Origin of the sequence: Alienimonas chondri, from assembly GCF_013036045.1 — a bacterium.
Classification (GTDB): Bacteria; Planctomycetota; Planctomycetia; order Planctomycetales; family Planctomycetaceae; genus Alienimonas; species Alienimonas chondri.
In genome coordinates this window covers 1-57,671 of record NZ_WTPX01000011.1, presented here as the reverse complement: position 1 = coordinate 57,671, position 57,671 = coordinate 1, and the positions used below count along the sequence as shown (strand labels likewise).

43 protein-coding genes (1 of these 43 running past the window's edge) are annotated in these 57,671 nt (G+C 68.9%); 12 read left to right on the top strand and 31 right to left on the bottom strand.

Annotation, left to right across the window (positions count from 1 at the left end; all coding sequences use genetic code 11):
• The 6 genes from floA to LzC2_RS03205 form a co-directional block, all read left to right on the top strand.
• Nucleotides 1-915: the 3' portion of a flotillin-like protein FloA gene (floA, locus tag LzC2_RS03230; protein ID WP_171183698.1), read on the top strand. Its footprint begins 177 nt before the window's first position; the window shows 915 of its 1,092 coding nt (coding positions 178-1,092); the start codon falls outside the window, past its left edge; the stop codon is at nt 913-915.
• A gap of 51 nt (nt 916-966) precedes the next feature.
• A complete protein-coding gene (locus LzC2_RS03225; protein WP_171183688.1) occupies nt 967-1,914 on the top strand; it encodes a hypothetical protein in 948 nt (315 codons plus the stop codon).
• A 3-nt stretch (nt 1,915-1,917) separates the two neighbouring features.
• Nucleotides 1,918-3,015 (top strand): glycosyltransferase family 4 protein, encoded by a 1,098-nt coding sequence (locus tag LzC2_RS03220; RefSeq protein WP_171183686.1) that lies wholly within the window; start codon nt 1,918-1,920, stop codon nt 3,013-3,015.
• Between the two features lie 38 nt (nt 3,016-3,053).
• Nucleotides 3,054-4,250 (top strand): CinA family nicotinamide mononucleotide deamidase-related protein, encoded by a 1,197-nt coding sequence (locus tag LzC2_RS03215; protein WP_171183684.1) that lies wholly within the window; start codon nt 3,054-3,056, stop codon nt 4,248-4,250.
• A gap of 174 nt (nt 4,251-4,424) precedes the next feature.
• Nucleotides 4,425-4,592 (top strand): DUF1328 family protein, encoded by a 168-nt coding sequence (locus LzC2_RS03210; protein WP_171183682.1) that lies wholly within the window; start codon nt 4,425-4,427, stop codon nt 4,590-4,592.
• Between the two features lie 49 nt (nt 4,593-4,641).
• A complete protein-coding gene (locus LzC2_RS03205) occupies nt 4,642-4,860 on the top strand; it encodes a hypothetical protein (RefSeq protein ID WP_171183679.1) in 219 nt (72 codons plus the stop codon).
• Between the two features lie 36 nt (nt 4,861-4,896).
• Here LzC2_RS03205 and LzC2_RS03200 read toward each other — a convergent pair whose 3' ends face one another.
• From LzC2_RS03200 to LzC2_RS03165, 8 genes are all read right to left on the bottom strand, one after another.
• A complete protein-coding gene (locus tag LzC2_RS03200) occupies nt 4,897-7,686 on the bottom strand; it encodes a vWA domain-containing protein (RefSeq protein WP_171183677.1) in 2,790 nt (929 codons plus the stop codon).
• Nucleotides 7,687-7,713: 27 nt separating this feature from the next.
• Complete coding sequence (locus LzC2_RS03195; protein ID WP_171183675.1) at nt 7,714-9,582, bottom strand: BatA domain-containing protein; 1,869 nt, start codon at nt 9,580-9,582, stop codon at nt 7,714-7,716.
• Nucleotides 9,579-10,469 carry a DUF58 domain-containing protein gene (locus LzC2_RS03190; RefSeq protein ID WP_171183673.1) on the bottom strand — a complete coding sequence of 297 codons (891 nt, stop codon included), beginning with the start codon at nt 10,467-10,469 and terminating at the stop codon, nt 9,579-9,581. The genes LzC2_RS03195 and LzC2_RS03190 overlap by 4 nt, the downstream gene beginning before the upstream one ends.
• Nucleotides 10,466-12,133 (bottom strand): ABC transporter permease, encoded by a 1,668-nt coding sequence (locus tag LzC2_RS03185; protein ID WP_171183671.1) that lies wholly within the window; start codon nt 12,131-12,133, stop codon nt 10,466-10,468. The genes LzC2_RS03190 and LzC2_RS03185 overlap by 4 nt, the downstream gene beginning before the upstream one ends.
• A complete protein-coding gene (locus LzC2_RS03180) occupies nt 12,130-13,113 on the bottom strand; it encodes an ABC transporter ATP-binding protein (protein ID WP_171183696.1) in 984 nt (327 codons plus the stop codon). The genes LzC2_RS03185 and LzC2_RS03180 overlap by 4 nt, the downstream gene beginning before the upstream one ends.
• A 47-nt stretch (nt 13,114-13,160) precedes the next feature.
• A complete protein-coding gene (locus tag LzC2_RS03175) occupies nt 13,161-15,440 on the bottom strand; it encodes a hypothetical protein (protein WP_171183669.1) in 2,280 nt (759 codons plus the stop codon).
• A complete protein-coding gene (locus tag LzC2_RS03170) occupies nt 15,440-16,402 on the bottom strand; it encodes an AAA family ATPase (protein ID WP_171183694.1) in 963 nt (320 codons plus the stop codon). The genes LzC2_RS03175 and LzC2_RS03170 overlap by 1 nt, the downstream gene beginning before the upstream one ends.
• Nucleotides 16,403-16,557: 155 nt before the next feature.
• Nucleotides 16,558-18,042 (bottom strand): hypothetical protein, encoded by a 1,485-nt coding sequence (locus LzC2_RS03165; RefSeq protein ID WP_171183667.1) that lies wholly within the window; start codon nt 18,040-18,042, stop codon nt 16,558-16,560.
• A gap of 99 nt (nt 18,043-18,141) precedes the next feature.
• Between LzC2_RS03165 and LzC2_RS03160 the strand changes: the two genes are divergently transcribed.
• Complete coding sequence (locus LzC2_RS03160; RefSeq protein ID WP_171183665.1) at nt 18,142-18,726, top strand: Uma2 family endonuclease; 585 nt, start codon at nt 18,142-18,144, stop codon at nt 18,724-18,726.
• Nucleotides 18,727-18,742: 16 nt separating this feature from the next.
• Here the strand turns inward: LzC2_RS03160 and LzC2_RS03155 are convergent, their stop codons facing one another.
• The 4 genes from LzC2_RS03155 to LzC2_RS03140 all read right to left on the bottom strand — a co-directional run bounded on the left by LzC2_RS03155 (nt 18,743) and on the right by LzC2_RS03140 (nt 22,454).
• Nucleotides 18,743-19,033 (bottom strand): hypothetical protein, encoded by a 291-nt coding sequence (locus LzC2_RS03155; protein WP_171183663.1) that lies wholly within the window; start codon nt 19,031-19,033, stop codon nt 18,743-18,745.
• Nucleotides 19,034-19,151: 118 nt separating this feature from the next.
• Entirely contained in the window at nt 19,152-19,973 is an 822-nt protein-coding gene (locus LzC2_RS03150; RefSeq protein WP_171183661.1) for a class I SAM-dependent methyltransferase, read from the bottom strand.
• Complete coding sequence (locus LzC2_RS03145; RefSeq protein WP_171183660.1) at nt 19,970-21,166, bottom strand: hypothetical protein; 1,197 nt, start codon at nt 21,164-21,166, stop codon at nt 19,970-19,972. Before LzC2_RS03145 ends, LzC2_RS03150 begins: the two co-directional genes overlap by 4 nt.
• A 70-nt stretch (nt 21,167-21,236) precedes the next feature.
• Entirely contained in the window at nt 21,237-22,454 is a 1,218-nt protein-coding gene (locus tag LzC2_RS03140) for a hypothetical protein (protein ID WP_171183659.1), read from the bottom strand.
• A gap of 79 nt (nt 22,455-22,533) precedes the next feature.
• On the opposite strand from LzC2_RS03140, the gene LzC2_RS03135 reads away from it, so the two are divergent.
• From LzC2_RS03135 to tatC, 3 genes are all read left to right on the top strand, one after another.
• Entirely contained in the window at nt 22,534-23,172 is a 639-nt protein-coding gene (locus tag LzC2_RS03135; protein WP_171183657.1) for an RsmD family RNA methyltransferase, read from the top strand.
• Nucleotides 23,173-23,328: 156 nt separating this feature from the next.
• Complete coding sequence (locus LzC2_RS03130) at nt 23,329-25,083, top strand: hypothetical protein (protein WP_171183655.1); 1,755 nt, start codon at nt 23,329-23,331, stop codon at nt 25,081-25,083.
• 45 nt (nt 25,084-25,128) lie between these two features.
• A complete protein-coding gene (tatC, locus tag LzC2_RS03125; protein WP_171183653.1) occupies nt 25,129-26,184 on the top strand; it encodes a twin-arginine translocase subunit TatC in 1,056 nt (351 codons plus the stop codon).
• 37 nt (nt 26,185-26,221) lie between these two features.
• On the opposite strand, the gene LzC2_RS03120 is transcribed toward tatC, so the two are convergent.
• Nucleotides 26,222-27,187, bottom strand: coding sequence for a UbiA family prenyltransferase (locus tag LzC2_RS03120; protein ID WP_171183651.1), 966 nt, complete (start codon nt 27,185-27,187; stop codon nt 26,222-26,224).
• Nucleotides 27,184-29,040 carry a phospho-sugar mutase gene (locus LzC2_RS03115; RefSeq protein ID WP_171183649.1) on the bottom strand — a complete coding sequence of 619 codons (1,857 nt, stop codon included), beginning with the start codon at nt 29,038-29,040 and terminating at the stop codon, nt 27,184-27,186. Before LzC2_RS03115 ends, LzC2_RS03120 begins: the two co-directional genes overlap by 4 nt.
• Nucleotides 29,041-29,188: 148 nt before the next feature.
• Here LzC2_RS03115 and LzC2_RS03110 point away from each other — a divergent pair, with 148 nt between their 5' ends.
• Together LzC2_RS03110 and LzC2_RS03105 are read left to right on the top strand one after the other, a co-directional pair.
• Nucleotides 29,189-31,039, top strand: a complete 1,851-nt coding sequence (locus LzC2_RS03110) for an arylsulfatase (protein WP_171183647.1) — start codon at nt 29,189-29,191, stop codon at nt 31,037-31,039.
• 204 nt (nt 31,040-31,243) lie between these two features.
• Nucleotides 31,244-32,494: a glycosyltransferase gene (locus tag LzC2_RS03105; protein ID WP_171183645.1), complete on the top strand. Its 1,251-nt coding sequence runs from the start codon at nt 31,244-31,246 to the stop codon at nt 32,492-32,494.
• Between the two features lie 73 nt (nt 32,495-32,567).
• On the opposite strand, the gene LzC2_RS03100 is transcribed toward LzC2_RS03105, so the two are convergent.
• The 17 genes from LzC2_RS03100 to LzC2_RS03015 form a co-directional block, all read right to left on the bottom strand.
• Nucleotides 32,568-35,810, bottom strand: coding sequence for a PAS domain S-box protein (locus LzC2_RS03100; protein WP_171183642.1), 3,243 nt, complete (start codon nt 35,808-35,810; stop codon nt 32,568-32,570).
• 68 nt (nt 35,811-35,878) lie between these two features.
• Entirely contained in the window at nt 35,879-37,753 is a 1,875-nt protein-coding gene (locus tag LzC2_RS03095) for a 3-keto-disaccharide hydrolase (RefSeq protein ID WP_171183640.1), read from the bottom strand.
• 80 nt (nt 37,754-37,833) lie between these two features.
• The gene (locus LzC2_RS22025; RefSeq protein ID WP_171183637.1) at nt 37,834-38,979 is read right to left on the bottom strand and encodes an enolase C-terminal domain-like protein; all 1,146 of its coding nucleotides are present in this window, start codon (nt 38,977-38,979) and stop codon (nt 37,834-37,836) included.
• Nucleotides 38,980-38,983: 4 nt separating this feature from the next.
• Nucleotides 38,984-40,051, bottom strand: a complete 1,068-nt coding sequence (locus tag LzC2_RS03085) for an NAD-dependent epimerase/dehydratase family protein (protein ID WP_315854508.1) — start codon at nt 40,049-40,051, stop codon at nt 38,984-38,986.
• Nucleotides 40,048-40,953, bottom strand: a complete 906-nt coding sequence (locus LzC2_RS03080) for a WecB/TagA/CpsF family glycosyltransferase (RefSeq protein ID WP_171183635.1) — start codon at nt 40,951-40,953, stop codon at nt 40,048-40,050. Before LzC2_RS03080 ends, LzC2_RS03085 begins: the two co-directional genes overlap by 4 nt.
• Nucleotides 40,950-42,242: a glycosyltransferase family 2 protein gene (locus LzC2_RS03075; RefSeq protein ID WP_171183634.1), complete on the bottom strand. Its 1,293-nt coding sequence runs from the start codon at nt 42,240-42,242 to the stop codon at nt 40,950-40,952. Before LzC2_RS03075 ends, LzC2_RS03080 begins: the two co-directional genes overlap by 4 nt.
• Nucleotides 42,243-42,302: 60 nt before the next feature.
• The gene (locus tag LzC2_RS03070) at nt 42,303-43,508 is read right to left on the bottom strand and encodes a GNAT family N-acetyltransferase (protein ID WP_171183632.1); all 1,206 of its coding nucleotides are present in this window, start codon (nt 43,506-43,508) and stop codon (nt 42,303-42,305) included.
• A 45-nt stretch (nt 43,509-43,553) separates the two neighbouring features.
• Nucleotides 43,554-44,723 (bottom strand): GNAT family N-acetyltransferase, encoded by a 1,170-nt coding sequence (locus LzC2_RS22520; protein WP_206678539.1) that lies wholly within the window; start codon nt 44,721-44,723, stop codon nt 43,554-43,556.
• A 146-nt stretch (nt 44,724-44,869) separates the two neighbouring features.
• Nucleotides 44,870-45,907, bottom strand: a complete 1,038-nt coding sequence (locus tag LzC2_RS03055) for a glycosyltransferase family 2 protein (protein WP_171183626.1) — start codon at nt 45,905-45,907, stop codon at nt 44,870-44,872.
• An 88-nt stretch (nt 45,908-45,995) separates the two neighbouring features.
• A complete protein-coding gene (locus LzC2_RS03050; RefSeq protein ID WP_171183624.1) occupies nt 45,996-47,663 on the bottom strand; it encodes an O-antigen ligase family protein in 1,668 nt (555 codons plus the stop codon).
• Between the two features lie 131 nt (nt 47,664-47,794).
• Nucleotides 47,795-49,231 carry an O-antigen ligase family protein gene (locus LzC2_RS22740; protein WP_206678538.1) on the bottom strand — a complete coding sequence of 479 codons (1,437 nt, stop codon included), beginning with the start codon at nt 49,229-49,231 and terminating at the stop codon, nt 47,795-47,797.
• Nucleotides 49,221-50,558 (bottom strand): O-antigen ligase family protein, encoded by a 1,338-nt coding sequence (locus LzC2_RS03040; RefSeq protein WP_171183619.1) that lies wholly within the window; start codon nt 50,556-50,558, stop codon nt 49,221-49,223. Before LzC2_RS03040 ends, LzC2_RS22740 begins: the two co-directional genes overlap by 11 nt.
• A complete protein-coding gene (locus tag LzC2_RS03035; RefSeq protein ID WP_171183617.1) occupies nt 50,555-51,958 on the bottom strand; it encodes an O-antigen ligase family protein in 1,404 nt (467 codons plus the stop codon). The genes LzC2_RS03040 and LzC2_RS03035 overlap by 4 nt, the downstream gene beginning before the upstream one ends.
• Nucleotides 51,955-53,448: a lipopolysaccharide biosynthesis protein gene (locus LzC2_RS03030; protein WP_171183615.1), complete on the bottom strand. Its 1,494-nt coding sequence runs from the start codon at nt 53,446-53,448 to the stop codon at nt 51,955-51,957. The genes LzC2_RS03035 and LzC2_RS03030 overlap by 4 nt, the downstream gene beginning before the upstream one ends.
• On the bottom strand, nt 53,445-54,563 hold the full coding sequence (locus LzC2_RS03025) for a polysaccharide deacetylase family protein (RefSeq protein WP_171183612.1): 1,119 nt from the start codon (nt 54,561-54,563) through the stop codon (nt 53,445-53,447). Before LzC2_RS03025 ends, LzC2_RS03030 begins: the two co-directional genes overlap by 4 nt.
• 13 nt (nt 54,564-54,576) lie before the next feature.
• Nucleotides 54,577-55,794, bottom strand: coding sequence for a sugar transferase (locus tag LzC2_RS03020; RefSeq protein WP_171183610.1), 1,218 nt, complete (start codon nt 55,792-55,794; stop codon nt 54,577-54,579).
• 106 nt (nt 55,795-55,900) lie between these two features.
• A partial coding sequence (locus tag LzC2_RS03015; RefSeq protein WP_171183608.1) for a GumC family protein occupies nt 55,901-57,671 on the bottom strand: 1,771 nt, incomplete at its 5' end.

Sequence of the window (57,671 nt, the reverse complement as noted above, 5' to 3'; positions counted from 1 at the left end):
GGCACCCGCATCGGGCTGTGGGATCTGGTGATGATGAGCGTGCGGAAGGTGAACCCCACGGTCATCACCCGCTCGCTAATCATGGCGACGCAGGCCGGGCTGCTGAAGGACTACAGCCTGACCCGCAAGCAGCTCGAAGCCCACTATTTGGCGAACGGCAACGTGCCGAACGTCATCAAGAGTCTGATCGCCGCCCAGCGGGCGAACCTGTCGATGGACTGGAACATCGCCGCCGCGATCGATCTCGCCGGCCGCGACGTGCTGGACGCCGTCCGCACCAGCGTCTATCCGAAGGTGATCGACTGCCCGGACCCCAAGAAGAAGGCCGGCACCTTGGACGCCGTCGCAGCCGACGGCATTCAACTCAAGGCGCGGGCCCGGGTGACGGTCCGCACGAACATCGCGCAACTCATCGGCGGGGCGACCGAGGAAACGATCGTCGCCCGGGTCGGGCAGGGCATCGTTCAGGCGATCGGTTCCAGCCCTTCCTACGAGAACGTGCTGGAGAACCCGGACGCCATCAGCCGCATCGTGCTGAACCAGGGGCTGGAGGCGAATACCGCCTACGAGATCGTTTCGATTGATATCGCGGACATCGACGTCGGCGAGAACATCGGCGCGCGTCTCGCCGCCGACCAGGCCGAAGCTGACATGCGGGTCGCCCAGGCGAAGGCGGAAGAGAAACGGGCCGAGGCCGGCGCCGTCGAGCAGGAACACGTCGCCAGCGTGCAGGAGAACCGGGCGAAGGTGGTGCTGGCCGAAGCCGAGGTGCCGAAGGCGATCAGCGAGGCGTTCCGCGCCGGTCGACTGGGCTTGATGGACTATTATGAACTGAAGAACGTCCAGGCCGACACGAAGATGCGATCGGCCATCGCCGGCGAGGGCGCAAAGCCCAATGCGGTGATGCAGCAGTGATCGCGTCGCCGTGAACGCCGACCGTTCCCCCGCCTCCGCCACGCTCGCCCGATGATCGCCGTCCCCCCCGCCGCCGTCGCGTTCGGCCTCCCGCCGCTGGGCGCGGTCGGCGCCGAGACGCTGATCTCCATCGCCGTGTTGCTGATGGGCGTGGTCGGCTGGGTCGTGCAGATGGCCCAGCAGGGGAAGGCCAACAACGCGGCGCGGCGGCCGAACGCCGGCGGCGGGAATCGAGCCGCCGGCGGCGGAGACGAGAAGCTGCGGGACGAGATCGATTCGTTCCTGCAGGAGGTCGCCGGTCGTCGGAATCAGAACCGGCCCGCCAATCGGCCCGAAGCGGCCGCCAAACGTCGCGGTCCCATCGATCCGTTCGAGGAACCGCCGCAGCGCCGCCGACCTCCCCGCGAACCCGCCGTTCGCGAACCCGTCGGCGGTCAGCGGCCCGGCTCCTCGGAGGTGCCCGATTTCCTACGGCCCGCCAATCGCCGGACCGAGCAATCGGATCGTCGCCCCGCCGATCGCCCCGAACGTCAGCCGGTCCCGGCTCCCCCGCCGCCGAAACCGCCCAAGAAGCGAGCGGACCTCCGCGACCGCAAGCTGAGCCGGCTGTCCAAGAAGAATCTCGGCGGCGAACTGCGGGAGCACGTCGAGAGGTACATGGCCGTCGAGCAGAGCGACCTGGCTCGCCAGCATGTGCAGGTGAAGGACCGCCTCACCAAAGCGGAACGAGAACTCTCCTCCCTGAAGAGCCGCCTCGCCGATCCGAACGATTCCACCCGCCTCGCGGGAAGTTCGCCCGGCGCGATGGACCCGGCCCGGTTGCGGGCGCTGCTGTCGGACCCCGCCGGCGTGCAGGAGGCGATCGTGGTGAACGAATTGCTGAGCAAGCCGCTGGCGACTCGGTATCAGCGGGATACCCTCCTCGGCGCCGGTCGTCGGCACGTCGATCCGGCGAACGTCGGCGCGGGGTCGCCGGATGCGTCGACGAGTCTCGGCTAAGCAGTGCAGGACGAACCGCTCCCGCGCGTCCTGCTGTTGGCCGGTCGATTGGAGGTCCGCGCCCGCAGCGCGTACACGCTGCGGTTGGCGCAAGGACTCCCCGAGGAGGGCTACGAACCGACGGTGGTCTGCGCGGATGCGTCGCGGTTGTCGTATTCCGTCCGCGAGCCGCTGGGCATTCGCATCTATAAGGAACTCGACCGCCCCGCGTGGGGACTCGTCGTGCGGGCGGGGCTGCTCCGCGATTTGCAGGAGGAACCGCCGGACCTCGTCCACGTGCAGGATCCGGCGATGCTCGGCTGCGGGACCTACCTCGCCAAAAGGCTCGGCGTCCCCGCGATCGTCACGTTTCCCTCGGCTCCTTACGGTATTGATCGGTTCACCCGGCCGGATCCGGTCGTCCGCCGGGCGATCGCGATCTCCAAGAGCGTGGCCGCGGACCTGCTCGGCGTCAGCCGCTTTCCCGCGGATCGGCTGCGGGTGATTCACAGCGGCGTCGATGCGGACGATCAGCCGCTGCACGTTCTTCCCCCGGGCCGCGTGCCGGTCGTGGGGTCGGCGGGGCCGTTGGAGTCGCCCAAAGGACTGCCGTACTTCCTCGGCGCCGCAGCACGGGTGAAGCGGCGGTTTCCCGAGTGTCGGTTCCTGCTCTCCGGGGCCGGGCCGGAGGAGAGCAACCTGCGACGGGTGGCTCGCGAGCTGAACCTCGAGAACGCGGTGACGTTCGCCCCGAATTTGCTGGACTTCTCCGCCGGGATCGCGGCGACGGACATCTTCTGCCTGCCCAGCCTGTCGCAGGGTTTGGGAGCGACCATGCTGGAAGCGATGTCGCGGGGGCGTCCGGTGGTGGCCAGCGGGGTGGGGGGGGTCGACAGCGTCATCGAGGACGGCGTCACCGGCTTGATCGTTCCACCGGCCCGCGGGGCGCCGTTGGCCGAGAAGATCTGCGAGTTGCTGGCCGATCCCGAAGCCGCCCGACGGATCGGCGCCGCTGGCCGGGCGGTCGTCCAAGAGCGATTCGGCGTGGCGCGGATGGTCAAGGAAACCGCGGCCCTCTACGGTGAAGCGCTCGCCGAGTGGATCGGCGACGCCGACGACTAGCCGTCCCGCCGCCCACGTTTTCGTCCCACGCCGCCCTCATGCACGCGGAGATTTTCGCCCTCGGTTCGGAGCTGACGACCGGCGCCAAGCTCGACACCAATAGCCAATGGCTGAGCGTGGAGTTGGCCGGGGCGGGCATCGAAACCCGCTTTCATCACACGGTCGCCGACGACCTGCCGGCGATGCTGAGCGAACTGCGGGCGGCCTCACGCCGAAGCGAACTGGTTCTGCTCACCGGCGGACTCGGCCCGACCGCGGACGATCTGACTCGGGAATCTCTCGCGCAGCTTGCGGGCGTGCCGCTGGTGGAAGACGCCGCCAGCCTCGCCCACGTCCAAGAGTGTTACCGCCGGTTCGGCCGCACCATGCCCGCGGCGAATCGGGTGCAGGCGTTGATCCCCGCGGGGGCGGAGGTCATCCCGAACCGTCACGGCACCGCCCCGGGGCTGTGGATGACCGTTCCCCCCGGAGAGATCGGGGGCGACGGCGGGTGCACGCTGATCGCCTTGCCCGGCGTGCCGGCGGAGATGAGACCGATGTTCCGGGAGTCCGTCCTCCCGCGATTGCCCCGCGGAGCGAACCTGATCCGGGTGGCCCGCATGAACCTGTTCGGGGCGGGGGAGAGCGCCGTGGAGGAGCGGCTCGGCGATCTCACCGCCCGGGGCCGCACGCCGGAGGTCGGCATCACCGCCCATGAGGCGACGATCACCCTGCGGATCGTCGCCCGCGCGCCGGACGAAGCCGGCGTCCAACGCCAGTTCGAGGAAACGAAACGGATCGCCGTCGAACGGGCCGAGGAACTTATCTTCGGCGAGGAAGACGAGACGCTCGCCGGCTGCGTCCTGAACCTCCTGCGGGAACGCGGGGAGACATTGGCCATCGCCGAAGTCGGGACCGGCGGACGCTTGGCGGATTGGCTCACCCAAGAGGACGTCCCGGACGCGAGAGCATTTCTGGGCGGTCTCGTGGAGCCGACCGAGACGATCTGTCTGGGAGCCGCCGTCGCGCCCGGCGAGGCGGCGAGCGAGGTCCGCTCCCGCTGGGGAGCGACGTACGGGCTGTTCACCCCCGCGCTGGATGAGAGCGGGGCGGAACGAGCCATCGTGCTCGCCACGCCGGACAGAGAGGTACGGGCGACCTACCGGCATGCGATCGACTCGGCCATTGCCCGCAGTCGGCTGGCCAAGGCGGCGTTGGATCTGCTCCGCCGGCATCTGCTCGGGCGAGCAACCTGACCGCCGCGCGGTCAGCCCCCCCAGAAACAGTGACGACTTGCAGCGATCGGAGCGTTCTTGCCGCTCGGAATGCGATCACCCCTCGATGGGAGCCGAGATTGGCGCCGCAATTGCGGATGCATCAATCAACGAGCCAGTTTGCTCGTTCCCACCATCCCATCTGAAACGTACATCATGCTCCGTCTCGCCCTGATCCTGCTGGTCATCGCCATCATCGCCGCCCTGCTCCCCGGCTTGGGGGGCGTCGCCAGCTGGGCCTATTGGGCCGCCGGCGTCGTGTTCATCATCGCCTTGGTTTTGATGCTGATCTCCCTGCTGGGCGGCAAGACGCCGACGGTTTAGCGCCGCTCGTCACGCCGTCTGACTCCGCCGCCCTCCAAACGCCCCGCCCATGAAAGCTTTTGCCGTCGCCGTCGTCGTTCTGCTCGTGCTCGCCTTGCTCGGGTGGTTCACGCTCTCCGCCGACAACGACCAAGCGGGAATCAACATCAACCGCGACGTGATCTCCGAAGACGTCGGCAACGCCGCCGGCGCGGTGAAAGACGGGGCTGAGAAGGTGAAGTCAGAGGCGGAACGCGTGGACGTCGACGTCGACGTGGACCGCGAATAGCCGCGATCTGCGAGGCGGCATTAAGCCGGACGGCGATTATAATCGCCGTCCGGCTTTTCTTTTGGCCGCTCCGAACACGTCGTCCGCCGTCGCCTTGGGCGGAGACCGGACGGCTGGCTTGGGAGCGATGGGGGCGGACGCCGGAGCGGTAGATCGAACCCGACGTTCCCGCGTGCGGGGCGCAGCGACGATCTCCTCACTCGTTCGCCACGGCAACGCCCACTGCCAACGGCGCCCGGCGATCTCCGCGAGCAACAGGACCACGCCCGCCGCGGCAAACCAGGACCACAGCGGTGTCGGCGCCGGACGGGGCGGGGGGTCGTCGAAGATGGTCGCTACGTCCAACCGGCGGACCCCGCCGGAAAGGGCGGCGAGTTCCTCCAGCGCCGCGGCGCCCGGCGGCCGATCGCCGCGGGGCATGAACTCCGGCGAGTAGGGCAAGCTGACCGCCGGACCCCGCGTCGCCGTCCCGCCCGGCCGGCGGAGCAACGTGCGATAGGTACCGACCACGTCCAGATCGAAACGCCCCGACAATATCGCCGGCCCGTCCCAGCGAAGATCCGCCGTGAAGGGTTCGCTCAACGCTCCGGCTTCCGGGTCATCCGTCGGAGGAACGATCAAGAGTTCGAGGCCGTCTTCCTCGCCGGACTGGAGGCGCTCCGGGTCGAGTTCGACGGTGACGGTCGCCGTGCGTCCCTCCCGGGCCACGGTGAGGAACGCTCCGCCGCCGTCCCCGCCGCCCAACAGCCAACGGCCGTGCGTGGAGAGAAAGTCGTTCAGCCCGGTCCACCGCGAGACCGGCCCCCCGTTCTCCCCGTCGAGGGGGAACGTCAGCGCCGCAACCCGTCCCAACCCGCGATACCACGCCGCAGCGAGCGGGGCGTCGTACTGATCGCGCGTCCGCGCCGTCAGCGAACCGCCCTCCCGCAGCTCCGTGAGGTTGTACCCGCCCACCGCCGGGAACGCCCCGCCGCCCAACTCCCCGACGAGGGCCGAGCCGCCGGCGAATTCGCCCGGGATGCCGGCCGCGGTCTCCGCGGTGACAAACGTATCCGCCACGACCGCCAACGCATCCTGTGCGAACAATCGAGGCAGTTCCCGCGGATCGTCCGTGAAGAGCACGTTGCCCCCGCCGGCCGCGGCGACCGCTTCCAGGAGCGGTGCGTCGTTGTCCAGGCGGGATCCCAGCCCGATCACGCTGACGGTCGCCCCCATTGCTCTTAAGCGAACGAGCGGCACGCTGAAGTCCGTGGGACTCTCCGCATCCGCGGCGTCGGCGAAGACGATCACATGTTTAGTCGCGGAGGCCGGCGCCCCGTCGAGTTCGTCCGCCGCCGCAGACAACGCCGCATCGACATAGATGCCGCCGCCAGTCGACACGATCCCCCGGGCCGCCGCCGCGATGCGGCCGGCGCCGTCGCCGAGTTCCGTCAGCGGCACGATCGCTTCCGCCTGCGTGTCGACCGCCAACACCGCCGCCCGGTCCCCGCGGGAGAGGACGTCGACCGCCGCGGCGGCGCCCTCGTTCGCCAGGTCCATCTTCGTCCGCCCCCCGCCGCCGGCCTCTCCCACGGGGACCGCCATGCTGCCGCTGCGATCCAAGGCGACGACGATCGCGGAACGCTCCTTCTGGGCGTCCTCCCGCAGATCCATCGTCACCGGCAGCAACGGGTCGAGCGGACTCTCGAAATACCCGCCGGTCGCGTAGCTGTTCCGCCCGCCGGTCGTCAGTAGACCGCCGCCGAGGTCCTCGACGAACCGTGCCAGCTGAGCCATCTTCCTTCGCCCCAGCGCCGAGGCGGGCACGTTCTCCAGGATCACCGCTCCATAGGGGTCCAGCGCATCCTGCGTCAGCGGATGGGACGTCGGATCCGCGACGTCCACCGGCAGACCGGCGGCGGCCAGCGCGGTCTCGATCCGCCCGCCGGCGGGTTCCGTTCGCAACAGGAGCACGCGCCGTGCCGCATCGATCCGCAGCCCCGCCTCGCCGCGATCGTTCTCCGAACGCGGATCGCCCGGCACGTCCAGCGTCGCGGTGTAGAGGTGAAACCCCTCGGCCGGCGCCACTTCCCGAAACCGCACGCGTCCGCGGCCCGCGGGCAGATCCACGGTGCGGGCATCGATCGCGACCGCAGCGCCGCCCGGCTCGCGTCTGGCGAGCGATATGCGGCCTCGGGCCGGCCCGGGCGAGAAAAACTCCACGCCGATCGCGAGCGGTTCCCCCGGCGCCGCGGAGGAGGGCAGCGTGATCGCCGTCACCGCGGCGTCGCCGACCCGGGTGACGGGGAACGGCCGAACGTCGATCGGCACGCCCGCCGCCCGCGCCCGTCGAGCCGCGTCGCGCGGGTCCGGGCCGTTCGATTCCCCGTCGGAGAGGACCAACGCCCGGGCCGGTCGGCGGGGGTCGGTGAGGTCCAGGGCGAGGTGCAGGGCGGCGTCGAGGTCGGAGCCGTCCGCGTCGATCGGGTACAGAAACTCGCCCGTCGCCCCGACGCCGGACAACGGCCGTTCCGCCGCCGGGCGACCGCCGAACGTCACCACGCCCAGCCGATCGCCTGGACCGCGGGCGGTTTCGACGTTCCGCACCAGTTCGAGGAGATCCGCATCCGTCGCCGGCATCGAGCGGCTGCGATCGAGCACGAGCAGAACGTCGGTCCCCTCGCCGGAAAGGTCCGCCACCGGTCCGGCCGCCGCGGCGATCAGCAACAGGGCGAGCGCCGCCCGCAGCGCGTCTGTCCGGCGATCGCCCGTTCGCCCGAATCGCCACCAGGCCCACGCCGCGGGGAGGGCCAGCAGCAGAACGGCGGGTCGGACGAAGGGAAGCACGCGGCAAATGTAGCGGGCCGGAGCGATTCAAGCCGGCCGCGTGGCCCACCAGTCGCCGACGAACGCCGCCAGGGCCGCGACCGCCAGCAGGGCGACGAGCCACGGGGCGGGGTCGTCGACCGTCGTGCCCGCGGCGTCCTCAGCGTCCGGCTCCACGACGCCGGAGGCGAGCGAGGTGAGATCCCCCTCCCGCGGGTCCGCGAGCCGCACCGCAAACCGCGCCAGTTCCGGTCTGCCGCCGTCCTCGCCGTTCGCGCCGCCGTTCCACACGCTCCACAGTCCGACGCCCGGCGGAGCGATGATCATCGTCCGCTCGCGGGGGAGTTCGATTCGCTCGCTCCCTTCGAGGGACCGCAGGACCAATGGACCATCCGCAGTGTGTTGCCGCTCCGTCAGCGTCAGTCGGGCTGACTCGCCCACGCGCAGGTTCGCCCGATCCGGTCCCGGCAACGCGGCGCGGCGGGCCTCGACGAGATTGGAAAGGAGAATCGGCCAGTCCGGCGTGTTCGCCAGCGTTCCCCGAGCAGCATCGACGTTCAGCACGAACACGCCGTCGGCGCCGACGACCCGGCCCGCCAACACTCGATCTCCCGCAGCGATCACGGGCGAAATGGGCCGGAAAGTGCCGTCCTCCCGCGTCAAAGCCGTCCCCTGTCCGGCGCCGCCCCACACGGCGCCGGCGAGCGACACCCCCGCGGCCAGCGGGTCCGCCCGGTCGATGAGGAACGGACCGGCCGTGTCGATCGCTTCGCCCTCTCCAGGCAGCGAACCGACGACGACGAGCCAGGACGAGCCGCCGTCGCTGGCGAGCGGGTCGGGCGAGACGAATCGCAGGTCGGCGGCGTCTAAGTCTGTGCGGATCACGTTCGGCAGGGCAGCGACGGCGCGCTCGATTGCGGTCCGCGTCCGTCCGGGGGGAAGCGAGACCGCGACGCGCACGGGGCGAGCCGGCGAGGGGAGCAGCACGGCCATCGAATCGGCCTCAAGAGCATCCTCCGCCGCGGTCAGTCGCACCGTCACCGGCTGGTTCGCGACGAGCGGCGGCAGCGGGACGGCGTTGGTGACGGACTCGCCCGACGCCGAGGGGATCGTCCGCCGGAAGAGCGATTCGCCGGCGTCGTCCCGGACCGTGACGGTCACCGGGCCGACGCGGCCGAACGCCGTCCATCGCAAAAACAACTCCTCCCCGGCGGCCCCGTCGCTCGGGCGGCGGTCGGCGGCGAGGAGAACGACGTTCGGTCTCGGAGCGCCGACCGAGACCGCCGTCGTGTCCTCCGAGAACTCGAGCGACCGAGGATCGCGGTCGGTCAGCAGCAAAATCTCGCCGCCGTCCGCAACGAGACGGGCGGCGAGATCCAGCGAGGGGGCGAACTCATGCCGCGGCCGCGTCGGAGCGGGGCGAGCGGCGAGTTCCTCCAGCACCGCTCTCCAGGGCCGACGGGGCCCGCCGACCACGCGGGGACGGTCGCCGGTCTCGATCACGGTCAGCAGCGTGCGGCCGCCCTTCGCGGAGGCGCGCTCTCGAAGCTCCGCGAGAGCGGCGTCCCGGAAGGTCGGCGCCGCTTCGTCGCCCGCCGGCGGTGCGGCCGTGGCTCCCATCGAGGCGGAGCCGTCCAACGCCACGACGAGGTGCGGCGCCGTCGTTTCCCAACTCACCCGCGGCCCGCCGAGCAGCAGCCCGAGGGCCAGCGCGGCAAATAATTCGAGCCAGAGGCTCGCCGTCGATCGCAGTCGATCCCGCGTCCGTCCGCCGGCAGGACGCCGGATCGCATCGTCCCACAGGAAGAGCCCGCCGACGGCCATCGGCGGGAACCGAACGCGATACAGATGGAGCCAGAGCACGGCCGGGACCGCCAACAGCCCCAGCAGTCCCCAAGGATTCGCAAACGAGATCAACGGCGGACCCCCAACGCCCCGGCGGGCACCAGCGTCGACCGGCACAGTTCGTTCAGATTCGGCCCGGCGACGAGCGTGGCGAACGTGGCCCCGTGCGAACGGCAGGCCCTCGCGAGGCCGTCGATCAACGCTCTCAGCCGCGCTCGATAGGCGGCGACGGCGGGACGGTCGAGCGTCACCTCCGCGGCTTCGTCCGCCTCCGGGTCGGTCAATCGGCGGCCGCCCAATTCCGGCGGATCCGCCTCGAATGAGCTGAGGATCTGGATCAGCGTCGCCGCGTCCGTTCCCCGGGCGAGTCGACGGACCAACGCGTCCGGGTCATGCGGGAAAAGAAAATCGCTGACGATCACCCGCACGCCCCGCCCAGTCGCCGGCAATCCGTGTTGCGCCGCGAGTTCGACGAGGGAGCCGCGGCCGCTGAACACGGGGCCGTCCAGCGAATCGAGGGAGCGTCCGCGGGGGTCGGGACGGTTCGTTTCGCTCAGAAGGTGCAACGTCGGCCGATCGCCGGACGCCGCGGCCATTCGCCAGCAGGCCGCCGCGAGGGAGCGGGCGAGTCGGCTCTTCTCCGGGTCGCAGCCCATCGACGCGGAGCCGTCCAGCCAGACGGCGGTGTCACGGGCCACTTCTTCGCGAAACACCTGCACGATGGGCACGTCGGTCCGCGCGAAGGCCGCCCAGTCGAGATGACGGACGTCGTCCCCGGGCAGATAGCGGCGGTGTTCGCGGAACTCCAAGCCGCTGCCGGCGGTGCGACCGACCCGCTCCCCGACGGCCCCGCCGGCCCGGGGCGGGGGGCCGGAAAGCGTGTACCGGGCCGCGACCGCGAGCACGTCCGGGTCCGTCGTCACCGGATCGGCTGCGGGAAGGGCGGGGGCTGCGGTCATGCGACCGGCCCGCCGATCGCGGACGCCCCGGCGGTCGCTTCCGCGGTCGCCGGCGTCCGGGGGCCGAGCAGATCCATGAGCTGCCGGAACACGAACGGCAGATTCACCGCGACCGCCGCCGCGGCGAGGCCCCCCAGCAACGCGATATGTCCCGGGCCGGCCCCGCGGCCGAGCAGTTCCGGGATCAGCAACATCGGCGTCAGGGCATCCAGCGCGGTGGCCTCGTCGTTCCCCACGAATTTCATCATGCGGGCGGCGACCGGGGGAATCAGCCCCATCGGCCCGAGGATCAGCACGATCAGTCGCGCGGCGGTCGGCGGGAAGTCTCGCAGGAGCGCCGACCCGAGCCGCATGACCGCTCCGCACAGGCCGACGTAGATCAGCACGTAACACAGCCCGCAAAAAACGATCTGCGTCCACGGATCGCGGGCCAGCAAGGCGCTCGGCAGGTCGGAGAGAGCATTCACCTCCGCGCCCGGCCGGCCGATGCGTGCCGCCAAGGCCGGCGCCCGGGCCACGCGAATCCAACCCGCCAAGCCCGCCAGGACGGCGAGGTGGAGCCAGACCAGCAGCACGCCCCGCGATCCGCCCGGCAGCCACGGCGTCGCGAGTAGCCGGAGCGCCCGCACACGCGGCGTTTGGCGACGGACGCGACGGCTGAGACGGTCCGGCTCCGCGGCGAACACCACGCCCCAGAACAGCCAATGCGTTAGAGCCAGCGCGACGGCCGTCCCCAGCGGGACCGCTTGCAGCAGGTCCGGGCGGGTGAAATAGACCGCAATCGCCCCGGCGACCATCAGCCAGAATTGCACCGTGACGGTGACCCGCACCGCCGTCGAGCGGTTGTCGGCCTCGAACGTCAACCCCGCCGACGCCGCATTGACGAAGAGGACGACGTAGCTGCCGCTGACGACCGCCAACGCGACGACCGACCACTGGAACGCCGGTTCCGAGAAGGGCAACGGCTGCAGGAGCGCCCCGCTGAATGCGCTGCCGATGTAGACCCAGACGCCGCCGAACAGCGCCGACCCCAACGCCCCCGCCAGCAATCCCTGCCAGACCTTCTGCCGCACCACCGCGGCCAGCATGACGGCGAAGCTGCTGGCGACGATCGCTCCCCACGCGGTCGCGACGAGGAAGAACGCCGCCGTCCGCGGATCAAACCCCTGCAACAGCGCACAGAACGCGATGAACGGGGCGACCGCGCTGTAGTACACGAGCATCTGCATCGCCGCACAGGCGATCTTGCCCAACACGATCTGACGCGGGGAGAGGGCGGTGATGCTCAACACCTCCCAAGTCTTCTCCAGTCGTTCGTTCAATACGCTGCGATAGGCCCCGTAGGGCACCAGCAACAGCACCGCGAAGGCCAAGACGCTGTAAAACAGGGTAAAGAACGCCCCGCCGACCGCGCCGAACTCGACCGCCTCGCCGGCGAACAGCAGTCCGCAACTGCCGATCAGCCAACAGATTCCCAGCAGCGCCCAGAACGAGCCGAGAAACTGCTTCGACTTGAAGCTCTGCCGGACCTCCTTCATGAGGATCGGATTGAGCAGATCGCCGCCGCGGTCCAGGCCGGCGTTCAGCCGCCCCGGCTCGCCGTCGTCGGCGGGGACGCTCCCGGCGGGAGCGCTCGTTTGCGGCGAGGCCGTGGCGACGCTCACTGGGTAATCCCTTCGGTCAGAGCCATGAAGGCGTCCTCGAGGCTCTCCGTCTCGGCGGCGAACTCGGTCACGTCGAAGCCCGCCGTGAGCATGTTCCGCAGCAGCGCCGCCCGTTCGGCATCTTCACCGTCAAAGGTGAACCCGGCGGCCCGACCGGCCTCCGCGGCGGCGGTCACGCCGGGTTGTTGCAGCAGCCATCGGACGGCCTCCGCCGGCTCGCCCAGCGTGCGGACCGCCATCGCCGCCCCGCCGGAGACGCCGCCCTCGACCTTCGCGGCGGCCTTCGTGCGGCGGGCGGCGCGAATCTCCTCGACCGTGCCGGAGACCAGAATGCGGCCCGCCTCGATGATCGCCGCCGCGTCGCAGATCTCGCCCAGTTCCGTGAGGATGTGGGAGGAAATCAGCACCGTCTTGTTCAGATCGCGGGCCAACAGGGCGATCAGTTCCCGCAGTTCAACCCGGGCGCGCGGATCGAGTCCGGCGGCCGGTTCGTCCAGAATCAGCACCTCCGGATCGTGCACCAGCGTGCGGCCCAGCCCCAACCGCTGCCCCATGCCTTTGCTGAGTTCCGTGACGCTCTTGTGAGCGATGCGGCGGAGTTCCGTGAAGACCAGCACGCGTTCGACTGCGTCTCGTCGAGCGGCGCCGGTCAGGCCATAGGCGCGAGCGAAGAAGTCGAGATATTCGACGACGGACATGTTCGGATATTTGCCGAACCCGTCCGGCATGAAGCCCAGCTTGGCCCGGACGGCGTCGGCGTCGTCGATCACGCTCTTGCCGCAGACGAAGGCATCGCCCTCGGTGGGGGTGTCCAGCGTGGCGAGAATCCGCATCGTCGTGGTCTTGCCGGCCCCGTTCGGGCCGATGAAGCCGATTACCTGACCGGGCCAGGCGACGAAGCTCACGTCGTCCACCGCCTTGAGCTTTCCGAACCGCCGTGTCAGAGATCGCACTTCCAGCGAGGGCGGGGCGCCGTTCATCAACAGCCCGCCAGCGGTCGCGGACGAAACGGTCTCGATCGAGGTCATCACTCCGCCCCCGGCCGCCGGACCGAGATCGAACCACGCGGTTCCTCCGAACGCGTCTCGGCTGAGCGTGTCTCAGACGCGGATTGCGTGCGGCCGATCAGCAGGTGGGCGCCGCCGCGGGCGTCGACCGGTTCGCCGCCGAACTCCGTCAGCGCGGGTTCCTCCAGCAGGGCGACGAACGCCCCGCGGGGCTCCGAGATCAGCGGAGCTTCCTCGAAGCCGTCGATCGCCTCGGTGTGTTCGTTCAATCCGCGAATGCTCGATGCGGTTCGGTATGCCAGCGACGCTTTGAAGCTGGCGTTCGTCTCGGGGTCGGAATGCAGCATGGGGAACTCGTTCAGCAGATCGTCTTGCCCTTCCTCCATCCCCGGCAGGGGCTGCGGCAGGAGGAGATCCAGGCGTTCCCGCCAGGCGAATTGATCGTCTCCGTCGATCAACCGAAGCGTGCCCGATCCGCCGGCGGGAAGGTCGACGCCGTGGTACACGCGGCCTGCGTCGTCCGACAGCACGAGCATCGCGAAGTCGGAGTCGTATCCGTTGACGACCGTGGGCCGGCCGTTTGCCCACTCGACCGTCAGCCGCCCGCGTTCGGGACGGGGGGAGACGGTCACGAATTGGGTCCGCGTGCGTCCGCGGAAGGCGTCTCCCGACCAGGTTTGACCGCTCGTCCAGTCGATGCGGCCGCCGCCGATGTTCGGCCCCGGCGGAGCGAGAGGAAATACGGCGGTCTCCGGGGAGAACGTCAGCCCGGCGCCGGGAGTGTGGGGGGCGAACACCGCCGTCCGCGTCCATTCCACGGCCTGATTCGCAGCGTCGTCGTGCGATGTGACCGCGAACTGCCGAACCTTCGTCCCGAAACCGTGCATGACGGTCGAATAGGCCAGCAGCGTCCCCGCGGTCGCCGCAGCGATGAGCGGGACGGTCAGCGCCAACCGCCCCACCTGATGTCGTCGCCGCAGAATCAGATAGTTCACCGGCCCGATGGCGACCACGAACAGCGTGATGAGCGCCACGAGCGTCCCGACCGGCACGCCGCGGACCCCGGGGATCAGGAACTCCAGAAATTCTTCGTTCGGTCCGCGGGCTCCGACGCCGAAGCGATCCGCGACGAGCAGCCGATCCGGCCCCAGATCCTGAAGCACCGCATACCAGTCGTCCGCGCCGCCCCCGTCCGCTGCGAGGAGATAGACCCGACCGCCGCCCACGGCCTGACGCCTCGGAGCCAATCCAGCCGGGGGAGACGGTCGCAGCAACATCCTCGAATCGGCCCCTTCCGCGTCGAATCCGGGGCTTCTTCGACCGCCGAATCGATCCATCAACCCCCGCACGATCCGACGCGTCTCTTCCGGGTCGTACTGGCCGGTGCGATTCCCGCCGCCGTCCTTTGCAATCGCAGCCCAGTTCTCGCTCCCAGCCTTGGCCCCCAGCAAGGACTCGATCCCGTCGGGAACGGGGTCGGCGTCGCTCCGCATCGCGTCGGCGACGACCAGCGTCCCGCCCGCGGCGGTCCAGGTTCTGAGGCTCTGCACAATCCCTTCGGAAAGCTCCGACAGTCGAGAACCGTCGACCACGATGAGGTCCACGGTCGTGAAGCCCAACCAAGTCTCGGGCAACGCCTCGGGCGACAGGACGAGTACGTCGCCGCGGTTGCCCGCGGAGGTCCGTCGATTCGCGTCTCGACTAGAATCAGCCTCCACCTCCGAGACCGTCACCGCCGCCGCATGGGCGAAGGCGTCTTGATCGAAGGGGGTCGCCTCCAGGATCAGCACCGCCGGGGTACGGATGGCATTGTTGTCCGCCCCCGGGGGGTGCACTTCATGAGAGAGCTCTCGGATCGCCGCGTCCAGCAGGTCGTCGTCGCTGCGGGGGTCGGCGGCGACGACGCCGTCCTCCGGGAGCGGGTCCGCGACGATCACGATCTCGCCGTCGCCCCGGCGAGCGGTCAGGGGCACCGGCAGGGTGAATCGCGTGTCCGCTCCGGCCGGCAGGGCGACGGTGCGGGTCACCGTCGGCATCACGCCGCCGCCCCGCCGCGGTTGATAGGGGAGGTACGCCGCGGTCACCGCGCACGCCGCCCCGCGATTCGTCAGCGCAATCCGCACCGGCCAGTACCCGCCCCGCTGCCCGCCGACCCAACGGTCGTCGATCACGCATTCGAGGTCGTCCGACTCCGCTCGGGACTCGCTGCCGGACTGGGCGAACGCCGGCGCCCCCGCACAGACCCCGCCAAAGGTCGCGCAAGTAAGCAGCAGCGCAAGGTCAAGGTGTCGTCTGCTCATCAGGACCGGCCTCCGTCCACCTCGGGAACGTGATCGAGCGCCGCCGCCGCTAACCGGGGGCCGTCCCACCCGTCGAGCCGGGCGGCGTAATCGGGAAGGATGCGATGTCCCAACACCGCGGGTGCGACCTGACGGACTTCATCAAAGCCGACGTTGGGCTTGCCCGCCAGCAGGGCCGCGGCGCGAGCGGAAGACGCGATCCCCAACGCGGCCCGGGGACTCGCCCCGAACCGAACGTGCGTTCGCACCGGCTCCGGCGCCCGGGGGTCGCTCGGGTGCGTGGCGGCCACCACCCGGCTGAGATACGCCAGCACCGCAGCCGGGAGATGCACCCGATCGGCGGCGGCGAACAGGGCGTTCAGCTCCTCGGCATCCAGCGCTCGATCCGGCTCCGGCGAGCGCCCCGCGGAGCGAGCGGACACGATGCGCTCCAGCACCTCCGGCCCGACGCCGCCCACGTCGATTTTGAACAGGAACCGATCAAGTTGTGCTTCGGGAAGCGGGTAGGTGCCCTCCAGTTCGATGGGATTCTGCGTCGCCAGCACGAAGAAAGGATCCGGCAGCGGACGGGTCTCGCCGGCGGCGGTGACGCGGCGTTCCTGCATCGCTTCGAGCAACGCGGACTGCGTCTTCGGCGTCGCCCGATTGATCTCGTCGGCCAGCAGCAGGTTCGTGAACACCGGTCCGGGGCGGAACTCCAGGCGCCGCCCGCGGCCGTCCGCGTCTTCTTGCAGGATCGCGGAACCGACGATGTCCCCCGGCAGGAGGTCCGGCGTGAACTGCACCCGTCGATGGTCCAACCCCAGCAGCGCCGCGAGCGCCTTGACCAATTCCGTCTTGCCCAGTCCCGGCAGGCCTTCCAGCAACAGATGGCCGCGGGCGACCAGTCCCACCGTGACCAAATCGAGTAACGCCTCCTGCCCGAAGATCACCCCGGCCAGTCCGTCACGCAGCGCCCGCATCCGCGCTTGAGCGGTTTCCACCTCCGCGGGCGTCAGCAGGACCGATCGGTCCACAGTCGCCCCAGACTCGGCCGATGCGGGGACGGGTGCGGCGACAGACACGGGGGCGGGGTTCTCGCAGCGAAAGGACGGGCGGTCGAGCGAACGACGGGCGATCAGTCGTCGGCCGGCGGTGGAGGAGTCTGGTCGGAAAAGTAGCGTTGCACCACTCCCCGCAACCGCGGCGGCACCGGTCGCCCCGCCGCGATGCGTTGCGAGGGCGACGCGGGACGCTCGACGGTCGCAGGAGCATCCATCGCCGGAGCAGTGACCAGCGAGCCAACCGCCGCGGGCGTGACCGGCGGAGAGTCTGCGGTCGCGGGCACATTCCCTCCCCAAAGAGCATTCGCCAAGTCCGAAGCCGCGGCGAAGCCCGGGACGAACGCCCGCCCCGCCAGCGTTCCCGCCTCGCTGGCCCCGTCCGGTAGGGGGAGATCGAGCGGCGGCGCCGCCGCGAGCGGGGAGAACGACGGCGTGTCGGGCGATCCGACGCCGGCATCGCTCACCGCGCGGGCCATCGTTTTCGCGAGGCCCGGCGGGAGCGCCTCGAGGAGGTCCGTCGGCGTCTCCCCCGCGGCCAGACGGGCCCCGGCGGAGACGAGGGCGGCGCGCTGCTCGTCGGTCATGCCGGCGGCGAGTCGTTCGATCGCCTCCCGGTTCGCGCCCGCGGTCGCCAGCAGTTCGTTCAGCATGGCGGGGTCCGGAACGCCCGCCGCAGCCGCGGCGTCACGGACCGCATCGGACTCCAACAGCCCGGAACCGGCGAGCAGGTCGGCGCCGGCGACCAGCGAATCCGCGAGCCGGCCGGCATTCTCTCCCTCCATGAAGCCGGAGGTGGCGACGGCGCCCAACATCCGCTCGCGGAGCGCATCGGCCGCCTCCAATTGAGAGCCGCTCGGCCCGCCCTCGCCGATCGCGGCCTCCAACCGATGCAGATCTTCCCATGCGCTCGCCAGCGCCGCCGGGTCGGCGTTCCCGCCGGCGGCCAGCGCCGCCAGGGTCTCCGCAAGTTCCCCCGTCAAACGATCCCCCGCCACCGTGCGATCCACGCCGCGATGGGATTCTCGCCCCGATTCGATCGGGGCCGCCCAGGCCAAGGCGGCGAATGCGGTCGGCACGACAAGCGTCCTGAACGCACGGCCGAGCGGCAGCGGCGGACGGGCGTCCCTCCAGCGGTCGCGTCGCGGTTCGATGCGAGCAAGCCAGTCCGACGGCCGAGCGTCCGCGGGCAGATCCGCGAGCGTCATCAACAATCCGCCCGAACGCAGCGCCGTATCCAGCGTCGCGGCGGCGTCCCGCGGGGCGACGCGGTCGCGTTTGGCCCGCCATCCCGCATATAGACCGGCAATCGCGGCGCCCGCCGCGGCGATCCAGACGGCCGGCTCCGGGTCGCCGTTCCTCAATCGAAGCGCCAGGGCAGCCGCGCCCGCAATCAACAACGCGAGCGCCAGCGGTCCGGGCAGGCGTGCGAAGAACCGCGCGAACGTCGTGCCCCGCCGATGCGCGGCGAGCCGACGGTCCAGCTCCGCGGCCGAGATCCCGGCGGCGCGGGGCGCTTCGTCGGCAGTCGGGGCGTCGGCAGTCGGGGAGGAAGTGGGCACGGGTTCACGGTAGGCGGTGAGGATTGCCGTTGCCACGGGCGGAGCGCGGGCGGACCATGTCGGCGTTCCCCCGTCCGTTTGTTTCGCCGCCGGTCGCCCATGGACGCCGCCACCTTCGCCGCGAACCGGGCCGACCTCCCCGAAGGCGGTCGCTGGACGGAACTGATCGCCGGGGATCCCGTGATGTTCTCCCCCCCGGAACCGCTGCACGGAACGTTCGTGCTGAACCTCTCCAAGGCGCTCGCGGAAGCGACCGCGAAGGGTGCCCGGGCGGGTCGGCAGGGCGCCGGCGCCGTGTTCGAGACCGGTCTGCAAACCGCCGAGGACCCGGACACCGTCCGCTTCCCGGCCGCCTGCCTGTTCGCCCGCGGCGTGTTCGATCAGATGGACCTGGAGATCGTGGACGACGTGCCGTCGGTCGTGGTCGAAATCCCCGGCACGCCCGACCGCCGCCGTGAGGTGGGCCGGCGAATCGAGGAGTATCACGCTACCGGCGTCGGCACGATCTGGATCGCCGACCTCGCGGAGGAGACGGTCAACGTCGTCGCCCCGCATGAATCGCCGACGACGCTGGGCGGTTCTGATCGCCTGACGACCGAAGTGCTGCCGGCGTTCGCCCCGACGGTGGAAGAACTGTTCGCCGAGCCGGTGTGGTGGACGCGCGGCGGGCGGAACCCGGCGTAGGTGGGAGGCACCGCTGTCACTGGCTGGCGGCGAACAGAAAGAATCGCCAGAGCAGAAAGGCGGCGACGCCGGTGCAGACGAACCCGGCCGCCCCCGAAACCCGGAAGGCGATGCGTTCCCCGGCCTGCCGCCGGCCGGCGATCCATCCCGGTAGCAAGCCGAAGGGGCCAAGAGTGAGCAGATTGCTCAGGCACAGGCAGAACCACCCCTGCCAATCTAGGAAGAGGCCGACACCAGGTGGACCGGGCGGTGCGTAGACCGAAGCGGTGAGGCAGGCCAGCGTGGCGGCGAACGGGGTCGCTGCCACGCTGCCGATCAGTCCGCCCCAAAGTGCCGATCGATTGCGTGGCGGATCGGATTCGGAAGGCGTCATCTCCGCGAGGAGCCCATTGAATCCCGGATGAACCGCAACGACGCGGACTCAGCTAAGGCAGAACGAGATTTGAACGCGGCGCCTGGACCTCCACCCGCCGTGCCTTGATTCGCACATACGGCGGCAGGAACCGGCCGCGGTGGCCGGCGCTGCCGACGGGGGCTTGCGGGTCGGCGTGATTCGGTTCGGTCAGGTCTTCGATCACGAAGCCGGCGGCGCACAGGTCGCCGACCAGGTGTCGCCAGGTGTGCAGATACTCCGCACAGCCGGCTTCCCGCAGGCCGGCGGCGCGGGTGTGGGCGTCCGGGTCGGGCAGGCGTCGGTTCTCCGTGCCGTCGGTTCGATAGTACTCCGCGCCGAGCCGGTAGCCGCCGTCGGGCAATGGGCCGAAGCATTGCAGGCTCGCCGGCTGTTTGTGCTGCACGATGTATAGTCCCCCAGGCTTCAATACGCGGGCGACGCCGGCGTAGACCGCGGAGAGGTCCGGCACATAGCAGGCGCTGACGGGTTGATGGACGAGGTCGAACGGCGCCCCCGGCAGGTCGGGCAGGGCGGCCATGTCCACGCGCATCGGCGTGATGAGCGATTCAAACCCGCGACGGGCCGCCTCCCGCCGGTCGAGATCCAGCATCGCTTCGGAGAGGTCCACCACCGTCACCCGGCAGCCGAGCGCCGCATACAGCACGCTCTGCCAACCGCCGCCGGCGGCGAGGCACAGCACATGCTTCCCCGACAGATCCGCCGGCAGCCAGCCGCGGGCGTCGAGCGTCGCTCGGGGGTCCGCGATTTGCGCATCGGTGGCGACGCGGGCGAACCCGCTGCCCTCACGAGCCAATCGATCCCAGGCGGCGGCGTTCCGGGGGAGGTGCGTCACCCCTCCGACGAAGACTTGTCGGACGGTTTGGACGACAGGGCCAGGGCCGCGGCGTATCGCACCGGGTCGTCGGCCTCTTTCGCAGCGTCGGCGAGGGCGTCCAGCCGATCGCAGTCCCGGCAGAGCGAAGCGAAGGAGAACCCGGAGTCCTCCATATCCCGTAGTTCCTTGCGGGCGAGTTCGACCGCCCGGTCCGTCTCGCCGCAGCGGCGGAGCAGGGCGACCAACTCCATCGCGGCGAGCGGACGATCGTTCGCGTCCGCGGCCTCCAACTGCTTTTCGAAGTAGCGGAACGCCTCGTCGCGGCCGCGCCCGGCCAACGCGGCAAGGTAGCGAAGGTGCGAGGGATAGAAGTCCGTGAACGGCGCCCGGCCGGGGTATTGCAGCGTCGGGTCGAGCTTCGCCCCGTACTCGGCCAGTTCAACGACGTTCTCGAAGGAGGGATGCTTGGGTTCCAGTTCGCGGCCGTTACGGACGACCGCCTGCAGGTGCGACACATCCGTGTGGTAGGACATGTCCGCCATCAGCCACGGGCGCCCGGCGAGCAGCGGACGCAGCGATTCGTTCCCCTCGGGAATCTCGCCGCCGGAGGGGTGAGCGGTGATCTCCGCGGCGACGTTCGCCCGTAATTCGGCGTGCAGGTGCTCCGCGAGCACCGCGGCCACGTCGGCCCGTTCGTCCGACTTGAACCGGTTCCAAAGCGTGTCGACCGACGTCACCGTGTTGCACGTCCCGCGGCCGGCGAGCATCAGCTTCACGCCCAATTCCGGGTGCACGCCCTCCTGAAGCGCGATCGCGGTCAGCAGTTCGAGCCGTTCCTCGTCGGCGTCCGGGCCGACGAAGTCGTTCGTATCGACCTCGTCCAGATAGGGACGCAGCAACTCCGGCTCGCCGATGGTGCGGGCGTAGTCGTAGGCCCGATCGAGGCGTCCGACGTCCGCGTGCCGGCCGACCACCTCGCGGGCCGCGGCGAGATACGCCTTTTCGAACTCCTCGGACCGTTCTTCCGGCACGCCGTCGAACGTCGAGGCCCGCACGGACGGCGCCCCGAGGTCGCGTTTTGCCTGTAACAGCAGCGCGTCGAACAGCAGATCCGGCTCGTCCGCATCGCGGAGGCGCGTCACGAGTTCATCGAGAACGCGGTCCGGCGGAGCGTCGGCGAGAGCGTCGAAGAGGGCGGCATGGTCGGACATGTCCGTCATTCTATCCGCAGACGGTTCGCTTCGCCGGGTCAGGCTCCCGGTTCAGACTCGACCGGCCGGGTCAGACCTTCAGCAACGGCGCCACCTCGCCTTTGCGGGAGAACGTTGCGATGAGCGTTTCCCGATCCAGATGATGCCCCAACACCGCCCGGGGGGCGGGGGAGGCGTCCGTGCGACGGTAGATCAGCAGGTGATGTCCGCCCCCGATCCGCAGTCGGTGGGCGCCGGCGTGGGCCGCGGTCAGTCGCCGACGGTTTTCGGTGACGGTCAGCGGGCGCCATTCGGCCGCGTCCTCTTCCCGCCAGCGGTCCCAGTCGAACGCGATCGGGGAGACCAGCCCGCCGCGGGAAGCGTGGCGAACCGTCAGGATGTCGTCGTCGACCGTGATCGATCCGACGTCCGTCCCGCCGGGGTGTTGAGGCAGCGCCAGCGGGAAGACTCTCGCTCGCTGCCAGTTCTTCTTGCCGCCGAATAGGCGGGCTTCGCGGGTCTCGGGGGCGACTCCGCCGGAGATTCCCGCGGCGATGGGCAGCGTCATCGTGTGTTCGATCGGAACCGTTTCGTCTCGATGCGCGCCGGACAGACGGACCGCGTCCGAGAGCGCCGCGAACCCGCCGCCGCGCGGCAGGAAGGCTTGCCGTTCGACGGTCGCGGGCCCGGCGGAGGACTCGCCGGACCATTGCAGTTCGAGGAATTCGCCCTCGTCGTCCGCATGATGGCAGAGGCAGGACCACCCGGCCGAAAGGTCCAACGCCTCGCCCGCGATCGACACGCTCACGCCCCAATCGCCGCTGAACATGCGGCGGCCCTTCGCCCGCAGCTCGACCGACATCCGCCCGTCCGGCCACGCCAACGCGATCGCATCGGCGGTCCGCTTCCAACTCGTTCGCAGCAAACCGACCGCGGCGGGATCGGAGAGGAACCCCGGCGCCTCGCTCGCCTTCCACGGGGGAAAGCGCAAACGCCGAGTTCGGTCCGGGGGGAGGGCGGCGAGGAGCTTGGCGACCGGACCGAGCGGGGCGGCGTCCACAAGCTGCCGCAGCGGCTCCGTGATGCGGTTCTCCTTCGCGGAGGGAGCGAACGCCGGCACGCCGCGGCGGTCGCAGAGCGCCGCCAGTCGCCTGACCAGCGGGACGAGATCCTCGCCGTCGACTTCCTCAGCGAGTCCCGGCGCCCATTGCGGCGCATCGGCCAAACGGGCGGCGAGCGGCGTGCCGTCCGGGGCGACGTCCTGATCCCAGTCGAATGCGGCGGCGGGTCGAATCGTGGCGGCTCCCATCCTGCGGGATCGTACCGTCGGCGTCCGGCGTTAGAATGCCGGCTCGTCCTCCTCGTCGCGTTCGCCCCCCCGACCACTCATGCGAATCGTTGCCGGGAAGTACAAGCGGCGGAGTCTGTTGCCCCCCGCGGGCGAGCAAACCCGTCCCATCACCGACCGGGCGAAGGAGCAACTCTTCGAGAATCTCGGCGGCGAACTGGACGGCCGGCGGGCATTGGACGCCTTCGCCGGCACCGGCACGATCGGCCTGGAGGCGCTCTCCCGCGGCGCCGCCCGGTGCGTGTTCCTGGAGATGGACAAACGCACGCACGGCTTGCTCGGCGAGAACGTCGCGAAGCTCGGGGCCAAGGATCTCAGCATCGTCTGGCGGGTGGACATCCTCCGCACCAGTTTTCGTCCGCGGGACTCCGAGGGGTTCCTCCCCTACGACCTGCTGTTCTTCGATCCGCCTTACAAGATGGCGACCGGCATCACGCCGGGTCGTCCGCTCTACAAGAGCCTGCAACGGGTCGCCCGGCCGGAGTTGTGCGCCGCGGACGCGGAACTGATTCTGCGGGTGCCCGTACACGACGACGTCACTCCCCCGCCGGAGTGGACGATGTATCGCGAACTCCGGGTCGGCGGGATGAAGTTTTTGATGTGCGATCGCGCCCCGTTCGATGCGGATGCGGCGCAGGAAGGGACCGATGCCGAATCGTCCCAGGGCGAAGAGGAATGAAGGCGATGGGCGGGTCGTAAGGACCGCGCCCAGCGGACGTGAGGCCGCGGGCGGGTCGACGCGGGCGGGTGGCGCCGGACAATGGTACGCTGCCGCGTCTGCCCCGACGTTTCGGGGCGGTTTCCCCGTTCTCCCCCCGTTGATCTCGCCGCCGTCATGCCGGTCCCGGTCGTTTGCCCGGAGTGCGCCAAGAAGCTGAAGGCCCCGGACAAGGCCCGCGGCAAGGCGTTGAAGTGCCCGAGCTGCGGCGGTCGCGTGCCGGTGCCCGCGGGCGATTCCGCGGCCGGCGCCGGGCAGACCTCGAAGCCGCGACGGAAGAAGTCGCAGCGGCGCGAACCGGTCGCCGCGGCGGGCGGCGGAACCGGCGAGTTCCTCGTCGGTCTGGATCTTTCCCGGGCCGAAGACCACGAAACGGAGGTCTGCCCGCGCTGCGGGACGATGATCGAGGAAGAAGAGGGCGTCGCCCCGCCGCAGGAGTGCCCGAAATGCGGCGCCGACCTGCTGACCGGCGGGAAGGGGGCGACGGCGAGACGCAAGGACCGCTTCAAGGACCGCGGCGAAGATCCGAAGGTTTACTATTCAAAAGCGCCCGGCGACGCCCTGACGTTTCTGAAGAAGAACGTCGACGTCGGCGTCCGGCTGAGTCTGCTCACCCTGTTCGCCTCGGCGATCGCGTGCGTGTGCTGGATTCTCGTCATCTACTGCGCGAATACCCCGCCGAAGATGTTCTGGGGCCTGCCGGCGGTGGTGGGGACGCTGTTCATCCCCGGTTGCCTGTGGGTGTTGCAGGAAGCGGTCACCGGGCTGACCTTCGACGGCAAACAGAAATTCAAACGGTTTCGATTCGACGCCCTCGACTGCGTCTCCAAGGCGCCGCGGATGGTCGTGTGGGCGGCGGTCGCCGTCTGGCCGATGACGGTGCTGGACCTGATCGCGTTCGCCGCCTGGCTGGCGATGGGCCTGTCCCCGGCGATCCTCGCGGCCTCGCTGGCGCTGCACGCGGTCGTCGCGTTTCTGTTTTGGCCGGCGGGGCTGGGACATATGGCGATGCCCGTGTCCGGGCCGGGCTGGAACTTCTTGAAGGTGGCCTCCGGGACGGCGAAGAACCTCGGCCCGGTGCTCTTCTGGGCGGCGCTGACCTTCGCGGCGTTCCTGCCCTTCTTGGCGGTGGCCGGTGGAACCGCCGCGCTGTCCGGGAATCGCGTCTCCGGCGCCGTCAACGCCATGCAGGCGAACGCCGCTGTCTATCGAGCCGCCGCCGCGGAGGCCGCGGAGGCCAAAAAGGATGAGGTCAGAGTCGACGAGGGATCGCTGGCGACGATTGATTGGACGGCGTTCATGATCCCGGGCGTCGCCCTGATCCCGCTGGCCTTTCTGTTCGGTTTCGCGGCCGTCTACGCCTCCCGCCCGGCGGGACTGCTGGCGAAGATGTTCCGCCCGAGCCTCGGCCTGATCACGCTGGCCAAGGAGAAGAAATACGTTCCGAAGACGAAACGGCGGAGCGAGCTGGACGACCTCGACGAGCCGGAGGGCGAGGGCATGACGTGGGGCGGCGTCGGGCTGGCGCTGGTCTTAGCATTGGTCGTCGGGGCCGTCGGCGGATTTGCCTATTCGATGCTCGGCGAGAACGTCGGGATCGCGTCGGGCATCGGCAAGGGGATCTTCTGGGGAGGGTGGCTGCTGGGGTTGATCGCGGGCCTGATCCTTCTCTCCGCCGCGTTCAAAGAGAGCATCGTCTGGGGATTGGCCTACATCTTCGTCCCAGTCGCCGGACTGATTTTCATCGTGATGCACTGGGAACAAACGAAGCATGCATTTGTCATGAACGTCGGCTCCGTGGTCATCGCAATCGGCGGGTTAGTCCTCGCGATCGCGACGGGCGGCGATATGCCGTTCATCTTCGCGGAATAGCGCACCGCATCCGCACCCTATACTCGACTCGCACGTCGCTCCCCCATGGCCGTCAAGGATCTGTTCGCCGACAGCACGATGTCCTTCGGGGAGCACCTCGAAGCGCTGCGGGGGCACCTGGCCCGGTGCGTCATCTATCTGCTGGTCGCCTGCATTCCGGCGGCGTACCTCGCCGAGGACGTGCTGGACCTCGCCACGCGGCCGATCAACAACGCGCTGAAGCAGTACGTCCCCGGGGACGAAAAGCTCGCCACCGGCGAGGAGATCGTCGGCGGCGGGTTCTGGGAAAACATCAAGCTGATGTTCGCCGGCGACCCGCTGCTTGAAGAATCCGAGGCCGAGGAGCCGGACAAGCGGCCCTCCAATGTGGTCTATGTGACGATCCAGCGGGCCGATCTGCAGGCGGCTCTCGAGGGACCGGACGACGAACCGGTTCGGCTCACGCTCACCTCGGAGCAGTTCCGGGCGTTGGACGGGCGCTCGAACCTCTCGAACGGTCTCGTCACGAACGAGCTGATCGGGCCGTTCATGATCTATATCAAGGCGATCCTGGTCACGGCGTTCACCTTCGCCAGCCCGCTGATCTTCTGGGAGATGTGGATGTTCGTCGGGGCGGGGCTGTACTCCCACGAGCGCAAGTACGTGTACCTCTATCTGCCGATCAGCCTCGGGCTGTTCTTCGCCGGGGCGGCGTTCTGCTTCACGGTCGTGTTCCAGTTCGTGCTGCCGTTCCTGCTGAGCTTCAACGATCTGGTCGAGACGGTCCCGCTGATCGACGCCAGCAAGTGGTTCAGCTTCGCCCTGATGCTGCCGGCGATGTTCGGACTGAGCTTCCAACTGCCGCTGGTGATGCTCGCCCTGAACCGATTGGGCATCGTGGAGACCGACTTCTACCGCCAGAACATCCGCATGGCGATCCTCGTCATCAGCGGGCTGAGCGTGTTGATGACGCCATCGGATCCGGGTTCGATGCTGGCGATGATGATCCCGCTGGTCGGCCTGTACTTCGTGGGCATCTGGATGTGCGAGCACTTCCCCAGCCCCGGCGTCGAAAGCCCCTTCGGCGAGGAAGCGGAGACCCCCTCGAAGCTCGGCGCCTGAGACCGGTTCGCTGCGACGGCGAAGCGAGGTGACGGGATCAGGTGATCGACGCGACGCGCTTCAGCAGCGCCGCGGGGGCAAGCAGGGCGGCCGTGGCCAGCGTCAATGCGGCGCTCTGGGTCGCGGCCATCACGACGAACGCATCGAGCGTGATGATGCTCAGAATCGCGATCCCCACGGCCGGACCGACCACGTTCGGGGCCGGGTTTCGCAGGCCCGCGGCCAAGCGTTGATCGACTGAAAACGCAATCGCCGCGAGCGCGCCCACCGGCAACAGGGCATCCGTCTGAACCCAGTCCTGCGTAAAGAAGGCGTAGGCCAACGTGGCGAAGCCCAGGTTCACCGCGACGAAGCCCGCCGTAAGCAGGTGCTTGTCGCTGGTCGTCGCCTCGCTGCGGGCGTACAGCGTCACGCCGCCGACGTAACAACCCATCGCCAGCGCGACGGTCCACACGCCGGAGTGATCGAGGAAGGGCAGGGCGCTGGCGCCGAGGATCAGGTTCGTCGCCCGGCAGGCGCCCATCGTCGGGCAGGCCAGCAACGTCCGCTTGAGCGGTCCGTCATAGAGGAGCACGAAGAGGGCGACGGCGGAAGCGACCAGGCCGCTCCGCAAGGCGTTCCCCGCCAGCGCGCCGCCGAGGAACCCCAGCGCGACGCCCGCGATCAGCAGTCCAAAGCCGAGCATCGCGGCGTGCTTCGGATTGATCTCCCCCGCGGGGATCGGGCGATCGGACCGCTCGGCGGCGTCGCGGGTGCGGTCGAACCAGTCGTTCAACACCATCCCGCCGGCGTACAGGCAGACCCCGGACCCGACCAGCGCCGCCAGCGGTTGCCAGGGCGTCCAGTCGCTATGCACGATCGAGAACCCGGCCAGCACGTCCGCCGGGGCCGTGAACAGGGCGGGCAGCCGCACGAGCCGCAGCCAGGGGCGCACCCTCGACGGCGAACCGGCGTTCGACTTCGCCGCCGGTTTGGCGGACGGACTGGTCGCGGCTTTCGTCACGAGGACAGTTCTCCCAGCTTCGCCGCAACCCAGGCCGACAGGTCGCCCTGCACCTTGGCGAGCGTCGCGTCCGTCGATTCTTTGACGGCCGGCAACCGATCGGCGTCCGACACGGCCGCGTTGGCGAAGGTGTAAAACTTGATCTTCGGCTCGGTCCCGCTGGGCCGCACGGCGACCCGCACCGCGGCCGATCCGCCGGGGTCGCTTTGGAAGATCATCAGGTTGCCGTCCGGTTCGGGCAGCGCTTCGGTCCGCTCGTTGCCGGGCAGCGACCGTACTTCGTGGTCCTCGTAATCGAAGACCTTCGCCAGTTCGATCCCGCCCAGGGAGGTCGGCGGATCGCTGCGGAAGGCGGCCATCAGCTTCGCGGTCGTTTCCCGTCCGCCGCTGCCGGGCAGCTTCTCGCTGAACTGTCCCTCGGCGTGATAGCCGTGCTCGATGAACAGCTCGTCCAGTCGATCGTGCAGCGTCTTGCCGCCGGACTTCAGGCTCGCGGCGAGTTCCATGATGTAGAGCGCGGCGACCGCGGCGTCTTTATCGCGAGCGTACTGCCCGGCGAGGTACCCCAGCGATTCCTCCGCCCCGAACAGGAAGGAGTCCGGGCCCTCCTGATCCATCTTCTGGCCGATATATTTGAAGCCGACCAGCAGGTCGTCGATCACCTGCACGTCGGCGGCCTTGGCGATCGCGCCGATCAACCGCGTGGTCACCAGCGTCTCGACCACGTAGCCGTTCGCCGGCAGCGTGCCCTGCTGGTGCCGCTTCCGCAGGATGTGGTCGCAGATCAACGCCCCGACGCGGTTTCCGCTGATGTGGAGGTACTCGCCGAAGGCGTTCTTCGCGCAGACGCCGAGGCGGTCGCTGTCCGGGTCGGTGGCGAGAACGAGATCGGCGTCGATCTCCTTCGCCCGTTCGATCGCGGGGCCGTAGACCTCGAGGCGTTCGGGGTTCGGGAAGTTGGCGTCGACGGTGGGGAAGCCGCCGTCGGGGTTCCGCTGCGAATCCAGCAGTTCGACGCCGCGGAAGCCCGCCTGATCCAGCACGGCGAAGACGTTCGTCTCGCCCACGCCGTGCAGGGAGGTGTAGACCGCGGTGACGTCCCGGTTGCTGGAGAGGCTGAGGTCCGCGACGGCATCGACGTAGGCGGAATCAATCTCTTCGCCGATCACCTCGATCAGCCCGTCGTCGACGGCCCGGTCGAAATCGAGCGTCGGGATCTCCGTACTGGCGTACACGGCGTCGATGATCCCGCGGTCGTGCGGGGGGAGCACCTGAGCACCGTCGTCCCAATACGCTTTGAAGCCGTTGTCCGAGGGCGGATTGTGACTGGCCGAGACGACCACGCCGGCGTCGCAGTTCAGTTCGCGGACGGCGAAGGACAACTCCGGCGTGCTGCGAAAGCCGCGGAACATGAAGGTCCGCACGCCGCGGGCCGCCAACGTCGTCGCCGTCAGCCGGGCAAATTCCTCGCTGCGATGGCGGGTGTCGTGGGCGACGGCGGCTTTCAACCCGCCGCGCTTCGCCGCTTTCTCCGGAAACTGCTGGGCCATGTAGCGAGCCAGCCCGTCGGCGCTCTCCGCGACGGTGCGGGGGTTCATCGTCGCGGTGCCGTGGTCGCTCATCCGCCCCCGCCGACCGCCGGTGCCAAAGGGGATCACCTCGAAGTAGAGCGCGTCCAACTCCTGCCAGTCGCCGGCGTCGATCAATGACTGAATCGCCGCGTGACTGCCGGACCGATGCGGGTCGGCCAACGCTTTGGCGACGTTTTGCGCAGCCCCGGCGGACAACTCGCCGTGGTCGACGGCGGCGGAAAGCTCGGGGGACGGGGCGGGGGGCGGAGCGGCGTCGGACACGATTCGAACCTGTAATGAGGCGGCGCGGCGGGAGTGTACCGCAGGACAGGCAATCCCGTCAGCCGCACGCGCCTCGCGTGCCGGCCGTCCGTGACGCTCCCAACGCAGGCGGCTAATCTGCCGTCGCTCGCCTCGCAGGAACCCGCTCATGCCCCGCCCGCTTGCCCTCGCTCTGCTGCTCCTCGCCGGTCCGGCGTTCGCAACCCCGACCGACGACGACGCAGCCCGCCGTCCGAACGTCCTGCTGATCCTCACGGACGATCAGGGTTGGGGCGATATCCACTCGCACGGCAACGAAAAGCTCGACACGCCGAACCTCGACCGGCTCGCCGACGAGGGCGCCCGGTTCGAGCGGTTCTTCGTTAGCCCCGTCTGCGCCCCGACGCGCGCGGCGATGCTCACCGGCCGCTACAGCCTGCGGTGCGGCGTCCACGGCGTGACCCGCGGCCACGAAGCGATGCGGCCGGGCGAGGTCACGATCGCGGAGCTGTTGCAGGACGCGGGCTACCGCACCGGTTGCTTCGGCAAATGGCACAACGGCGCCCACGCTCGCACCAACCCGTACGGACAGGGGTTTGACGAGTTCGCCGGCTTCACCGCCGGTCACTGGAATAACTACTTCGACCCGCTCCTGCCGTACCCGCCGAAGCACGCCGCGACCCGAGTCGAACCCGCCGCCCCGGACGGGCCGCAGCGGTCCGAAGGCTATATCGCCGATATCTTCACCGACGCGGCGCTCCGCTTCATCGGGGATCGTTCCACCGACGCGAGCGAAGCGGCGCCGTGGTTCTGCTACGTCCCGTACAACACGCCGCACTGGCCGCCGCAGGTCTCCGAGGAGCTGTTCGCGAAGTACGTCGACCGCGGCTTCGACACCGAAACCGCCGCGGCCTACGCGATGGTGGAGAACATCGACCGCAACGTCGGTCGATTAACCGCCGCCCTGGAGCAGTGGGGGATGGCGGAGGACACGATCGTGCTGTTCCTCACGGACAACGGCCCCAACGGCAAACGCTACAACGGGCACATGCTCGGCCGGAAAGGCTCCGCCCACGAAGGCGGCGTGCGGGTGCCTCTGTTCGTCCGCTATCCCCGGATCGTGGCGCCGGAAGTCGTGGTTCGGCAGAACGCCGCTCACATCGATCTGCTCCCGACGCTGTGCGAGTTGTGCGGGGTGGAACCGCCGCAGGACCGCGTACTCGACGGGCGGAGTTTGCTGCCCATCCTCAACGGCGACGTGCCCGGCGATCCGCCGTGGGAAGATCGGCAACTGTTCACCTTCAAGGACTGGCGAGGCACGCCGAACGGCGAGCGCGGCGCCGTCCGTACCGACCGCTGGCGTTGCGTGCGGGAAGGGAAGCGCTGGGAGCTGTTCGACATGCACGCCGACCCCGGCCAGACGACGGACGTCAGCGACCAGTTTCCCAAAGTTCGAGACGACTTGGCCGAAGCGTTCGCGGCGAAGTGGGCGGAGGTGACCGCTGACGGCTTCGATCCGGTCCCGACGCTGCTGACATCCGAAATCGGCGCCACGCTGCCGGCTCACGAAGCGGAACTGCGGCCGGCTATCGGAGAGGGGATCCGGTACGTCGGCCCGAACGGTTGGGCGAACGACTGGATCCTCGGCTGGGAGGACGCCGACGCCTTCGCGGAATGGCCGATCGAGATTGAAGGCGGAGACCACCGTTACGACGTCGAGATCCTCTTCGCGGCGACGTCGGAGCAGGTCGGTTCGACCTTCGCGGTTGAAGTCGGCTCGATGGGCGAGGTCCGCGGAACCGTGGAGCGTGCTTTCGATCCGCCGCTCTATCCGTCCCCGGATCGCTTCACGCGACCGGAGGCGTACGAGAAGCCGTGGGCGACGCTGAACCTTGGGACGGTCCTCCTCCGCGAGGGAACCGAAACCCTGCGTTTGAAGGCGATCAAGAAGCCTGGGGAGACGATGCCGGAAGTGAAAGCCGTGCGGCTGCGGCCCGTGTCGGTCGGGAGTCCGCATTAGGGCATTTGAGTCAGGCCATCAGAGGCGTCCCCCCGCCCCGATCAGGCGACAGGGAATCGCCCCGGTCCTCCGTGGCGGGGCGCCGGATAGACTGTCTGAACGGCCGAACACGCGACCCGCTGCCGGGGTCGGCCGAGACCGCCAGGGCTGAATCTCTCGCCCCCGGCCCCACAAAACACGGCGGGTTCGGAAGCTTCGTTCCTCATGCGTATCGGCTATCTCTCGACCTACCCGCCGGCGGAGTGCGGGATTGCGACCTACACCCAATACCTGCGGGAGTCGCTCGACCCCGCGGCTCACGAATCGTTCGTCATTTGTCAGTCGGGGGGGGCCGGAGAGGGCGTCTTCCCGCTGTGGCACCCGGGCGAGCGGTTCAGCGAGCATGTGTTCGGCACCGCGACGCGAATGACGCCGGATGTGATGCACATCCAGCACGAGTACGGCCTGTTCGGTTCCCAGCACGGCGCGGAGATCGTCGATTTGCTGCTCCGCCTGCGGCTGGCGGAGGTGCCGACGGTCGTCACGCTGCACACGGTCTACGAGACGATCACCGACGCTCAGCGGATGGTTCTGCGACACATCGTCGAGGACGCCTCCGCGATCGTCGTGCATGAGGACTATCAAAAGGCCACGCTTGATCGGGAGTTCGGTCGGCCGGAGAAGGTGCACGTGATCGAACACGGCATCCGCGAGGTTCGCCCCGTCCCGAACGCCAAGCAGCGGTTGGGGTTGGCGGGGAAGAAGGTCGTGCTGATGTGCGGCTACTTCCGCAAGACGAAGGGCTTTGACGAGGCCCTGCGGTTCTTCCCGGAGGTCGCCGAGAACTGCGACGACGCGGTCCTCGTGATGGCCGGCAAAATCCGCGGGACGGAAGCGAAGGACGTGCAAGCGGAGCTGTATGCCGCCCTCGATGAAATGCCGTTCGCCGACCGCGTGAAGTACTTCCGCGGCCAGTTCCCGCAGTACACTCTGGACGCCCTGCTGAGCGCCGCGGATTGCGTGGTGCTGCCGTATCGAACCGGCGCCCAGAGCGGCATGCTCAGTCAGTGCCTCGCCTTCGGCGCCCCGGTCGTGGCCAGCGGCCTCAACGCCTTCCGCGACGTGCTGGAGCGAACCGGCGGCGGGCTGATTTGCGATCACCCGGAAGAATACGGCTCCGCGATTACCCGGGTGCTCACCGAGCCGGAGTTGGTGAACGACATTCGGCAAAGCGGTCGACGCTACATCCGTGAGACCGGCGGGTGGAGCCGCGTCATGGAGCGTCACATGTCCGTGTACGAACCGCTGGTCAGCCCCGCGGGATCACGCGGCGAGTACGCATTCATCCCGGAGCCGAGCGTCGAGAGCCGCGACGCGACGAACTCCTCCTCGCCGGACCATCGGTTTACGTCGCCTTCCAAAGAGCGCGGCTTCCGCGCCCGCGACGGATACCCGGCGCTTGCCGCAAGCCACTGACGAGTCGGTTCCCGGCCCCCGGCCCCGCAAAAGACGCAGATGAACGCCTCCGCGGAGCGATCCACGGCGGCGTTCAGCAATTATTGGGCGTTTCTTCTCCGCGGAGCACGCGGATCAGTTCTTCCGGCGGCCCGCCTTTGGGGACATAAGCGGCGGCGCCGGCTTCGCACATGGCTTCGGCCATGTCGTCGCGGTCATGCATCGAGAGGCCGATCACGCGGACGTTCGGCATCAGCTTTCGGACCTCGCGAGTCGCCTCGATACCGTCCATCCGGGGCATGGTGACATCCATCACGACGGTATCCGGGCGCACCTCTTGGACGCGTTCGACGGCTTCTCGGCCGTCAGCCGCCTCGCCGACCACCTCAACCCCCTCCGTGCCGGCCAGCAACCCCGCCAAGGCGGTCCGCACGATGAGATGGTCGTCGACGATCATCACCCTCACAGTAGGAAGAGCAGGGGCGGTAACGGGCATCGACTGCGGTTGACTAACGTGCGGATGGGGCGGAAGAGTAAGCGTCGCGACGAATAAATTCGAGGTCTGGCGAATCTTTAAGGCACCGCCAGCCAAGGCGGCTTGTTCCCGAAGGCTGAACAAGCCAAATCCCTCGGCGGCGTCCTCGGATGTGTCGCCGGCCGCCCGTTTCGGTCGTCCGCCGTTCGCTCCGTCCTGCTCCAGTGGGTTCGAGACGACCAACTGGAGTCGGTAGTCGTCGGTGCGCCCCAAAGCAACCCGGACCGGCGAGCGGGGTGCGTGCTTCGTAGCGTTGAACAGCAATTCGCGTGCCGCATGGAACATCAGCGGCCCCGCTGGCTCGGATCGATCGACAAATCCGGACGGGGGTGGTTGATCGTCCGCTAAGCCGGTGAAACGAACCGCGTGTTGGAATCGTTCCTCGCTTCGTCGGCACAATGCGACGAGAGCCGGCACGAGTCCGCGGTCGTACAACACGGTCGGGACCAACTCCTGCGTGAGGGATCGGGCCCGTGCCATCGCTTCATCAAGCAGTTGGACCGTTGCGCCAGCTGGCCCGCGTTTCCCCTCCATCTCCTTCCGTTCCCGCACGAGCAACCCGGAGGCGGAGATCTTCGCCGCCGCGAGCACCTGCTGAATGTCATCGTGGACCACATGGGCCAAGCGCCGGCGCTCACGGGCTTCGGCTTCCGACAACCCTTTGGCGAGTCGCTCCAGCCTCGCCTTCTGACGCCGAACCCGAGTCGTCCGTGAGGCGACCTGGAGCTCCAGCGTCGCGTTCAGTTCGTGCAGTTCCTGCTCCGCGCGAACCTTCTCGGTGATGTTCTCCACGACGGAGATCGCGTACTCCGGTTCCTTCTCCGCGGTGAGTTGCATCGCCACCGTGAGCTGAATCCAGATCACCTCGCCCGATTTGTGGAAGTACCGCTTCCGCATGGTGTACGAAGGGATCTCGCCGCTGAGCAGGCGGCCGAACAATTCCAAATCGTTCGACAGATCGTCCGGGTGCGTGATGTCCTGAAAGGTGAGAGCGCGAAGCTCGTCTTCCGGATATCCGACGATCTCACACAGCCGGCGGTTGACCTCCAGCCAGGAGCCGTCAAGCCCGACGTGGGCCACGCCGACGCCGACGTTGTCGAACGTGCCGCGGAAACGGCGCTCGCTCTGCTTCAACTCGTCCGCGAGACGCAAGGTTCTCGCGTCCGTGGCGGCCCGCTCGACCACCACGGCGGCCGTGTGCACCAACGGATCGACGACCTTGAAGTCGCGATCGTTCGGCACCCGTGCGTGATCGTGATAGATCGCGAACGTGCCGAGCACGGCGCCGTCGGCGGCGAAGATCGGGTTGGACCAAACCGCTTTGAGGTCATGGGATGCCATGAAGTCGCGGAACTGCTCGCAAAGCGGGTCCGCGGAGAGATCTTCCACGATCACCCGCTTTGCTCGAATCGCCGCAGCCCCGCAGGCTCCGCCCGTCTCGTCTGCGGCGAGACCGTCGATGCCTTCCCGGAAGCTGTCCGGCAAGCTGGGCGCGGACGCGAGCCGCAGCTTCTCCCCCGGGACGGTCCCCCTGCCCGGGCCCGCCGGGGGCAAGGCGCCCTCCGCGGCCCCGTCTCGCAGGAGAATGCACACGAGATTCGGCGTCGGCAGGTGCCGTTCCGCGGCCTCAGCCAAGACGCTGAGCACCTCGGGCAGCGGGTCGCCGACGGCGAGCCTTCCCAAGCACTCCCGCCGGGCGTTCGACACCTCTTCGGCCCGCACCCGCTCTGAAATATCGCGGCAGATCGTCGAAAAGTGCGTGATCGCACCGACTTCGTTCCGATGGGCGAGCACCGTCTGGGAGACCGGCAAATGCGTGCCGTCCGCCTTCAGCAGGACCGAGTCTCCGCTCCAGCGTCCCTCCCGCCGGGCGGTCTGCATCGCAATGGCGGTCGTTCGGCCTTCGCCCTCGGCGGGGTGAAACTCCCGGGCGGAACGTCCCTTCGCCTCTTCTTCGGTCAGGCCGACGATTTCTCGCCCCGCGGCGTTCACGAATTCCGCCCGGCCCTCGGCGTCGCATACGCCGACGAAGTCCGGGGCGTTTTCCAATACCTCAGTCCAGAGTTCTTGTCGGCGGAGCGCTTGCTGCACCTCCGTGACGTCCAGCAGTGTGACGGTGAGCGCGGTCACCGGTCCGGCTCGCCCCGCGGCTCGCCACTCCGGATAGACAGCCGCCCGAACGGTGCGGATCGTTCCGTCCGGCCGGACCCATCGAAACGTCGGTTCGCTCCGCTCGCCGCGGGCGCCTGACTCGTAGGCCTGTTGCACCAGCGGCAGATCTTCCGCCTGAACTCCGGCGAACAGATCCTGCAGCGGGTACGGCCCCAATTCGTCCGGACCGCGTCCGGCAATCCAAGCTGCCTGCGCGTCACGAGTGACCGTCCCCGTCGTGAGGTCGAATCGGCAGACGCCCAGCTTGGCCACATCCAAAGCGATCTGTCGCAGTTCCTCCGAATTGCGGCTCTCCAGTTCGGCACGCTGCTGCTCGGTCAGGTCCAGCACGAAGCAGACCCCGCCGGCGTCATCCACTTTCGCGGCCCCCAGCAGGATCGGCATGCGGGAGCCGTCTCGACGGATGTATTCCTTCTCGTACGCCTGGACGCGACCGACGTCCTTTAATTCCCGAACCTTCGCCTGATCGAGCGCGGCGTATTCCGGCGGGGTCATCGCCGCCCAGTCCAGGCGGCCGGCCTCGAGATCCGCCCTGCTGTATCCCACGGCTTGCAGGAAGGTGTCGTTCGCCGCCGAGATCGAACCGTCAAAGCCGAAAAATAAGATTCCCAGCAGGTCCGTATCGAACAAGCGGCGCAGTCGAATTGCCGTCCCCGGATCCGCCGGGTCGAAAACGCGAGGCGAAATAGCGGCGTCCGTCACCGAGACGTCGTCCCCTCAGCCGCCGCATCCGATTCATCGCCTTCCGTCAAAACCTGCATCCGCAGGTTCCGCCAAGCGACGGGGGCGCCGTGTCCCAGGAACCCGAACGCGCCGGACTCCCGTAGCAGTCCCGGGTGCTCCTTGCCGTCGATCGTGCCGTCGGCGGACGCTTCGCGGATGTCCACGTCGACCAGCGTCTTGCCGTTGAGCGTCACCGTCACTTGGTCGCCGCGGACGACGATCTCCTCACGGTTCCAATGCCCGGCCGGGGCAAGATAGCCGCGTAACGCCGGGGCGACGCCGTAGATCGAGCCGTGGGCCTGCCACGGTTGAATCGTGCGGTACATCGGAGCGGCGTTATCCAGCAGCTGAGATTCCATGCCGCTGTAAGCCGCGTTCTGTCCTTTCGCGAACCGCAGGCCCACGCCGTTGTTTCCGCCCGGCGGGAGGCGGAACTCGAACCGCACGGCGAAGTCCGCAAACTCGTCCTTCAGATAAAGGTTGCCGCCCTGACAGGTCAGCACGCCGTCTTCAACCGAGTAGCCGTCCGTATCACCTTCCCAACCCTCCAGGCCGGGTTTGAGCGGCAAGGCGGTGAAACCGGCTTCATTCCCCATTTCCATGCGTTCATCCGTCTGACGAATGAACGTCAGCGCGGCGCCGGTCCCGGTCACGGCGAACGGCACGGGGTCGGCGTTCGGCCCCGGCGAATCGACGGCGATGAGCACGGGCGTGCCGTTGAGGTAACAGGTCACGCATCCGTCCGCCGTGCGGACGTAGACCCGATTGACGGCCGAAGCGTCGAAGGCCGCGGCGGCGGCCTCTCGGTCCAGCATTACGCAGGGCAGCGCCGACGTGGCGCCCGCCGCTCCCGTCGGGCCGAGGTCCGCGACGGCTGCGAGCGGATTCGCCACGTTCGTGACGCCCTCTGCGTTGAACGAAAAACTCATGCTGGGGCCGGGCGTGCCGACCTGCGTGCCGACGGTGAACGTGGCCTGTTGATCGCCGCTCAGCGGACCGAAGACTGCATGAGCATCCGCCCCGACGGTCGCCGTATTCCCGGACGCTTCGTTCCAGCCTTCGCCCGCTGCGGAGCCGTCCGGCAGCAGGAAGCCGCTTTCGGGCATACGGCGGGGGATCTCGCGCACCTTCACGTTCCGCCAGCGGGTCTCGCCGCCGTGCGTTTGCAGGATGATCGGCCCGGCGGGGAACAGCGGCAGGGAGCGGTCCCAGTAGTTCTCCAGCGTCGCCTCGTTGACGATCCGCTTGCCGTTGAGGTCCACCGTCACGGACGAGCCGACGACGCGAATCACGAAGGTGTTCCACTCTTCCATCGGGTTGTCGGCCCGCTGCGAGGGGTCTTTGCCGCGGTTGTTCGGACCGCTCTTGGGATTGTTCCACAGGCCGCCGGACCCCTTGGCGTTGCCGTAGCCGCGGGGGTCGTCGCCGTCCGGATCCCAGATCTGCACCTGCGGACAGCCGCGGATATAAACGCCGCTATCGGTGCCCGCCGTGATCTTCCAGTCGAGGGAGAGTTCGAAGTCCGCGTAGTCACGGGCCGTCCAGAGATACGGGCCTTTGCCGTCGTTGACGATTTCCGGGCCGCCGTCGCCCTGCTCGATGGTCCAATGTTCGCGGCCGGCGGCGGCGTGGGTCTCCAAGAACGCGGCGCGTTCCTTGGGGGTCATCGCCGCGATCTTGCGAGGATCGGTGTGCGGCGCGAAAAACCACCCGTCGAAGTTCTCGCCGTTGAAGATCGCCGTCGCCTCCGAGGGTTCGGCTGCCTTCCGCGGTTCGTCCGCAGCGGACGCGGCCAACGCCGGCCCCAGCAGGAGGGCGGCGGCAAAGAGCGGAGCGGAAAACTTCGACATAGATGTTTCTCGTGCGAGCGGGGGCACGATTCTCTCCCAGCGCCGCGCCGGGCACAATCGGGCACGGAACCGGCCGGGCATCAGAACGTCCGGCTCTCCCGCCGCACCGCCGCCGCTTCGACGGCAGCCGGCCGAACGGACATCGGCGGGTAGCGCCCGCCGGCGGGAACCCCGGCGACGCCGCCGCGGCCGAAGGTCCAGTCTTCCTCCGTGAGCGGGTCGGCGACGAGATGGCGGCCGAATCCGCCTTCCAGCCGCGTCCATTCCGCCCGCCCCCCGAGCCAACGCCCCGCGGCGCTTAATGGCCCGGCCTCCCCCACCATGCACCCCAGTTGGCAACGAACGCCGCGGTCCACGGCGAAGCGATAGACGTCCCACAGCCGCAGCAGTCCACCGTTTTTGCTGAGCCGCAGATTGAATCGGCAGGTCGAGTCGAGGGCGACCAGCCGCTTGGCGTCCGCGGGGCACAGCACGGATTCGTCCCACACCACCGGCAACGCGAGATCCCGCGGCAGTTCCGCTTCCCGGCCGCGGGGGACGGGCTGTTCGACGCTCTCGAACCCGAGTGCAGTGAGCATCGCGCATTTCGCCGCGACCTCGGCCGGTTCCCACGCCTCGTTCGCATCGGCCCGGAGGGCGACGTGCGGTCCGAACCAACGCCGGGCCTGCCGCGCGGCGGCTTCGTCGTCACCGACGCCGAGCTTCAATTTAGCGTCGCGGAACCCCCACATCCGATAGGCAAGCGCCGCGGCCCGGCGCTTCCACGCCTTGCCGGTGGTGAGGACGACGCCGTACCGGACCTTCCAAGCGGCTTGAGGCCGCTGTTGGAGACACGCCTTCGGCTGGGGCGAGCGGAGAAACGGGAACGGGTCGACGCCGAACGCTCCCAGCACGGCCGTCTCGACGGCACATCGCACCGTGTTCCCGTCGCCGGGTCGGTCGCTCGGCGCCGGGAGGAATGGGCCGTGCAGCCAGGCGACCACCGCGGCGTCATCCGGCAGCGGCGGGGGCGGTTCGATGCGGGCAAGCTGGTCGAAACAGCCTTCGATCGTCTCGCCAGTCACGTACTCCCGCGGCAGCCCCTCGCCCCAACCCACGCGGCCGTCGTCGGTGTCCGCCCGGACGAACAGCGTTTCGTTTTCTGTCCGCGTATGGGAGGCGTGCGAGACCTTCCGTCTCAGCGGGACGCGGACATGGAAAAACGTCAGCCGGGCGAGTCGCGGCACGCGATCAAGCTCCGTCAGCCGGCGCGCCGTTCGGCTCGTTCCGCTGCGCCCACTCGACCGCGGCGGGCATCACCTCGTGGAACAACGCCTCAGCGGTGTAGCCGAGTTCCTCCTTCGCCCGGTCGATGCAAAAGTCGAGGTTCAGCCCGAGGAACTTCACTCGAGCCGACGACAGCAGCGGTGCGTGGTCCTTGCCCATCAGGCGGTAGCTCGCTTCCAGCGTCGCCGCGAACGCCTTGGCGACCGGCAGGGGAACGCTGCGGGTCGGCACGGGCAGATCGGCGGCCTCGCAGATCACGCGGATGAACTCGCGGCGGGTGACGAGGCGACCGTCGGTCAGGTTGTACGCCTTGCCGACCGCTCCGGGAGCGGTGAGCGCCGCGACGACCGCGTCCGCGACGTTCGCGGCGGCGACGTTATTCAGCAGTTGCTCGCCATCGCCGAGGAACGCGAACCCGCCGCTCTTCAGCTTCGCCAGCAGCTTCGGCAGGACGGTCCGATCCCGCACGCCGTACACGAACCCCGGCCGAACGGCCGTCGCCGGCACGAGCGGGATGCCGTTCGGGCCGTCGAGCACGAGCAGCTCGCTCTCCGCTTTGGTGAGGGTATACCCGTCGATGCCCTTCACGTTCGGCGGTTCGGACTCGTCCGTGCCGTGATGATCGCGGGCTTCGTAGACCCCCAGCGAAGAGACGTGGACCAACCGCCGCAGCACCGGATCAGGATTCTCTCCCCATTGCTCGGCGAGTGCCCTCAGCAGCGCTTCGGTTCCGCCGACGTTTACGCTGCGGTACTGCTCGACCGGCCCCCAGTCGCCCACCTTCGCGGCGCAGTGCACCGCGTGCGTCACGCCCGCTGCCGCGGAGGCGAGCGATTCGGCATCCGATAAATCGCCCGAGACGACTTCGCAGCCGAGATCCGTGAGGAACCCGGCGTCCTGCGGCGATCGGCAGATCGCCCGCACGGCGACGCCGTCGGCCCGCAGACGCTCCGCGACGTGACTGCCGACCAATCCCGTCCCGCCGGTCAGCAGCACGAGGGTATCCGGCGGCAGAGGGGGAATGTCGTTCACGGCCGGATGGTAGCGTCGTCGCCGGAGCGATCACCCTCGGCCCGCGTCCGACGCCATTCCCGCCAAAGCACCCGGGGGAAGTGCACCAGGTCGTTCGCATATCGACCCGCCAGCCGCTTCGGTTCGAGGCCGAGCCGAAACACCCATTCCAACCCCACCCGCCCCAGCCAGCGCGGGGCGCGGGTCACGTTGCCGGCGAGGAAATCGATCGTCGCCCCGACGCACAGCGCGACGCCGCAGGTCAGCGCCTCGCGGTGGGCATGCACCCACTTCTCCTGCTTCGGAAAGCCGAGTCCGACGATCAGCACATCCGGCTTGGCCTCTTCGAGGAGGGCGAGAATCAGCTCGTTCTCTTGCGGGTTACGTTCAAACCCCAGCGGCGGACAATGCGTGCCGACGACCTCCGCGTGGGGCGTGTCGCGGGCGATGTTGGCGGCGGCGATCTCCGCGACGCCGGGGCCGGCGCCCAGCAGGAAGACCCGCAACGGTCGCTTCGCATTGGCGGACGCCAGCAGGGACGGGACGAGGTCGGAACCGGGCACGCGTTCCGGGACCGGCTTGCCGAACCATCTGGAGGCGGCGACGACCGGCGTGCCGTCCGCCAACGTGAGGTCCGCCGCTCGATACGCCTCGACCATCAACGGGTCGGCCGTGCGATGCAATTTGACGAGGTGATCGACGTTCGGCGTGACCACCACCTTCGTCCCGCCGCTGGGCCGGTCGGCGTCGCGCCAGTCGTCGACCCAGCGGTGAATCCGGGCGATCGCCTCGCCCAGCGTCACCGGGTCGAGCCTCAGGCCGAACAGGGGAACCGGCGGGACGCTCGTTGCCGGGGCCACGGTCACCGGGCGATCGACGGCGACGGAGCCGGCGGGGGCGGGGGGGGAAGCGAGCGTGCTCATCGCGGGGCGCTTTCGGCGGCGCGTTCGGTGCGGACCCATTCGGTCTCGACCCGATTCGTGAGGAAACGGCTGTAGATCGGCAGTTTGCGAAAGACGAACTTCGGTACGGACAGCAGCGCCGCGGCCGACACCCGGTCCCGCCCGAACGTCGCCCATCCGATGACGACCGCCGCCGCGACCATCGCTCCCGCGACCCCGTGCACGACGAGGGCGGCGATGAAGCCGGTCCACCAGGCCACGAACGCCAAGACGGCGGCGACTGCGAACCAGCCGGCGACCAGCATGCTGAACGGCGGCACGGCCAAGTCCGCCGCCAACCCGATGGCACGCAGGTCGTCCTTGATGACGCCCTGACGGAGCAGGAGGGGCACCCCGCGCATCAGCGTCTGCAAATGCCCCTGTTCCCAACGCGTCCGCTGACCGTCGAAGCCCCGCAAGCTTGTGGGCAGGGGACTGGTGACCCGCACCTCGGCTAGGAACCGGGCCGGCCGGCCGGAAATCGCGGCGTCCACGCCCATCTGCATGTCCTCCGCGAGTTCACCGCCGAACACCCCGCCGCCGCGGGACTTCGCTTCGGACCGTTTCCGATCCAGAAACGATCCGGGCAGCGCCATGCCCGTGCCCATTAATTGACACGGGATGCCGAGCCGCGCCGAGCCGCGGGGGCGGATGTAGTTTTTGAATAGCATCCCTAACTCCGAAACCGCCATCAGCCCGGCGGCGTCGGCGTCGGTGCGATCGTCCACGACGCTCAGCGTGCGGGCCTGAACCGGGCGACCGGTCGCGGCGCAGGTCGCCATCAATCGGTCCACGCCGCCGAACGAAACGCGACAGTCCGCGTCGAGTACGAAGACGGACTCCGGCATTCGACCGTCCTCGCTCTGCTCGGCGAGCCAATCGAGGGCGTAGTCCAGTGCATAGCCTTTGCCGCGGCGGTCCGGGTCGGTTCGCTCGAGGAGGGCGAACCGCGAGTCGACGATTCCGCCTTGTTTCGTGGCCCCACGGACCGCGGCGGCGGCGGTGTCGTCCGTGCAGTTGTCCGCGATCACCACCAGCCGATCTTGCTCGCTCAGTTCCGGCAGCAGGGCGGCGACGATCTCCGCCAGCGGAGCGCCTTCATTGTGGGCCGGCATGAGCGCCACGCCGCCCGGCCGATCGTCGCCGGAGACCGCCGGCAGTTTGCGGGCCGGGAGGAGCGAGGCGAACACCTGAACCGCGAACACCGCCGCCGGCGCAAGCCAAAGCAACAGGACTCCCAGCGCCAGGATACGAAGCGGCAAATCGAACATGGCGGCGGTCGATGAGGGACGAAGTGATCGGGGGAGCGGCGACGGGCGATAGGCCGGCGTTCACCGCAGAGACAAGCGTTCGCGCAGCGGCCGGACCCACGCCGCGGCGGCGCGGGCCGGGGCGCCGGCGGGATGGGACTTGAGCAGGTCGCGAACCCGACGGGCCGCGGCGGCGACCTGCGTCGCCCGCCCCGGCGTCTCGGCGAGACCGCTGAGAAGCGGAAAATGATCGGTGGCGTAGTCCGCCTTGTACGCCTCGTCGTCCCGGCCGAGGTCCACCGCCGTCACCCCGCGATCCGCGGCGTGACGCAGCAGTTCCATCATCAGAACGTTTCCCGGGCTCAGGGACCGAGCGGACGGGTCGTAGGCGGGGAACCAGGCGTGCAGTCGCGGGCCGCTGCGAAGCGCCAGGTGCGCGGCGACCACCTCGCCGCCCGCCCGCAGCGTGCAGAACACCCCGCGGAATCCTTCGGCGCCCCGCTCGCGGCTTTTCTTGGCGGTCGATTCGTCCGCCGGCCGAGCGTCGCGGCAGCGAGCCAGCAGGTCGCTGACCCACGGGGCCGCCAGCACGTCGCAGAATCCGGTCGCGGCATATTGCGCCCGCTTCCAGGCGAGCAGCCGTTCCCACGCCTGCGGATCAGGGTCGTGCCAGGTGAAGGTCACTTCGCTGCGTTCGCGCCGCATCCGGCGGTGGAACTGAAATACCTTCTTGTGGCGCTTCGACCCAAGGGCTTCACGGCGACGCAGGAACGCGTCGAATCCGCCTTCCAGGTTCACACGGACGCCGGTCCCAGGGCTCGCATCGCCGCGAGTCCTGGTCGCCTGAGCGAACGTCCGCTGGCCGGGGGGCAGCATGTGAAACGCATACGATCGCAAGCCGCTGCCACGCAGGACGTCGATCGCGTTCCGACGGAACGAATCCGGAGCGACGACGCCGTGAAAGTCGCACAGCCGCCCGCCCGGGGGCGTCGCACGCCCCCACCGACCGCGTTGAAAGGGGAAGAAGGCCGTGCCCGTACCGCCCGAAGCGCTTTCATGGGAGGGCAACAGGGCGACGCGAACGTCGTCGCGAGCATGTGCGGCCCGAGCCTCCGCGACGAGTCGCGTAAACGTCGGGTGGAAGTAGGGGCTCGCCAACTCCGGCCGGGACCGGTGCAGCGTCTCCCAAGCCGCGATCTCCTCGTCCGACAACGCCGACGGCCGCACGACCCGCGCCGGGGCGGCGCCGGCCGGGTCGATTTGCGGCGGACGGGAGGGGAAGGGCATGACGTGGCGCGTGGCGGGCGATCGAGGAGGAGAGCAATCCGACGTTCAGAAGGGTCGGGCGCCCGCGGTGAGGACTTTGACGCGACGCACGAGGCGGCGGAGCGGCTCCGCGGCGGGGCTGTTTGCGGCGGTCGCTTTCGCTCCGCGGAAGGCCTGTCGACATGTGCGAGCCAGCGGGGCGACGGCTCGGAAGTCCACGGAGCCTTCGGCCACCTCACGGGCGTCGCTGGCGAAACTGCGTTTGTAATCCTCCGGCCCCTTGCCGAGTTCGACGCGCGTAATGCCGTCCGCCGCAGCCGCCTCCGCGGCTCGCAACGTGCAGATGTGCCCCGGACCATGCGAGGAGTAAGCCGTGTCGTAGGCGCAATACCAACTGTGCAGCACGGCTCCGCAGCGCATGCCGAGATCTCCGGCGACCATCTCTCCGTTGCGGAACAGGACGGAGAACCGCCCGGTCAGTCGCGGCGAACGCATGGTCAGCAGGTCGACCAGCAGTTCCCGCGGCCATCCGAGCGTGAACATGTCGAAGAGCCCCGCCGCGGCGTACTGCGCCCGTTTCCATTCGATCAATTGATCGAGGAGGTCCACGTTCGGAACGTGCGGCTCGAAGGTGAGGGGACCGTCCTCTCGGTCGAACTTGCGATCCATGCGGGCGACCTGTTTGACCTTCCGCGAACCCGCGGCCCGGCGGCCCTGATAATACGCCTCGTAGCCTTCTGAGAGATCGAGGTAGGCGCTGGGGTCGCGACGCTCCACGAACGGAGCGAAGGCGGGGTGCGGGAGGAGGTGATCGAACTTCCACACCCGCAGTTCGCACGCGGCCAGCAGCGTCCGCAGGTCGATCGGCAACTCCGCCGGGGCGAGCAGTCCGTGGAAATCGTTCAGCCCGCCGCCCACCGGCCGGCCGACCCCGCCGCCGTCTGTCTGGTAGGGGAAGAAGCCGAGAGGCGGGTCCGTCCCCGGCACAGCGCCGTCCCCGTGGAGCAGGGCGACGAACACGCCGCCCCGATGCCGTTCGACGAGGTCGGCGAACTCCGGCGACAGATACGGCGTGGGCGTGGGCATCGCATCCATGAAGCGCTCCCAAGCGGTTCGCTCGGCGGCCGACAATTCGCTCGGCCGGCGGATCACGATCGGACCCATCATCGACGAAGAAACGCCTGATGACGCGACGCTGCTCGGGGCGGAGCCTTTGGCGTGGGCGACGTCGATCACGGGCGCGGGAGCGATTCGGGAAGCGGGACGCTCGAATCTAGGTCACGCAGACGCTCCGTGTGGCCTTTTCACCACCTCAACCGTTCCTTTTCGCCACGACGTCCTGATCGCGCGGATCCGCTTCGGCGATTCGAACCTACGGCGAGTCAGCGAGGCACGGTGACCGGCAAGCCGACGACGTACCGACCGCAATCGGCCAGATAGCGGCGAGCGACCCGCAATCGGCAGCGACGCCCGCGCTCAAGCTCCACGTCTCCACGCACCTTGGCCCACAGCCAGGGCGGCGTCAGCGTCAGGAACGACTGGCCCAATCGCGCCAGCCACATCGCCGCCAGCTTGACGCGGCCGAGTCGCTCGAAGTCTCGTTCCGCGGTGCCGTTTCCGATGATGTCGCACAGTCGGTAGAGATAGGCGTCGTTCATCCGATCCGCCGGAATGCAGTGATGGACGACAGCCTCCGGCGTGTACCAGACCTGAAATCCGGCATCGGCGGCCCGCACGTAGAAGTCCGTGTCTTCGCCGCGGTCCAGCGTCGGGTCGAACGGGCCGACCCGTTCAAACACCTCCCGATGAGCCATCATGTTGCCGGCGCCGGGCGTCGTCTTGAGATCGTAGCGGCGAACGGCGGGCATCCCGACGCTGGCGCCGAGCAACATGCGGGTGAACGGGGCGAGGTCGCGATTCTCGAATGCCGGCGGGAGATGCAACCGAACTCGGCCGCCGACGAACTTCACATCCTTCTGCTGCGCCAATGCGAACAGCTTGCATAGCCAGTCCGGTTCGGCGAGTTGATCGTCGTCGAAGCTGGCGATCCAGTCGCCGCGGCTTTCGAGCACGCCGCGCTGCCGAGCCGTCGCCACGCCCGGGGTGGGTTCGTACACCCGTGCGACGGGAATCGGAGACGACGCGGCGACCTCTTCAACCACCGCCGCCGTGTGGTCCGTGCTGCCGTTGTCCACGACGAGCAGATCGACCCGCAGGCCGGCGTGGTCCAACTTGGTCAAGCTCTGCAGCGCCCGCCGCAAACTGTCGGCGCGATTGCGGGTGCAGACGACGACGGTCACCGACGGCAGCGTCGGCGGGAGATCCGTCGGCTCCGAGGATTCCTTTCGGCCGTCCCGCGCCTCGTCCCCGACCCGCCAGCAGGCCTGCGAGGGGTCGGCGGGACTTGCGGACGAACGCACAGCAATCATGACATCAAGCGAAGGGGGAGAGATCCGCGATGCTCCGTCTCTCTCAGCGTAGACCGAAGCCCGGGGCGAGGGGGAGATCTCAGCGGGCAATGTTCGACTCTGTCCGCCCAGCGCTCTGTTGCGACCGGACATTCGATTCCGGCCCGTCGGACGGCCCGTATGACTGGATTTCGGACCCTGTGACGTGCGGGGCGGGAGCGTCGAGCCAATCGGCGCCAAACGGCGAGACGGTTTCCTGCGGATAGACGAACAGCTTGGCCAAGCCGCAGCTGATCAGGAACGGGGTGAACAGCACCATGCTCATGGCAGACTCGGTGAAGGCGTTGAGCAACCCCACGGCCAGCAGGCCCGCGATGTAACCGGCCAGCGGTTCGCCGACCCCCGAAGGCGGAACGCCGGGACGTCCCTCCGCGGCCCGCTCGCCCGCGGCATACCGCTGGATCGCGGCGAACCAGGCCCACAGCAGCGCCGGCACGAGCAGGGCCAAACCGACCTTCCCCACGCTCAGCAGGATGTCGCGATAGGAACTATGCGCTTCGCGCAGCCCCCAGCCGCAGTTCTCGCTGACGATCGCGACGTGTTCCGGGGTCCAAAAACTGTCGTAGCCGTAGCCGGCGAGCGGTCGCCGCTCCATAAACCGACCGATCTCCGCCCAGATTTCGTGGCGTCCGGTGAGAGAGGAGAGCTGCTCCGACCGGCCCAGCGTCGCCGCGTCCATCGCTCCGCCCAATGGATCCGAGCCGAGCGAGAGCGCCGTCATCAACGCCGCCCCCCCGACCGTTCCGCCGGCCACCGTCGCCGCCAGCCGCCATCGCGGCGGGACCGTGATCGCGGCCAGCAGTCCCAGACAGAGCGCCAGCCCCGCGGCGCTGGTCCGACTCTTGGTGAGCAGGGTGAACAGTACGCCGGCGGCGATCAGCGCCGGCAGCCAGAGGCCGAAGGACGCCGACTGCGGTTCGTCAGTGGATTCGCTCACTCGTGCAAACCGACGTTCGGAGCGCCAGAGGACGAACGCCCCGGCGATCATGCTGGCCAGCGTGAGGCCCTGCGTGTTCGGGTGCATCGTTCCGGCGAAGCGGTAGTCGCCGCCCCACGGTCGAAACGTGCCGAGCGAAATTTCCGCCATGACGCCGATCGAGAGATAAATCGCGGGCAACAGCACGCCCAGCCACACGATCCGTCGGGGCGAAAGCACGCGGGCGACGCCGAGACTCCCCGCGGTCCAGCACCCCAGAACGATCAGCTTGCGGATCGTTTGCCCCGGTTCGTGACTCCACAGCACGCTCGCGAAGCACCAGGCGAGGTACATCGCCAAGACCCACGCGACGGGATGCGAACGACGGGCGACGCCGGCCCACTCGCACAACAAACTCGCCGTTTTCCCGCCGGGCCAATAGGGCGACCACCACGTCGGCAGCGGGCGAGCCTGCCGTCGGCGGTCCTGCGCCAGACACCACACGCCGCACCCGCCCAGGGTCAGGAACGCGACCTGTCGCAGCGCATTGCCGCCGGAGGCCCGGGCTTCCATCTCGTCGGCGGACTCCGTGAACGCCTCGGCGGCGCTGGTGCTCCAAGACTGCCCCGCGAGGTAGAACGGCATCCCCACCAGGAAGGCCGCCGCGAGGAACAGCCGTTTTCCGCCGGGCAGGCGGCCGCGCCACAACGCCTCGGTCGCTTTTCGATGGACAGACGCCCGGTCGAACGCTGCGGCGGAGCCGACTGCGGAGCGGGACGGGGCGGCGCTCATGCGGGAACGAACTCGGGGACCGACGGACCAGCGACGGAGCGTCGCCGGTCAACCGTGCGTCGCCCCGGAACTGCGGGACGCGGGAATCTCCCGAGGCGAACCGATTGCGACGGTCTTTCCTCTGCCGTTCGCTACAGCCGCGCCCCGCCGGGGTCCGCCGAAGCCGGATTCACCGGAGCCGGATTCACCGGAGCCGGATTCACCGGCTCGGCGGTCGGCACGTCGTCGACGCCCGGCGCATCTCGAAGGAACGTCAGCTTCCAAAGTCCGCAATACATCAGGAACGGGAACAGCCGCGTATCGCAGACGAGGTGCTCCAAGACGCTGTTCACGCAGCCGCAGATGAGAATGCCGAACACGAACGCGGGCAGGGCGCGGCGTTGGGCGAGGAACTCTCGACCGCTGCGGAGCAGGCCGAAGGCCAGCGTCATCGCAAACAACGTGGCGCCCACGATCCCGCCGTCCAGCGCCGCTTCGTACCAGGAGGAATGGGCGCCGCTGAACTTGAAGTCCACGGCGTCCGTCAGGGCGTCGATGTGCTGCTTCGACCAAAAGGCGTTGTAGCCCCAACCGGTCCACCATCGCTCGCGGACGTAGGGGTCGAGCGCTTCCCAGATCGGCACGCGGCCCGACAGGCTCGTCGCCTGCTCGTTGCGTCCCATCATCGCGGCGTCGTGGAGTTCGTCGCTGGGATCGAACCCGCCGAACAGCAGCGCCATCGCCGCCAGGCTTGAGACCAGCACGACGGGGATCAGCAGGTTGCGTTTCCACCGCGGCGGAACGGACAGCAACAGCACGCCGGCGACCGCCAAGGCGGCGCCGCCGGTCGCGGTGCGGCTCTTCGTCAGCAGCAGGAAGGCGGTCAGGATCGCCGCGAGAGCCGCCCATCGCGTTCGCCGACCCCAGGTGGCTCCGTACGTTGCGAGGGACGCCGACGCCACGCACGCCGCGGAGAGCTGCAACGCCTGCATATTGGGGTGAATCGTGCCGGCAAACCGATAGTCGCCCGCCCAGGGACGGAACGTCCCGTAGAGAAGTTCGGCGAGAATCCCGACGGCCAGCTGCAAGGCAACGCACAAAGCCGCGAACGTCACCACCTGTCGAGCCTTCAGCAACCGGCAAACCGCCAACGCGGCCCCGTGAAACAGGGCGAGCACGATGAGTCGGCGAACGGTCGTGCGCGGGTCGGAACTCCAGAACATGCTCAGCGACAGCCAGGCCATCCAGACCACCGGCGTCCACCCGGCCAGTCCCCCGGGCCCGAACGACGCGGCCCGGCCCCAGCAAAGGCCGTAGACGGTCAGCGCGAGCATCGCCAACAGAGCGACCCGCCGCCCCGGGTCGGCGGTGGTATTCGCTCCCTCCATACTTTCTTGCGAGGGGGCGTAGTCGTCGGTGGTGCTGGCGGCGGGGAAGTGTTCCATGCCGAAGAACGCCGCCGCCGTCAGCAACGCCGCGACCCACAGCGGCGAGACGTTCGACAGTCGCTGCCACGGCGTCCGCACGGCGGAGGACGACGAGACGACGGGGGACGACGATGGCGCCGGGGCAGGGGGATCAGTCTGCACGTCGCCCCTCCGATCGAGCATCCGGGAAGAACGTCGCTTTTCCGAGTCCGCAATACATCACGAGGGTGGTGAGCCGCACGTCGGCGATGATCGCTTCCAACAGCGAGTTCAGCGCCGCCAGCGCCAGGACGCCAAACAGAAACGCCGGCAGCGGCGAGCCCCCGGTTCCCCCGACACGTTGTTCGGCCAATTCCGCCGAAGCCGCCCGCGACATTCCCCCCAGCAAAATAGTCGCCAGCAGGATCGCTCCCGGAATCCCCAGCCCCAGCGCCGTTTCGTACCAGGCGGAGTGCGCCCCGGCGAACTTGAAACCCACCTCCGAGTGCAGCGCGTACAGTCGTCGCTCCGACCAGAACGTCAGATAGCCGTACCCCAGCAGCGGTCGATCCGCGACGTAGGGGTCCAAGGCGTCCCAGATCTGGACCCGGCCGGACAGCGAGCCCGCGTCTTCGCTGCGGCCCATCATCGCCGCGTCCCGGATGTCGTCGGTCGGATCCAATCCGGTCAGCAACAGCACGACGATGACGGCGCCGGCCAGACCCACGCCGCCGATCGCCAACAGGTTCTTCGTCGGCCCCGAAGAGAGAAACACCGCGACCGCCGCGACCGCCGCGATCACTCCGCCGACGCTGGTGCGACTCTTGGTGAGCAGACAAAACAGCAGCAGGGCCGCGGCGACGGCGCACAGCAACGGCCCCCGGAAATCGGACCAGCGCCCGCCGCGTCGGCCCGGCCGGAGCAACAGAACGGCGCTGGCCACCACGCCCACCCCCAGCTGCAACGCTTGCATATTGGGGTGAATCGTCCCGGCAAACCGATAATCGCTCTCCCACGGACGAAACGTGCCGAGGAACAACTCCGTCAGCAGGCCGACGCCGAACTGCACGCAAACCGCGACCAACGCCGCCCAAACAAGCTGCCTGCCGGACAGCAATCGGCACAGCCCCGCGGCGGCCCACAGAGACAGTCCAAACACGACCGAACGTCGGATCGTCACCCCGGGGGCGTCGCTCCAGAGTACGCTGAAGAACGGCAGCACGGTGAACGCCGCCAGAGCCGTCCCGACGAGTCCGCCGTTCCAGCGAGCCTCGGCCCGCCCGAACCAGAGGCCGGCGGCGCCGAGCGCCGCCAGCGCAAGCACCCCCAATCGCCGACGCACGTCCACCTGTTCGAACGCGGCCCCCATCGTCTCCGCATCGGGGGCGTAGTCGGGGCGCGTGGAGGCGTCCGGCAGGTGCTCGATGCCGTAGTAGATCGCCGCGATCAGGATCGCGACCGCGATCGTCGTGCCGGGTCCGCTCTTCCAGCCGCTCGTCCAGAGATTCATCGCAGGCTCCTGTCGGGGCTGGCCGCGACTGCCCGGGACGCCCTCGGCAGGTCAGACAGAACGGTGAGTTTCGCGAGGCTCGCCCAGAGCAGGCAGGGGACGAGGCGCACGTCGTGAATGAGCGCTTCGGTAAAGGCGTTGGCGATCATCAACAGCGTGAGGGCCAAGGCGAACGCCGGCAGCGGATCGCCTGGTCGCACGGGATCGCGGATCGCCGCCGCCGCTCGGAACGTGCCGCAAAGCAGCAACGCCGCCATCAGGCTGGCGCCGATCAGACCGATCTCCGCGGCGGACTCGATCCAGCCGGAGTGACTGGCGGACAACGGCCAGCCGACGTCGTCGCTGATGGCGTCGACCCGTTGACGGCTCCAGAAGGCGCCGTAGCCATGCCCCAGCCACGGTTTCTCCGCGATGTACGGGATGATCGCCTCCCAAATCGGCAGTCGCCCGGAGAGGCTGCTGTGCTGCTCGGTTCGGCCCATCAAGGCGGCGTCGCGGACGTCTTCCGTCGGGTCCACGCCCGCCAACAGAATCGCCACCAGCACGCCCGTCGCCCCCGCCACGCCCCCCGCGAGGCTCAGCAGTTTCGTCGCCGGACTCGCCGCGGTCAGTCCCGTCGCCGACACCGCCAGCGCCGCTCCCGCCGTCGCGGTGCGGCTCTTCGTCAGCACCAGGAAGCCCAGCAGGACGGCGCCCCACAGCAACCACCACACATTCACGCGTGCGTCGAGCCGCCGCTCCGTGCGGAATATCCCCGACAGCGTTACGCAGCCGCAGAGGCCCGTCGCCAGTTGCAATGCTTGAATATTCGGGTGAATCGTGCCGCTAAATCGGTAGTCCGCCCGCCAGGGTACGAACGTGCCGAGCGCGGCTTCGACCGCAATCCCGGCGAACAGGTGCAGGGACACCGCCCCCACTGCGGCGATCACCAACTGACGGCCGGTCAGCGCCTTCGCCAATCCCCCGGCCCCCAGCAGAAACAGGCCGACGACGACGATTCGTCGGGCCGTCAGCGGCGGGTCGTCGCTCCAGGAGATGCTCGCGGCCCACCAGGCGAACATCGCGATCAAGGCCACGCCCGTCAGCCCGCCGCCGGTCGGCGAGAGCAGCGGCGCTCGCCAGCGCCCGGCTTTGCCGAACAGCGCCCCCAGCGTTCCGCACCCGGCCAGCAGCAAGAATCCCGCCCGGCGAAGCGTGTCGCCGCCCGCCGTTCCCCGGGCGAGCTCCTCCTCGTCGAGCGAGTAGTCGTCCCGTAGCGAGGTTCCATAGAGGTGATTCGCCCCCGCAAAGGCCAAAGCGAGCGTGACCGCCGCCAGCAGGATGAGCAGCCGCCCCCAGACCACCGCGGGATCCTTGGCCGGCCCCGGGGAGGCAGGGCGAGGCGCAACGGGATTGGTCAAGACTTCGCCCCGGCCTCGATGTTCTTCAGCACGCCTCGCAGGGCGACGTAGCGGGCGATGACGTCGACCCAGCCGCCGATCGCCATCGCGATCGCGGCGCCGACCACCCCGTACGCCCCGATCAATGCCGCGGTGCACACGCCGACGACCACCAGGCTCAATACGTCCGCGGAGAAGTTGGCGTCCGGCCGCTCGACGGCCCACAGACCGTTGCCGCAGGTGATCGAGAGGGCGTTCGCCCACATGTTGATCGCCAACACGGTCAGCACCATCCCGGCGCCGGAGAAGGCGTCCGTGAAGATGAGCGTGGACAGGTCATCCCCGAAGACCCAGCAGACCGCCGCGAAGGGAGCCAGCACGGCGGAGAAGACCAGCGTCGCCATCCGTAACACCCGGGTGAGGCCGGGCACGCCGTCGGCATGAAACCGCTCTGCGGCTTTCGGGCAGATGTAGTGGGCGAGCCCGAGCACGAACATGTTGGCGATCCCGACCATCGTGGACCCCGCCGCGAAGATGCCCGTCGCCGCTTCGCCGTCGACCAGCGCCACGACCCACGGCATCAGATAGTGACTGGCGCCGTGCAGCAGATGGGTGGCCAGCGCCCAACGGCCGAACTTCCAGTTGCGGCGCCAGTCGCTGCCGATCGCCTTCGCCCGGAATCGCACGCCCTTCATAAACCGCAGGCACCACGGCCCGCAGACCAGCAAGCAAGCGGCGCCCATCACGCCGAACGCGCTGGGCACGTCCAACGTGCCGGCGAGAAACAGCGCACCCAAGCCCGCGATCTGAAAGACCGCGACCGCCACGTCCAGCAGTACCGCGGTCCCGCTGCGGAAATGACCAAACGCGATATGCCGGGCGAACTCTCGAAACAGGATCAACGGCACCGCGGGGATCAGGGCCCAGCTCGAAGCCCGCAATCCGGCCGGTTCGCCGCCGAGATTGAGATACACCGCCAGCCCCAGCAGCCCCAGCGCCGTCGCCAGCAGCCAGAGCCCTTCATGCGCCAACACGCTGCCGGCGTACCGAGCCAGCCGCGTCCCTTTGCGTTTATGACAGAAGACGAGGTACGGCCCGTAGACGATCTGCTCCTGCACCCCGCGAACGAAAAGGATCAGCGTGATGCCCAGCAGATAAACGCCCAGCGCCTCTTTCCCCGCGGCACGACCGATGAGGACCGAGGTGACGAAGTTCGTGGCGCTCACGATCGCCTGATCGCCGATCGACAACGCCGCGCGGCTGCGTTCCCTTCCGACGAACCGGGCGCAGAAGCCGACCAGCCAGTCCTCCCGCTCCGCCGTCGGCGGCGCAGCGGCGCAGTCGACCGGGGCATTGGGCGAGTCGCCTCCGTCGGCCAGATCGCCCGCGCAGGTCGGGTCGGACGACGCCGGCCGTGCGGAGGCCGTCGGACGAGACTCGACGGACGAGGACTCCGAAGCCTCATGACGTCGCGTCGGAGACGCAGGAGTGGCGGTGGCCGAAACGCTCACGAACGCCCTCCGCACGGCTTGGCTGCTGCGGTCGAAGCTGTCGGCGTTGAGCGGTGGTTGCGGTGCAGCGCGCGCTTGAGCGCGCCGAATCGCCCATCCAGTTTGGCGGCCAGCGTGGCGGCGGTGTCCGCCGACGTCGCCGTAAACCGGCCGAGGTCGAATCGATCAGAGTCCGCCCGGATGCGTTCGTCCTCGGTGGTGAGGGCGCAGCTGACCGGCGTGCGGGCGACGGCGGCCTTCAGTTCGCCCCCGCTGAACCCGCGTTGCCGGGTTCCGTACGGAAAGGCGAACGCGGGGCGCTCGATGCCGAACCCGCTGCGTAACACGCGGCAGCTTTCGGCGAGATCGGCGGCGAATAGGTCCGGGCGTCCGCGGAAGTCCTGATGGGTGTGCGTGTGAACGCCGAGGGAGACGAACTCGCTTTCCGCGAAGCGCCGCAATTCCCCCCTGTTCATCGCCGCCCAGCTTTCTCGCGGGGCGTGTGGATGGCCCTTACCGGCCCAGTCGTCAAAGGGGTAGGGGCAGGGCGTACCGACGTATCCGGTCGCCACGAACAGCGTCACGGGCACGCGGAGTTCCTCGAAGATCGGCAGCCCCTGCGTCAGGTTGTTCAGGTAGCCGTCATCGATCGTGACGACGAACGACTTCGGGTCCGCCGGTTCCCCCGCCGCGATCCGGTCGAGCACCTCTTCCAAACGCACCGCTCGGTATCCGCGCGACAATAACCCGGCCAGTTGCGTGCGAAGCAGGGCCGGCGGGACGTTCCAGGTCGGCTCGGGCAGGCCGGAGACCGGGTCGGCGAAGCGATGGTACATCAACGCCCCCGTGCCCGGCGTGCGATTCGCCAACGGGCCGGCGGGCAGCGCCAGCCGCGGCGTCAGCCAGTTCCGCAGCTTCGCCGCTCTGGGCGGGGGAGGGTTGTCCGTCGGGAAACGGAGCGTCGTGGAATCCGGCGCCGTCAGGGCGGACCGGGCCGCTCGGAGAACTTCCGAGGCGGCGTTTGACGGTCCGCCGTCGCCCGGGCCGGCGCCGGCGATTCGGGCCGACGGCGGATTGTCGAGGGGGGCGGCGGAGAGCATGTCGTCAATTTGCGGCGGCGAGTCGAGGGGCGGCACGCGAAACCCTGTGTCAATGCGAACCGCGGTGCAGGGCGATGTTGCGGGCCGTCCGCAGAATCAGCCCGAGATCTCCGACGAACGTCCGGTCGTGCATGTAGCGAATGTCCATTCGCATCCACTCCTTGAAGGTCACTTTGCTCTTGCCGTCCACCTGCCAGATGCAGGTCAGACCGGGGGTGACCAGCAAACGACGACGTTCCCACCACCCGGTGCACGCCATCTCCTTGCTATCCAGCGGACGCGGACCGACCAGCGACATATCCCCCATCAGCACGTTCCACAGTTGGGGCAGTTCGTCCACGCAGGTCTTCCGCATCCACCGACCGAGCGGCGTGATGCGCGGGTCGTGTTCCATCTTGAACGCCGGGCCGTCCTGTTCGCTGTTCGCCCGCAGCGCGTCCTTCAAAGCCTCCGCGTCCGCGACCATCGTGCGGAACTTATTGATCTTGAACTTCCGCCCGCCTAATCCGTCCCGCCATTGACGAAACAGCGCCGGTCCGGGACTGGTCAGCTTCACCGCCGCCGCGGTCGCCAGCAGCAGGGGGGATAGAACGACCAGCCCCGCGGCCGCCCCGGCCACGTCCACCGCTCGTTTCCAACGGGGCAACGGACAAAGCAGCACCTCCTCGAGCGGCAATACCGGGACCGGCGGCGGCTCGTCGAGATCTTCGTCGTCGGAGGGGGCATCCGTCGCATCCCGCTCCGCGGCGCTCGATAGGGCGGTCGTGACTGCGTTCCCCGGGCCGTCCACGGTTTGCCCCGCGGCGGGGCCGGGGGAGCCGGGCGTGATCGCTTCGGCGAATCCCTGCGGCAAAGCGGCGCTGGAGCGGGCCGGCGTGGGCGGCTGCCCAATCGGCCGATCGCTGGGATAGGCGTAGATGACCGCTTCGGGGCTGCGGGCAGCGACCCATCCCTGCCGCACCTTGCTGACGAACCGTGCGGCGCCTGCTTCGTCCGTGTCCCACAGGATCACGCCCAAACGCCCGGCCCCCAGCAAACCGGCGTAGTCCGTCGCCCGCAGCCGAGCGGTTAGGTACTCCGCGAAGCTGTTCGCCCGTTCGTCGCTCGCGGACGTCCACTCCACGAGGTCGAACACCGCGAGGCAGAACCGACTGCGACCGCGGTCGGCCCGCATCAGTTCGACCCGCAGGCTCTGGCCGAACGCTTCGGGACCGGGCAGCGCGTGGTCGGGGACCGAGGAGCGGCGGAACAGGGACGAGAGACTCATGAGCACGGATCCGCTGCGAGCGCGGGAAGGTGGGGGGGAGACGATCGGCGTCCCTGCCGAGCAAACGAAGCGGATCTACGACGCAGGACCTCAGCGACGCCGGGCCTCAGCGGGGTCGGTCGGCGATCGTCGGCTCGGCCCCGGCGTCCGTCCCGGAGTCGACGTAGGCGCCGGTCGCGTGCCCATTTCCGGCGCTGCGGTGGACCGCGGCGGTCTCGAGGGGCGTCTCGGCGGGGCGGTAGCCGGTCGTCTCCGGTTCGGCCCAGCCGTTCGTCCGGCCGTCATTGACGCCGTCTCGGTCGAGGGCCGCGGCTTGGTCTTCCGGAAAGAAGATGCTCTTGTATTCCAGCACCAAACAGAGTCCCAAGGCGCCGAATCCGGCGAACACCAAGCCCGCCGCCGCGATCAATCGCTTCTTCGGTGCGACCGGCTTGGCGTTGAAGCTCGGCTCCTGGAACACCTTGACGCTGGAGATGCTCTGGGCGCCCATCTCGTCCGCGACCTTCGCCTGTTCGCGAAGTTCGACGTACCGCCCCAGTCCCTTCGCCAGTTCGTCGCGTTCGGTCTGCAAGGCAAGGATGCGGCTCTCACGTTTGTTCAGCTCCGCGATCGCCCGCCCGGCCTCCTGCCGTTGGTCGCGAATCGCGGACAGCTCCGCCCGCAATCCCTCGGCCCTGGCTTGGGCCGTCAGTTTGGATTTGGTCAGATCCTGCCAAACCGGATTGGCGCTGGTGGTCGTCTGCTTGCTGTCGTCGGAGAGCGTTTTCAGCAGGGCGACGTTCGCGGCGATCTGCTGTTCAAGCCGCACGGCCCCCGGCGCTTTGGCGCTGGTCTCCTGCACGATCTTTTCGCGGCGGGCCTCCATCGAGGCGATTTCCTTCCGCAACGTGTCCGGGGCGCCGGTCGCTTGGTTCTCGGTCTGGCCGGCGTCGATCTCCTCCGGCGTGCTCGCCAACACCCGGTCGTAACCGGCGATCTCGGCGATCGTCCCTTCTAGGACCTTGCGGCGGTCCATCTCTTCGCTGCTGAGCCGCGACAGTTCCTCCTGGAGCTGTTGGCGGCGACCTTCGACCGTCGAAATCCCCAACGCGTTCAACTCCGTCGCCAGCAAACCGGCGGCCTTGTCCAAATCGGCCTTGGCTCCGTCGGCCTTCTGGGCAAAGAACTCGCTGCCGCCCTCAATCTCGCTGGCGTCGGAGTATTTGACGCGGAAGCCGGAGATAATTTCCGCACAGATCCGCTGGGCCAACGCCGGCTTCCCCGCTTCGACGGAGATGCTGATGACGTCCGATTTCTTGTTCGAATTCACCTCCAGGATCTGCCCGAGCGTTTCCACAGCCTTCTCGAATCGGCTGACCGGGTCGGAAAGGCCGATCGCGGCGAGCGGCCCGCCGTCCACCTGCTGGGCGGTCTCAGGATCGAGCGCCCCGTCGGTAGCCTCGCCCTGTTCGCCCTCGGCAGGGACGTACCCCTTGAGAATCGGTTCCGGGCCGATCTGCTTGACGGCGTACGCCAGCACGGCCCGACTTTCGAGCACGTCGACCGCAGTGTTCAGATCCTGTTCGCGATTGTTCTGCAGCGCGACCGCCGACCCCTCGGCGTAACGACCGGTTTCGCTGACGGTGCTTTCGCGGCCGGCGTTCACCTTCACTTTCGCCTCGGAGACGTACGTCCGTGGGCAAAGGATGATTCCTCCCAGTACCGCGGCGTTCGCCAGCACGAAGAACAGAGCCGCGATTCGCCAGTGGCCGCGCACGGCTCGCCAGACGTCCGCGGCGAGTCGCAGCGCCTGCGGTTGATCGCGGGGATCGGCGTACGCGGCCCGGGACGGTTCGTAGGCGGCGGGAGCGGGGGAGGGACTCGGGGCGTGCATGGCG

Excerpts from the sequence above, each read along its gene's own strand:
- LzC2_RS03225 (WP_171183688.1), top strand. The coding sequence starts at position 967 with ATGATCGCCGTCCCCCCCGCCGCCGTCGCGTTCGGCCTCCCGCCGCTG.
- LzC2_RS03215 (WP_171183684.1), top strand. The coding sequence starts at position 3,054 with ATGCACGCGGAGATTTTCGCCCTCGGTTCGGAGCTGACGACCGGCGCC.
- LzC2_RS03210 (WP_171183682.1), top strand. The coding sequence starts at position 4,425 with ATGCTCCGTCTCGCCCTGATCCTGCTGGTCATCGCCATCATCGCCGCC.
- LzC2_RS03205 (WP_171183679.1), top strand. The coding sequence starts at position 4,642 with ATGAAAGCTTTTGCCGTCGCCGTCGTCGTTCTGCTCGTGCTCGCCTTG.
- LzC2_RS03190 (WP_171183673.1), bottom strand. The coding sequence starts at position 10,469 with ATGACCGCAGCCCCCGCCCTTCCCGCAGCCGATCCGGTGACGACGGAC.
- LzC2_RS03180 (WP_171183696.1), bottom strand. The coding sequence starts at position 13,113 with ATGAACGGCGCCCCGCCCTCGCTGGAAGTGCGATCTCTGACACGGCGG.
- LzC2_RS03175 (WP_171183669.1), bottom strand. The coding sequence starts at position 15,440 with ATGAGCAGACGACACCTTGACCTTGCGCTGCTGCTTACTTGCGCGACC.
- LzC2_RS03170 (WP_171183694.1), bottom strand. The coding sequence starts at position 16,402 with ATGCGGGCGCTGCGTGACGGACTGGCCGGGGTGATCTTCGGGCAGGAG.
- LzC2_RS03160 (WP_171183665.1), top strand. The coding sequence starts at position 18,142 with ATGGACGCCGCCACCTTCGCCGCGAACCGGGCCGACCTCCCCGAAGGC.
- LzC2_RS03145 (WP_171183660.1), bottom strand. The coding sequence starts at position 21,166 with ATGTCCGACCATGCCGCCCTCTTCGACGCTCTCGCCGACGCTCCGCCG.
- LzC2_RS03140 (WP_171183659.1), bottom strand. The coding sequence starts at position 22,454 with ATGGGAGCCGCCACGATTCGACCCGCCGCCGCATTCGACTGGGATCAG.
- LzC2_RS03135 (WP_171183657.1), top strand. The coding sequence starts at position 22,534 with ATGCGAATCGTTGCCGGGAAGTACAAGCGGCGGAGTCTGTTGCCCCCC.
- LzC2_RS03130 (WP_171183655.1), top strand. The coding sequence starts at position 23,329 with ATGCCGGTCCCGGTCGTTTGCCCGGAGTGCGCCAAGAAGCTGAAGGCC.
- tatC (WP_171183653.1), top strand. The coding sequence starts at position 25,129 with ATGGCCGTCAAGGATCTGTTCGCCGACAGCACGATGTCCTTCGGGGAG.
- LzC2_RS03110 (WP_171183647.1), top strand. The coding sequence starts at position 29,189 with ATGCCCCGCCCGCTTGCCCTCGCTCTGCTGCTCCTCGCCGGTCCGGCG.
- LzC2_RS03105 (WP_171183645.1), top strand. The coding sequence starts at position 31,244 with ATGCGTATCGGCTATCTCTCGACCTACCCGCCGGCGGAGTGCGGGATT.
- LzC2_RS03095 (WP_171183640.1), bottom strand. The coding sequence starts at position 37,753 with ATGTCGAAGTTTTCCGCTCCGCTCTTTGCCGCCGCCCTCCTGCTGGGG.
- LzC2_RS03080 (WP_171183635.1), bottom strand. The coding sequence starts at position 40,953 with ATGAGCACGCTCGCTTCCCCCCCCGCCCCCGCCGGCTCCGTCGCCGTC.
- LzC2_RS03075 (WP_171183634.1), bottom strand. The coding sequence starts at position 42,242 with ATGTTCGATTTGCCGCTTCGTATCCTGGCGCTGGGAGTCCTGTTGCTT.
- LzC2_RS03070 (WP_171183632.1), bottom strand. The coding sequence starts at position 43,508 with ATGCCCTTCCCCTCCCGTCCGCCGCAAATCGACCCGGCCGGCGCCGCC.
- LzC2_RS03050 (WP_171183624.1), bottom strand. The coding sequence starts at position 47,663 with ATGAGCGCCGCCCCGTCCCGCTCCGCAGTCGGCTCCGCCGCAGCGTTC.
- LzC2_RS03040 (WP_171183619.1), bottom strand. The coding sequence starts at position 50,558 with ATGAATCTCTGGACGAGCGGCTGGAAGAGCGGACCCGGCACGACGATC.
- LzC2_RS03020 (WP_171183610.1), bottom strand. The coding sequence starts at position 55,794 with ATGAGTCTCTCGTCCCTGTTCCGCCGCTCCTCGGTCCCCGACCACGCG.